Genomic DNA, 55793 nt, shown 5'->3' with positions numbered 1-55793 from the left:
CCGATCAGGAGGCCGCCGCAGGCCAGGACGGTGCCGGGGAGGTCGCCGCCCTGGGCGGAGAGGACGAAATAGGCTGCGGCGCCGACCATGGCGGCAAGGGCCCAGGCGATGCCGATCGGGTCGGTCGACAGTCCCGAGGCCACATCGAGGACGAGGAGCAGTCCGGTGATGCCGAGAACCGCGCCGCCGATTGTGGCCGCGCCGGGCTGTTGCCGGTGGCGCAACCACAACCAGCCGACCACAGCGATCGGCGCGGTGTATTCGATCAGCAGCGCGGCGCCGACTTCCATGTGCGCGACGGCGTTGAAGTAGGCGAGCTGGGTGCCCGCCACGGCGACCAGCCCGTACGCGCCGATGAGACTCGCGTTGGCGCGCACCAGTTTCCAGTTGCCGCGCAGCTGAGGGAGCGCGAGCGGCAGGAGTACCACCCCGGCGAGGATGACCCGTGCGGCGACGACGGCGGCCGCACTCCACCCTGCGTTCATCAGCCCACGCGCGAGCGGACCGGACAGCCCGAACGAGGTGGCCGACGCCAGCGCGAGCAACAGCCCGGATCGCATCCGGATCGCGCTGTCATGAGTCAAAGTCGCCATGGCTAATGACGGTAAGCAGCCTGCGGTAATATGTCAATGTGGTTTTTGCTCATGACACCGAGGCGGCCCTGCTGGCGGCGGTCGAACTGGTCAATTCCGCCGAAGACCCCGACACGTTGACCGAAACGGCCCAGCTCGCCGAGTTCTTCGAACGACACGTCTACACGGGCGCGCATACCGGCGACCCCGCGGAACTGGCCGCTGTCCGGTCGCTGCGCGCGCCGCTGCGCGCGATGCTCACCAGCGACCGCGATGCCGCCGTCACGCTCGTGAACGAGACCCTCGCCGAGCACCGCGCGGTGCCGCAGCTGGTCCGCCATGGCGACGTCGACTACCACGTGCACGCCGTTCCGGCGCGGGCCCCACTCCCGGTCCGCATCGCCGTCGAGACCGCGATGGCGATGATCGATCTCATCCGTGCCGATGACTTGAGCCGCCTGTCGGTCTGCGCCGACGCCGACTGTGCGGGACTGGTGCTCGACCTGTCTCGCAACCGTTCCCGCCGTTATTGCAGCACTGCCTGTGGCAACCGCAACGCTGTCGCCGCCTACCGCGCGCGTCAGAAGTAGCCCGCTGCAACGCGATCCGGCGTGCGGAACCTGCCGCGATCTAGCCGCTCGGCAGCCGTTCCGCGAGCCCGTCGAGCAAGGCCGCGAGCCCGAACTCAAAACTCCCGATGGCCGTGAGAGTTTCCGTATCAGCGCGCTCGAGCCGCGCCCGCAGCCGGGGGTACGGCTGCGCGATCTCGCCTGCCTCGTCGAGTGCGGCCTGCAATTCGACCGCCGGATCGCGATCTCCGCGCCCGAGCCGCCGCCGCAGTGACACGTCGGCCGCGGCGCCGGCCGCACTGCCGAGGATCAGCGTGAACACCGCCCCCATCGCCTGGTCGGCGGCGTCGTCGACGAACCCGGCGTTCTCGTACACCGTCAGCGCGACCTCATCGTGGCAAGCCTTGTTCGGCCCGTAGAGCAGGTAGCTCGACTGGGCCTGCGCCAGCCAGGGATGCCTGGTGATGGTTGTGTACAACCCGCGAGCCAGCTGTTCGGCGGCCGCGCGCCAGTCGGGCGAGCCGGGATCGGGCAGGGCGATTTCGCCCCAGGTCTCGTCGGCGGCCAGGCGGATCAGGTTGTCCTTGTTCTTCACATGCCAGTACATCGCGGTCGGCGCGGAGTCGAGCCGCTTGCCGAGGCTGCGCATGTTCAGCCCGTCCAAGCCCTCTTCGTCGAGTAGCTCGATCGCGGTGGCGACGATCTGTTCGCGGGTCAATGTCTCACGCGGCATGTCCCAACCTTAGGGGCTCGCCTGGCACTTTCACAAAGTTCAAGAAATCTCTTGCACTTAGTTCAAGTCGCGAGCTATTCTACTTTTACATAGTTCAAGAAGGGATTGACCAGCATGAACGTCCTCCTCGCCACCATCGCCCTCGCCATCGCCGCCGCCTTCGTGAGCATGCCGATCGTGCGCAATCGCTACGGCGCGGCCGCCATGGCCACGGCCGAGTCCGAGCTGGCCCGGCAGGGCGTGCGTACCACCGCGCTCACCGAGAACGGCATGCGGTTCGACGCCAGCGGCCATGAGAGCGCCGCGCCATTGAGCATCGCCGCGATCATGATCGCGCTCGCCGGGATCAACCTCGCTGACCTGGCCGTCGCCCGGCCGCTGAACTGGGTGCTGTTGACGCTGGTTCTGCTCGGCAACAGCGTCATCGTCTACAGCAATCACACCGCCGTGAGCTCGGTGCGCGCCGCGTTCCGCCGCAAGGCTGATCCCGAACTGATTCGCATCGACGTTCCCGCACTGCTCGCAGCCGCCGAATCCGGCTTCCCCGCCTGGACCTGGACGCTGCAGACGCTGCGCAACATCACCGTCTTCGGCGGCACCATCCTCGGCCTCGCCGCCCTCGCCCTTTCCTGATACAGCACGCAAGGAGAAGAACCATGTCCGCTCTCGCCCAGTTCATCGCCGCTACCGCCACCGAATTCGGCATCCCCGGCGTCGCCGTCGGCGTTTTCGTCGACGGCGACGAGATCTTCGCGACGCACGGCGTCACCGGCATCGACAACCCGCTTCCCATCACCCCCGACACCCTGTTCGCCGCTGGTTCGATCACCAAACCGGTGACCGCGACCGCGCTGATGCGGCTGGTCGCCGACGGTAGAATTGACCTGAATGCACCTGTGCAGCAGTATGTTCCGGATTTCACCGCCTCGACCGACATCACCGTCGCGACCCTGCTCAACCACACCGCGGGCCTGGACTGGAACCTCCTCGTCGACACCGGCGAGGGTGACGACGCGCTCGCCCAGTTCGCCCGCCAATTGAGCGATCTCCCGCCGATCGGCAAGCCCGGCGAACGCTCCTCCTACAGCCAGGCCGGTTTCAACCTCCTCGGCCGGGTCATCGAAACCGTCACCGGACAGAGTTTCGAGAGCGCGGTCCACGATCTCGTGCTCGCGCCAGTCGGGATGAACGACAGCGTCTTTCAGCTCTCCGACGTCATCACCCGCCGATTCGCGATCGGCCACGAACTCGGCGCCGACCACGACGTGAGCGTCGTCCGGCCGTGGAAGGGCAACCGCGCCAACAATCCTGGCGGTGGCCTGGCCACGACCGTCGCCGATCAGCTGCGGTGGATGCGTGTCCACCTGGGAAACAGTGACGTGCTGCCCGCCGACATGCTCACCCGCATGCAGGAGCCGACCGTGCAGCTGCGGGCCAGTTCGCTCGGCGACGCGATCGGTCTGTGCTGGTTCGTTCGAGACATCGGCGGTGTCCGCACCATCGGACACGGCGGTTCGGGCTTCGGGCAGTTCGCCGAACTGCTTCTCATCCCCGAACGGGACTTCGCGGTGGTCGTGATGGCCAATGCCGGTCCCGATGGCATCGCGTGCAACCAGCGGATCGTCCGCTGGATCCTCGCGCACTACCTCGGCATCGACGATGTCGACCCGACACCGCTGCCTTTCGACGCCACGGCCGCGGCGGAACTGCTCGGCCGCTATGAGATCGACGCGATGACCTTCGACATCACCGCGACCCCAACGAGTCTGGTCCTCGAGGTCAGGATCAAGCCGGAGCTGCGCGCGGCCGACCAGGCGCTCCCGCCCGACCACGCGCCGTTCGAGTTCGGCCTGCTGCCGGGCGCCGGCGACGAATACATCGTCACCTCAGGAGCTTTCGTCGGTCAGCGTGGGTACTTCAGCCGTGACGAGGACGGCGCGGTGATCGGCGTCGACCTGGCAGGCCGGTTGTTCACGCGCATCAGCTAACCCGAGTCGGGCAGACCGCCGGGGTTTCGATTACCCGGCGGTACGGCCGTGCCGACAGTGCGCCTACCGGACCTTCGGGCACTTCTTCCCCGCCAGATGACACTTGTCCTCGAACCCGGCGGGCAGCCAGGTGCCGGTCTTCAACTGCGGGTGATGCGGAAAGTGCTGGAGCGCGGCAGTGACGAAAAGCAGTACCGCCCAGGGACTCTGGACCTGGATCTGCTGCAACTTGCCTTCCTGGTCGGGGAACCGGCAGCCGATCCGGTCCGGCGCGGTGAGGTCGATGGACTCGAGTGCCGACCAGTACAGCGAGAACGACCGTTCGGGGTTGGTCAGGTGCAACCGCCGGTCCGAGATCATCACCGACCCGGCCCGCTCGGCCACCCAGCGCGGTTGCGCGGCGGCCGCTGCTTGCGCGCGCCGCGTGCGGTTCACGACCGCATTGCCCAACTGCGCGGCCGCCGAGATCGGAGGCGTACCGGTGACGGGGGCCTGACGACGAGTCCGGCTGCCGTCGCCCGTCGCCCGCCACGTGTACCAGTTGACCGTCCCTTCGGCCAGGCCGACCTCCCCGGGCTCGGTCCGCACCCGCGTCGCCGTGTGCGGGATCAGCGCCACCTCACCGCGCGCCAGTAGATCGGCCACCCCGCAGGTGTACAGCAGGTAGTCGTCGAACCACGTCCACCCGGCCTGTTCGGCCAGGGCGCGTTCGATATCGGCCAGCGGGTCGAACACCACTCTCATCACCACCCACCCGTGCGGACTTCTGCCCTCAACGTTAGCGGAGAAGGGCGACGGGATCAGCGTTGCCGGCGCACCGCACGGGTTCTACGTGCTGATGATTCCCGTCGAATTGCTGGTCCCGGCGGCCCGGCGAGGACCCACAACGCAATAGGCGATCAGGGTGCTCCGGTGACATAAGCCAGCGCGGTGTCGATCGCGGGCTGGCCGCCTGCCAAGGCGTACCCGGCGAGTGCGCCGATCGCCGCGCCCGCCACGGTGGCGACCGGGACGGTGATGAAGTCGAGAATGAACAGGCCGAGCGGGAAGCCGAGAATGAAACCGATGGCGGCCCCGATGGCGGCACCCTCGATGATCTTCGGTTGCAGGCGTTGGGTTTCGGCGAAGAAGCGTTCCTGTGCGCTGATGTCGCGCACCGGTGCGGTGGATTCGCTGACCGGGGTGAGAGTCAGGCTGGTGCCCTTCTCGTCGATCGACGGTGTGAGCGGCACCGTGTGCTCGCCGACGCGCACGACCATCGGCAGCGCGGCGAGTACCGTACCCGATTCATCGGTCACCGCGACAACTTTCGCGTCGTGGACGAGCTGGAACCGCCCCGCGTCGATGCTGGTGACCACCGCGCGCCGATCGTCGGTCGCGCTCACCTGGTAGTTCACGCCCTTGTCCACCCCGCGCAGCGAAGGTGCCGGAGTCGGCTGTTCGGCGACAACCGGAGCGGGCTCGGCGTGCCCGTTTCCGGCTGCCGCCACGATGACCCCCATCGCGAGCAGTGCAGCCCCGACCCCAGTGCCGATCCTCATCCCGCAAGCCTCCTGCTGCTTCATCCGGTCCGATTAGTCCGGTTCGTCGCGGCAAACCTAGCCGTTGTGGCCCTTTTCGGAAAGTCGGCTGGGGGCGGTAGGGGGATCAGCGCGTCGCGTGCGCCGGTTCGGCGCCGGTCCGGGGACGTCGCGCGAACTCCGGTGCGTGCTCGGGACGCAGGCCGATGCCGCCGAGGTAGGCGGTGAGTCCGGCGAGCGCGGGCACGGCGTCGACGATACGCAGCGGCAGCGGTGCGGTGTGCAGGGTTCCCCGCAACGCGGGCCCGATGAGCATGTCGTGCTCGCCGCGCTGGGATCGCTGGGTGAAGCTCGCGGGCAACATCCGCCTGCGCTGCACTCTTTCCAGGTCGGCGGTCTGCACGGTGCCGTCGAGCAGTGGCTGCGCCAGGATGCGCGCGGCCGCCACCGCGTCCTGCACCGCGAGGTTGACCCCGACCCCACCGACCGGTGACATCGTGTGCGCGGCATCGCCGATGCACAGCAGGCCGGGCACATACCACCGGTCGAGCATGCCCACCGTGACCTCGAGCAGCTTGACGTCGTCCCAGGTCTGGATCGCCGCCGTCGCCTCGGTGGACCAGCCGAAGAGTTCGGTGACGCGATCGCGCAGCCAGCGCACGTCGTGTGCGGCGCGAAGCTCTGCGTCGCAACCCTTTTCGATGATGTAGCCGGTCTGGTAGTAGTCGCCGCGGTCGATGGCCACCGCGGAGTTGCCGCTGGTGAAGCGGGCCTGTACGGCCCCGCCGTCGATATCGTCCACGGCTTTGGGGATGCGGAAGAACCACATGTCCATCGGTACTTCCTCCATCCGCTGCCGCAGGCCCGCGGCCTCGCGTGCCACGGAATCGCGTCCGTCGCACGCGATCACGAGATCGGCGCGTAACGCGTGTTCGACACCGTCGGCATCGAGGTAGCGCACGCCTGCTACCTGGCCCGCCTCGTCGATCAGCCCGATCGCGGTCGATCGCATGCGCAATGTGAAGGCGGGTTCCTCGGCGGCGGCGCTGGTCAGCAGGTCGAGGAAGTCCCATTGCGGCACCATGGCGATGTGCCGGTACTTGCCGGGAATCCGCGTGAGATCGGCGGCGATCACCATGCGGTCGCCCGCGTATATGCACATTCGGGTCAGCTCGGAGCGCGGCAACCTGGCGAACTCGGCGCCGAGCCCCAGTTCGTCGATCAGCCGCACCGTCGACGGGTGCACCGTGTCACCACGGAAATCCCGGATGAAGTCGGCATGTTTTTCCAGCACGGTGACTTCGACACCGGCTCTGGCCAGGAGTAGGCCTGCCATCGTGCCCGCGGGGCCACCGCCGACGATGCAGCATGTGGTCTTGTCCATGAGTTTCCCCCTCGATGATGTCCCACTACGTTCTACGACAAAGCGTAGTAGTAAACCCGTTGGCACGTCCAGGGTTTGCCGAAAGGCTCTTGACCGGAGGGGGTCGCTACGCGATACTGAACTAGATGGTTCAGTATGACTTCCTAGACGCCTCGTTCGGGGCGCTCGCGGACCCCACCCGGCGGGGCATCCTCGAGCGGCTCGGGCGTGGGCCCGCGAGTATCAGCGAGTTGGCCGAGCGGTTCGAGATGACCTTGACCGGCATAAAGAAGCACATCGGATTGCTCGAGGACGCGGGCATGGTGGTCACCGAGAAGCGTGGGCGGGTGCGGTACTGCCGCATCTCCGAGCGCGTCTTCGATCGTGAGGTGGCCTGGATGCAGGGTTATCGGCAGATGCTGGAGGCCCGGATGGACCGTCTCGGTGAATTCCTGCAACGAACGGAGCCAGAGCAATGAGCACAACCATCAAGGACGCGGCCATCACCTCCACCTCGGACCGCGAAGTCCACATCGAACGCGATTTCGACGCGCCGCTGGACCGGGTGTGGGACGCCTACAGCCGCATCGAGCAGCTCTCGCGCTGGTGGGGTCGCGGGCACGTGATCGACGTCGAGCGCTGGGAGTTCCGCAAGGGCGGGCACTGGCGTTTCGTCGAACACGAGGGCGACGAGTCCTACGGATTCGAAGGCCGCTTCCGCGAGATCACCCCGAAGGAACGCATCGTGCAGTCCTTCGAATGGGACGGCATGCCCGCCCACATCTCCATCGACGACACCACCTTCATCGACCTCGGCGACGGCCGCACCAGAGTCGTCGCCGACAGCGTCTTCCACACGGCCGAGGAATGCGCGGGCATGCTGGCCTCGGGCATGGAGGGCGGCCTCAACGACAGCTACCGCGCCCTCGACGCCCTGCTGGCCGGCGGTCGCTGATCGCGCGCACCCGATGCGGCGCTGGCAGCCCGCACCCGATGTGGCGCGGGAGCCCGCATCGGGTGCAGGCGCGGTCTGATCCAGGTTCGGCTGCGGTCGGAGGTTTCGGCTCGTGCGCAGGTTGATTCAGGGTGCGAAGGCGAATCGACCGCGGTGCCGAGTCAGAGGTGAGCGCAGCCGGTCGCTCGTTTGCGCGGCTTCAAGCGCAACGGCGGCAGTGGCGGGGCGGGTATCCGCTCGTCCGGGCCGTGGCCGACGACCAACGGAAAGCGGCTGGTGTCGCGGGCTTCCCAGGCCTGGCGCGCAGCGACGATCTCGTCGTGGCTGCGGCCGACGAAGTTCCACCACATCACCAGTTCTTCGGTGAATGGTTCGCCGCCGACCAGTGCGAAATGCGCGCCGTCGGTGCTGGACAGGCGGAGCTCGGTGCGGTCGGTGCCCAGGTACAGCAGCGGTCCCGCGGTGAGCTCGGTGCCGTCGACCGTCACCGAGCCCTCGATCACCAGCACCGCGTGCTCGAACGCGCGCTCCAGCGGCAGCCGCACCTCGGCGCCGGGATCGAGCACGATGTCGGCCCCGACGATCGGTGTGTAGGCCTTCGCCGGTGAGCGGACACCGCCCAGCGCGCCGATCAGCACGGTGGCGCGCAGTCCCGGCTCGGCGTAGATCGGCAGTTCGCGATGCTGCTCGAAATGTGGATCGATGCCGGTCGCGTGGCCGGGCAGCGCGATCCACAGCTGTAGGCCGTGGCCCGACTCGGCGCCGGGTACGCCGAACTCCGAGTGCGCGATGCCGCGACCGGAGGTCATCAGGTTCAGCTGGCCCGGTTCGATCTCGACGTCGGATCCCACCGAGTCACGATGCCGGATGCGGCCGTCGAGCGGCCAGGTCACCGTCTGCAAGCCGATGTGCGGGTGCGGCAGGATGTCGGGGGAGGCGCCCGCCTCGGTCGCGGCGGCCGAACCGAACCGGTCGAGAAAACACCACGCGCCCACGGTCGGCAGATCCCGTTGCGGCAGTGTGCGTTCCACATACACTCCGCGCACGCCACCGAGCGGCACCTCCCTGGCCGGGTACAGCTCGGTGATCGGACCCGGGCGCGGCGACGGCTCACACAGCGCCTCGTCCGGGTCGATCTCCCTGTCGCTCACGGCGTGATGCCCTTGCCCACCACGTGCGCGTCGTACTCGGGGTGCTTGTCCAGCCAGCCGCGGATGAACGCGCAGTGCGCGGTGATGGTGCGTCCGCGCGCGATCACGTCCTCGATGGCCTGGCGGGCGAGAACCCCGCCGAGTCCCTTGCCCGCGAACGCGTCGTCGATCTCGGTGTGGATGAAATCGGTGTCGTTGTCGCGCTCGATGTACTCGGTGAAACCGGCGAGCTCATCGTCGAAGAACACGTCGTAGCGGTTCTTCTCGACGTTGCGCACGACGCGGCGCTGCGGATCGGTGGCCTCGGTCATGGCCGCGATCCTATTCGCGCCCGGCCGAGGTGAACGACATATCCGCGTAGCGGCTGCCTGCCACCTGCCCGGCGATCGGTTCCAGCGTCGCCAGTTCGTCGGCGGACAGGCGCACGGACGCCGCGGCGACATTATCGGCCAGCCTGGTCCGCTTGCGGGTGCCGGGGATCGGCACCACGGATACGTTGTGCGCACCCGCCCTCGCATGCACCCAGGCGAGCGCGGCTTGGGCCTGGGTGATGTCGTGCGCGGCGGCGATCGCGGCCAACGGCGCGAGCAATTCGGCGTTGTGCTGGGCATTGTCACCGGTGAAGCGGGGCTGGGACTGACGGAAGTCCTTGTCGCTCAGCTCTTTCGCCGAGGTGAACGCGCCGGTGAGAAAACCGCGACCCAGCGGCGAGTACGGCACGAACGCCACACCCAATTCGGCCGCGGCGGGCACCGCGGTGCGTTCCACGTCGCGGGAGAACAGCGACCATTCCGACTGCAGCGCCGCGATCGGGTGTACGGCGTGCGCGGCACGCAGCTCGTCGCCGGTCACCTCCGACAACCCGAGCGCCCGCACCTTGCCCGCCGCGACGAGTTCGGCCATCGTGGCGACGGTCTCCTCGATCGGGACCGCGGGGTCGCGCCGGTGCATGTAGTACAGGTCGATCGTGTCGACACCGAGCCTGCGCAGGCTGGCCTCGACCGACGCGCGGAGGTAGGCGGGGGAGTTGTCGAAGCCGCGAAAGGACGGGTCGTCGGCCTTGCGCACGATGCCGAATTTCGTGGCGATCAGCAGGTTCTCGCGGTTGGCGCGCACGAAATCGGCCAGGAATTCCTCGTTGTGGCCGGAGCCGTACACATCGGCGGTGTCGAACAGGGTGACGCCGAGTTCGAGCGCGTGGTCGAGGGTGGCCCGCGATTCGGCCGCATCGGTATCACCGTAGAACTCGCTGATGCCCATGCAGCCGAGCCCCTGTGTCCCGACCAGCGGTCCGTCGGCGCCCAGCGTGGTGGTCGGCAGTGTCGCGGTGGTGCTCATGTGTCGCTTCCTTCGCTCGTGTGCACGGTGATCGTGGCGGGACGGACCACATCGGATCGGCCTTCGTAGATGGCGATCTTGTAGTCGAGAACGGCCACGGTCTGCTGCAGCTCCGCGATTTTGTCGAGCACGTCGGATCTGGTCTGCCGGAACATCTCCAGCCGATCCGGGTAGGTCTGCTCACCTGCCCGTACCAGTTCGGCGTAGCGGATCATGTCGGCCACCGGCATGCCGGTGAGCCGCAGCCGCGCGATCAGCGCCAGCCACTCCAGGTCGCGATCGCTGAACCGGCGGTTGCCGGTGTGATCGCGACCGACGTAGCCCATCAGCCCGATCCGCTCGTACCAGCGCAGCGTGTCGCGGCTCAGCCCCGATCGTTGCGCCACCTCGCCGATCGAATACCTCGGGCGCTCGTGCTCGTCGTCGCTGTCGGCGCGTAGCGCTGCGTCCTGATCCATCGTGCTCGTCCCTTCCCGTGGAACTCCCTGGAGACGCTATCCACCTGGAGTGCACTCCAAGCAAGACCTATTCTCACGGGACGGGCGAATTCAGCTGTAGTTAGGCAGCTCCTGAATCGCCCACTTGTTGCCGTCGGGGTCGGCGAAGAAGGTGAACCGGCCCCAGCCCATGTCCTCGACGGGGGAGGCTTCCACGCCTGCCGCGATCAGCTGTTCATAGGCCTTGTCGGCGCTGGCAACGACCATCTGCATGCCCTCGACACTGCCCGGCGCGGCACTGGTGAGCCCGCGCCCGATGCAGATCGAACATCCCGAACCCGGCGGAGTGAGCTGCACGAACCGGATCTCCGGGCTCGGTGTGTGGTCGTGATCGGCGTTGAAGCCGATGCTGGTGTAGAAATCCTTGGCCCGGTCGACATCGGTGACCGGGATGGCAACGAGTTCGATTTTCCATTCCATGCGGTCAAGCATCGTTGCGGGGTCCGACAGAAACAAGGTGTGGATCACATGTCCGTGCGCGCCAAGCGTGTGTACCGGGGTCCCACAGAAACGTAGTGTGGATCACATGGCTGGTAAGGACATCGACCGCGTCAGGGCCCGCTCGGCTTGGGAAACGGTCAAGGAGAGCCCGGTGATCACCGCTATCGCCGTGGCGCCGGTGGTACTCGTGCTAGGCGTGGTCTGGGCGCTGACGAACGGATTCGTCGCGTTCCTGCTCCTCGCGCTGCTGGGGGTGGGCATCGTCGTCGGCGGCAAGTTGCTCAAGTGAGCCACCGCGGGAACTCAGCGCGGGACGTGGAATGACGTGAGTTCGCCCGTGCCGGGGCCGAGTTGTGCCCACGGTCGGTCGAACTCGAGCACCGCCAGCGCCGAGGTGGGGAACTTGCGGCTGAGTTCGGTCGCCTGATCGGATTCGCGGTTGCCCGCCAGTTCCCACGCGGTCCACGGGATCCCGGGTACATGGCCGACGATGAGCAGTGTCGAGATCGTGTCGTCGGTGAGCCCGATCAGCTCCATGAGGGTGTGTGGGTTCGCGTCGTAGATGTCGTCGGTGTATTCGACCGGCGCGGTGATGCCGGTGGCCGCGAGGGTCTGTCTGGTGCGCTCGGCGGTCGAGCAGCGCACGGCGTCGATGGGCGGCTGGGAGGCGCGCAGCCAGGCACCGGCCAGCGCCGCTTCGCGTTCGCCACGCGGTGCCAGCGGGCGCGCGTGGTCGTCGACATTGTCGGGGTAGGCCGATTTTCCGTGCCGCATCAAGATCAGGGTCACCACCATGAGAACACCGTAATCACTGGGCAGCGGTGAGGTCGCAGTCACACTCGAGGCACACTGAAAGGTGCGTCACCGATGATGCGTTCGCGGCTCACCCGTCGCGGGCCCGTCGCGGCGGCGCCTCGAGCCACCGACCACACATTTCGAGGATCTGCACCCTATGGCCTACGTCATCACGCAGCGTTGTTGCAACGACGCCAGCTGCGTCACCGAATGCCCGGTCGACTGCATCCGCCCGACTCCGGATCAACCGGAGTTCGCCACGGCGGAGATGCTGTACATCGACCCTGACACCTGCATCGACTGCGGTGCCTGCGTTGACGCGTGCCCGGTGGACGCGATCTTCTCCGAAGACGACCTGCTGGCCTCGCTGTCCAGGTATCGCGAGATCAACGCCGCCTATTTTCAGCGTCACCCGCTCGAGTCGAACTTCGACCCACTGAGTACGCCGGCCCGCCCGCCCAAGAGTCTGGGTACGCTGCGCGTCGCGATCGTCGGTGCGGGCCCCGCGGCCTGCTACGCCGCCGACGAACTGCTGCGGCGCAGCGATGTCGAGATCGAGATGTTCGACCGGCTGCCGACCCCGTGGGGCCTGGTGCGCGCGGGCGTAGCCCCCGATCACGCGGGCACCAAGGGCGTCGCCGAGATGTTCGAGTCGGCGTTCCGTCGCGACTCGCTGCAGTACTACCTCAATGTCGAGGTCGGCGAGCACATCGATCACCAGGAGCTCTTGGACCACCACCACGCGGTGATCTATGCCGTCGGTGCCTCGAGCGACCGCTCGCTCGACATCCCCGGCGAAGACCTGCCCGGCAGCCACTCGGCCACCGAGTTCGTGGCCTGGTACAACGGCCACCCCGACTTCGCCGAGCGCGAGTTCGATCTCTCCGGTGAGCGTGCGGTGATCGTCGGCAACGGCAACGTCGCCCTCGATGTGGCGCGCGTGCTCACCGGCCACCCCGACGAGCTCGCCAAGACCGACATCGCCGACCACGCGCTGGACGCCCTGCGCCGCAGCAATATTCGCGAGGTCGTGATTCTCGGTCGACGCGGCCCGCTGCAAGCCGCCTACAGTTCGCCGGAGTTCCTGGCGCTCACCCATCGCACCGGCGTGGATGTGATCGTCGACCCCGCCGATATCGAACTCGACCCGCACAGCCGTGCGGTGCTCGACGATCCGAACATCGAACCCTCGATGCGCCTGAAGTACGAACTCGCGCAAGAGTATTCGGTGGCGCAACCCGACCTGTCGAACAAGCGGATCGTGTTCCGCTACCTCACCGCGCCGACCGCCGTGCACGGCACCGACGCGGTTACCGCGATCGAGTTCGCGCACAACGAATTGACCGAGGAGAACGGGCAATTGGTGGCCACCGCCACCGACCGCACCGAAACGATCGACACCGGACTGGTACTGCGCTCGATCGGCTACCGCGGCGAACCCGTCGCCGGGCTGCCCTTCGACGAGCGTCGTGGCACGGTGCCGAGCGAGCACGGCCGGGTTCTCGACGCGACCGAGCCCGTCCCCGGCGTCTACGTCTCGGGCTGGATCAAGCGCGGCCCGCGCGGGGTGATCGGCTCCAACCGGGCCGACGCCGAGGAAACCGTCGAAGCGGTGATCGCCGACTTCATGGCGGGCAAACTCACCGCGCCGACCGGCGACCGGGCCGCACTGCGCGCGCTGCTCGAACAGCGTCAGCCCGATCTGGTCGACCGCAAGGGCTGGAAGACCATCGACCAGGCCGAGAAGACCGCGGGCAAGGCGGCAGGCAGGCCCCGGGTCAAGTTCACCACCCGCGCCGACCTGCTCAAGGCCGCAAAGGGTTAGCCGTAGATCCGGCAGGGGCCCACGCCCCTGCCGGGCACGGCGCCGAAGGGACGGCCGAAGGCCGGTTCTCGGCGCGCCTCCGCCGATGGACTGACCGAAGGGTGCGACGAAGGAGCGCCCGTAGGGAGGGAAGAGGTGGAGTCAAGCGCCGAGAACCGCGGCGCCAGCCGCCAAATTACACAGGCAGCGGCATGATTCTGACGACGGTCGTGGTGACGCCGCCGACCACGAACCACAGCCGCAGTACCACCTGCCCGGTCCGGTCGCCCGGTTCGTGGCGGGCGCGCACGGTGATGTGCTCGCGGGCCAGCACCGGCGCCACGTACTCGATCACGGCGCGGTGCGGTCCGGCGACCAGCTTCGGGAAGTCGACGAGGAACTGTTCGACGGCCTGCCAGTAGCAGGCATTGTTGACGTGGTTGTACTGGTCGATATCGGTCGCGCGGACCGGGAACGGCAGGTCGGTATCGGACTCGCGCGGCGCCGGATCGGTGAGATAGGGCCGCCAGCGCAGGCGATGCTCGTCGGTGGATCGGGCCAGATAGGCAAGGCCGTCGTCGCTGATCCGGGCGGGGAGGTTGCTCGATTCGCTGAGGTTGATCCAGAATCCCTCGGTCTCGATCAGCCCGCCGCGTTCGCTGGTGATCCGCGTGCGCATATTCGTCCACCGGGTGGACATCGACGAACACCAGCGCTCGAGATGCACGTGATCGGGCCACACGACCGGGCGGATCACATCGATGACGGTGCGGCGCACGATCCAGGTGGGATCGGTGAGATGCAGAGCGGTCTGGTTGAGCTCGTCCCAGGCGATATCGGACAGATACCGCGCCACGGCATCCAGGCGCAGTCGTTGATAAGGATCCACGTCGCCGGCCCGGACAGGCCACGCCGTGGCGAAACCCGTGCCCTCCTCGGGAAGCGGGGCCAGTGGCTGATCGAGTGACACGTGTGCTCCTTGCGCGACACACCAGGTGCGCCGCGACTTCTTGCGTAGTTCTGTAGACGACTTTACGGGTCGCAGATCACACCCTCGCGGCGAGTCGGGACTAGGGGTACCAGGTGCCGGTCACTAGGGAGGTCCGAACGCGGTTGTCCTACATGACAGACCTATCCGCGCCCAGGTAGCCTGCTGTCATGGCCGGCGGAGCATTGGCGGGCTCGATGTTCGGGCGCTATGAGATTCGCAGACTTCTCGGAGTCGGCGGTATGGGAGAGGTCTACGAGGCCTACGACACCTCCAAGAATCGTGTTGTCGCCCTCAAGATGCTCAACCGGGAACTCGCCACCGACCCCACCTTCGTGCAGCGCTTCCGCCGCGAATCGCACGCGATGGCGAGCGTGCAGGAACCGCACGTCATCCCGGTGCACGACTGGGGCGAGGTCGACGGCGTCCTGTATATCGACATGCGCTTGGTCAAGGGCGTCGATCTCAAGGAGCGGCTCCAGCAGTACGGCAGGCTCACCCCTGTCGAGGCGGTGCAGGTGGTCGAGCAGATCGCGTTCGCGCTCGATGCCGCACACGAGGTCGGCCTGGTCCATCGCGACGTGAAACCGGGCAACATCCTGCTCACCGGCAACCTGTTCGCCTATCTGGTCGACTTCGGCATCGCCCACGCCGCCACCGATCCGCAGCTCACCAGCGCGGGCAGTGCGGTGGGTTCCATGGCGTACATGGCGCCGGAGCGGTTCGAGAGCGTGCCGATGTCCCCGTCGGTGGACACCTACGCGCTCACCTGTGTGCTCTACGAATCGCTGGTCGGCCGGGTGCCGTTCCCGGTGAACAGCCTCGCGGGCGCGATCGGTTCGCACCAGATGGCGCCCGCCCCGCGCCCCAGCGCCGCCGACCCCACGCTCACCACCTTCGACCCGGTGATCGAGCGGGGAATGGCCAAGCGCCCCGACCAGCGCTATGCCTCGCCCGTCGACCTGGCTCGTGCCGCCAGAGCCGCACTGATCCAAGCCGAGCGCTCCACTCCCGCAACGGTATCCGGACCTCGAATCGAGATCACCGGCCCACAGACGCCGCACCGCTCCGAGGTTCCGCCGTCCCCACCGACGACCCGCGGCTCCGCTGTCGTCCCAGCCGACTCGCAACCCCCACCGACGCGGGACTCTGCGGCTCTGTCACGCGACTCGCACCCTGCGCGGGACGCTGCGGCTCTGTCACGCGACTCGCACCCTGCGCGGGACGCTGCGGCGTTTTCGCCCGACTCGCAGTCGCCCCCGACGCGGGACTCGGCGGCGTTTTCGCCCGACTCGCAGTCGCCTCCGACTCGGGACTCTGCGGCCCTGTCACGCGACTCGCACTCGCCGCCGACCCGTGGCACGGCTGCCGTCCCGGCCGACTCGCAGTCCCCGCCGACTCGCGCCGCCGCGGCCCTGTCGTCCCAGTCGTCGCCGGCAACCCGTGCTGCGGCGGCTTTCTCCGCCGGATCGCTGTCGTCGCCGACAACTCGGGGGCCGGCCCGATCCGCGACCGGCGCCGGTTCATTCACCCCGGTACCTCGCGTCACGGGTCCACAACCCGCAGAACCGAATTCGACGCGTCGCGGGACAGGCCCGCAATCGGCCGAACCGCAGCCGATGCGTCGCGTGACCGAACCCCGGCCCACACGCGCGGCAGGACACGAGTCCACGGTCGTCCGGGCATCACAACGGGTGGTCGGTCCCGGCCAGGGGAGTGGGTACACCCATCCCTCGGCGCCGATACCGATTCCCCCACAACGTAATTCGGCGACACCGCTGCTGGTCGGCGCGCTGGGCTCGCTGATCGCGCTGGCGGCGGTCGGCGTCGGGGTGTGGTTCATGATGAGCGTCGATGACCGTCGTAACGTGGCAGTCCCGCCACCGCTCGAGTCCGGCGCCGTCGAACCGTCCGTGATCGACACCGCGAGCCAGACGTATGCCTCCACGGCGCAGTTGCCCACCGAAACCACCGTCCCGCCGCTGCAGTCGAGTGTCACCGGCGCCGACGGTCAGGGCTTCCTTTCCGGCGGCCCGCGCTGTCATGACAACGACGCCGCGATGTCCATCGCCCGCACCACCCAATCGCGAGTGGTCATCTGCCATACCGGTGATCAGCGCTATTACTACAAGGGTGTCCGGGTCAGTGACGGCGCCGTCATCACGCTCGACGATCCGGTGCCCAACGGTGACGGCTCGTTCATCGCGACCAACTACACCGACGGCACCCAGTACCTGCTCAGTGCCGACGGTCTCACCATCACCGTTCCCGGCAAACCGTCGTTCAGCGAGACGGTGACCGAGTTCGCCCATCGTTGAACCACTCGCCGGGCTATGTTCGCGGGTGAATGTCATCAAGAGAGGTGTCGAAAATGCGCGCAGCCCAGGTCGGCAAGTTGGACGGTCCGTCGGCGATCGAGATCGTCGATCTGCCCGAGCCGGTGGCCTATCCGGGTGGTGTCCTGATCGACGTGCACGCCGCGGGCATCGCCTTCCCCGATGTGCTGATGACGCGCGGTCTCTATCAGATGAAGCCGGGCCTGCCCTTCGTCGTCGGCGGCGAGGTGGCCGGGGTGGTGCGCGAGGCGCCGGAGGGTTCGTCGCTGCGCCCCGGTGACCGGGTCGCCGCGCTGACGATGCTCGGCAACGGTGTCGCCGAGGTGGCGGTGTCACCCGAGCACGCCGTGTTCGCGCTGCCCGACAACATCTCCCTCGAAGCGGGCGCGGGCGTGCTGTTCAACGACCTCACCGTCCATTTCTGCCTGACCAAGCGCGGCAGGCTGGCCGAGGGCGAGACGGTCCTGGTGCACGGCGCGGCCGGCGGCGTCGGCACCGCCACCTTGCGGATGGCCAAGGCGCTCGGCGCGGGCCGGGTGATCGCGGTGGTCAGCACCGATGCGAAAGCTCAGGTGGCCAAGGCCAACGGCGCCACCGACGTGGTGCTGACCGACGGCTGGCTCGCCGCAGTGAAGGAACTGACCGAAGGTCGCGGCGTCGACATCGTCCTCGACCCGGTCGGCGGTGACCGCTTCACCGATAGCGTCCGCTCGCTGGCGGGCGGCGGCCGACTGCTCGTGGTCGGCTTCACCGCGGGGGAGATCCCGACGGTGAAGGTGAACCGCTTGCTGCTCAAGAACGTGGAGGTCGTCGGCGCGGCCTGGGGCGAATGGGTGATGACCCACCCCACCTACCTCGCCGAACAGTGGGCCGAGATCGAACCCCTGCTCGCGTCCGGCGCGATCACCGCCCCCGACCCGGTTCTCTATCCACTAGACCGCACCGCGGAAGCGGTTGCGGCACTGGATGAGCGCACCGCCGTAGGCAAGGTCGTCGTCCAACTGCGATGAGACCGGCATAATCGCCCAATCGGCCGGTATCGTCCGTCACGGAGCCGAAGGAGTCGCAATGCTGGTGTCGAATCGGGAATTGAACCGGACCTTGCTCGCGCGCCAGCACCTGCTCGAGCGCTCCACCTTGACGACACCGCAGATGTGCGATCACCTGGTCGGCCTGCAGGCCCAGGACGTGCCACCGCCGTTCATCGGATTATGGAGTCGGATAGCCGATTTCGATCCGGCGACGGTGTCGACCGGTCTAGAAGACCGCTCACTCGTGCGAATCACCTTGATGCGCGGCACGATTCACCTGGTCACCCCGCCCGATGCGCTACGTATCGCGCCCCACATCCAACCGGAACTGGAAAAGGCCCCGTTCCGCAAAGGCTTCAATTTCGGTGCGCTGGTCGGTCTCGACCCGGAGGAGGTGCGGGCCAACGGGGAAGCGGTTCTCGGCGACGAGCCGATGTCGGCGGCGGACATGCGCGTCGAGGCCGCGCGCCGGTACCCCGATCGCGACGCCGGTGTGGTCCTGCAAGCGTGGCTGTACCAACTCCCCGTCCTGCAAACGCCCCCGCGCGGCCGCTGGCGCGATAACAGCCGCCCGGTCTGGTCGAGAATCGAGCCCTGGCTGAGCGCACCGCTCGACCCGACCTACCCGGTATCGGAACTGATCCTGCGTTACCTGCGCGCGTTCGGTCCGGCCAGCACGATGGACATGCAGGCCTGGTCCCGGCTGCCGGCCATGAAGCAAGCCGTCACCGACCTCGGCGACCGGGTCCGCACCTACACCGACGACCGCGGCCGCACCCTCTACGACGCGGCCGACCTCGAACTCGCCGATCCCGACCTGCCCGCTCCGGTCCGGTTGCTCGGCTGGTACGACAACGCGCTGCTCGCGCACAAGGACCGCTCCCGCATCGTCGGCGACACCTCCGCCCCGCCCCTGCGCGCGTTCGCCACCAGCGTCTCGTCGATCCTGATCGACGGCTTCCTCGCCGGCGTCTACAAGATCTTCGTCAAGTCCGGCACCGCGCAGCTACGGATCAGCCCGACCCGCACGTGGACGAAAACCGAAGCGGCGCAGGTAGAACAAGAAGCAGCGGCGCTACTGGCCTTCCTCGAACCCGAATCCGAGCCAACGGTGGAGATCCTGGCACCTGGCGCGGACCTGCGCCTGTGACACATCTTTAACGTCGAGGCAACAACCGGATCCTAGGGTCGTCCTCACGACGTTCATGGCTGCAACGGACGACGTGCTGCGCTGAATCCGGCGCGCTAACCAGCCGCATCCCGAAAGAGGTGCGCGCATGGAATCCGCCGCGTCCGTCGTCATCACCGACGTCATCGTCTACACCGAGCAGGGCTGGACGCCCGGCGAAGTGGTGGTCCGCGACGGCGTCGTCATCGCCCTGCGAGCCGGGCCGGAACACACGGACCTACCCCGTTTCGACGGCGGCGGTGGTTACCTGCTCCCCGGTTTCGTCAACACCCACACCCACCTGCAACAGGCGGTACTGCGCGGCGCCGGCGAGGGGCTGCCGCTGCTGGAATGGCTGCGGTGCGTCGGCGAACACACCGTGGCCGCCACTCCGGAACAGACCTATCTCTCGGCGCTGGCCGGTGGTCTGGAACTGCTGCGCAGCGGTGTCACCACGGTCGTCGAACACCTGTGGCCCAACCCGTCCGACGCGGTCCACCAGGCGATGATCCGCGCGCTGCGCGAACTCGGCATCCGGGTCGTCCTCGGACGCGGCATCGCCGACCGCGCCGACATCACCCGCAAATGGGGCCTCGACCCGCGCCTCATCCAACCGCTCGACGAGGCACTCGCCCACGTCGACGAGCTCGACAAGCAGCTGGTGGGCACCCGCATCAGCACCGCTCTCGCCGTCCCCAACCCGCGCTGCCTCACCCCCGACGGCATGGCGACCACTCGTGAGTACGCGCAGGCCACCGGCAAAACGGTGTCGATCCATGTTCTCGAGACCACCACCGACGACGACATGTGCCGATTGCATGCAGGTGCCTGCGCCGTCGACTACCTCGACGCGAGCGGCTTCCTCTGGGACCGCACCCTGGCCGTGCACTGCGTCAACCTCGACGACCACGGCCGCAAGGTCTTCGCCGAGCGCGGTGTCGCCGTTTCCTACAACCCGGTCTCCAACATGCGCCTCGGCAGTGGCGTCGCCCCGGTTCCGGAGATGCTCGCGGCGGGCATCGACGTCACGCTCGGTGTCGACGGCGCCGCGAGCAACGACACCCAGGACATGCTGCTCGCTCTCCGGATCGGCGCGTACCTCCAGCGTGCGTCGCACAAAAGGGCCGACCTGCTCGGCTTCGAACAGATGCTGCGGATGGCGACCGGCGCCGCGGGCCGGGTACTCGGCCGCCCGTCGCACACCGGCATCGCGATCGGCGACCGCGCCGACCTCACTCTCGTTCGCTTCGATCGCGACTTCGCCTGCCTGCCGGTTCTCGACCCCGGCGCCACCCTGCTCACCGCCGCGTCGTCGCGCGTGATCGACGCCGTGTGGGTCGACGGCGAGGCCGTGATCCGCGACGGCGCGAGCACTCGCGTCGATCACCAGGATCTCGCGCAGCGTCTGATCCGCATGCGATGAATATTAATAATTCAGAAACGAGCGCCATATTGCATGTAATCAAGCTAGTTCAAACTGAATCCACTCAAAGGTTGCACGCAACACTGAAACACCGCGGGAGAAGGTGATCACGGTGACGCTCTATGACACGGTGAACGACGCCGACGCGAGGACGCTGCTGTCCGGCATGGAGGTTTCCTTCGCCGGAGTGAGCAAGCGCTTCGGCGGCGAAGCGGGCACGCTCGCCCTGACCGACGTCGACCTCGACATCCGCGAAGGCGAGTTCGTCGCGGTGGTCGGCCCGTCCGGCTGTGGCAAGTCCACGTTGCTGCGCCTGGCGGCCGGTCTCGAACCGGTGAGCTCGGGAGCCGTTGCGGTGCGCACGAATTCGATCGGCTTCATCTTCCAGGAGGCCACGCTGCTGCCGTGGCGCAAGGTGCGCCGCAATGTCGAACTCTCGGCCGAGCTGGCCGGCGTCGACCGTACGACGCGCCGCGAACGGGTCGAGCGAGCGATCGAAGCCGTCGGCCTTGCCGACTTCGCGAACAAGCTGCCGAGCCAGCTCTCCGGCGGCATGCGCATGCGCGTCTCGCTGGCCAGGGCGCTGTCGCTGGAACCGCGGCTGATGCTCCTGGACGAACCGTTCGGCGCGCTCGACGAGATGACCAGGCTGAACATGCAGGAGGAGCTCCTTCGCCTCTATCGCGACAATGCCTTCACCGCCCTGTTCATCACCCACTCGGTCTCCGAGGCCGTGTTCCTCGCTTCGCGCGTGGTGGTGATGTCGGCCAGGCCGGGCCGCATCCACGAGGTGATCGACGTCGATCTGCCCTACCCGCGGGAACGCGAACTGCGCTTCGAACCCGCCTTCACCGAACTCGTCTCGCGCATCTCGCGCTCGTTGAAAGAGGCTGCCTGATGGTGAGTGTCGCGGCTCGGGTCCCTGCCACGCCGAAGCTGCGGCTGCCGACCGTGCGACTGCGCACATTCGGCAGTGCCCTGGTGGCGCCGACCATTTCGATCACCCTGGCGCTGGCCGCCTGGTACGCGGTGTCGATGCTGATCCTCAGCGAAGGCCGCCGCTTCCTGCTGCCGCCGCCGCACGTTGTCTTCAGCGAATCGCTCGCCGATCCGAAGAAGCTCGAGGTGATGCTCGAGGCGCTGGCCGTCACCGCCAGGGTCGCGATCACCGGCCTGCTGATCTCGGCGGTGCTCGGGGTGGCGATCGCGGTGCTGATGAGCCAGGCCAAGCCGATCGAGAACGTCGTCTACCCGTACGCGGTGGTCTTGCAGGCGATCCCGGTGCTCGCAGTGGTTCCGCTGATCGGCTTGTGGCTCGGCTACGGGTTCGCCGCCCGCACCACCGTGTGTGTGCTGATCGCGATCCACCCGATCATCGCGATGACGCTGTTCGGCATCAAATCCGTCGACGGCAATCTCCAAGAACTGTTCACCCTCGGCCGAGCGGGCCGCCTGCGCCGCCTCTGGTCGCTGCAACTGCCCGCCGCGCTGCCCTCGACGCTCACCGGATTGCGCACTGCCGCAGGACTGTCCGTCACCGGCGCGATCATCGGCGACATGTTCTTCGCGCAGGGTAAACCCGGCATCGGCACCCTGCTCGACACCTACCGCGCCCGCCTGCAATCCGAGGACCTGATCGGTGCGCTGCTGCTGGCCGCCCTGTTCGGCGTGCTCGTGTTCGCCGTGTTCACGGTCATCCAGAAGGTCAGCGTCGGTCGCTGGCACAACTCCGCCCAATAGCCTCCAAGGACAACCATGAAGACACTTCCCCTGCGCCGCCTAGGTTTTGCCGCGCTGGCCGTGCTGCTGGCAGGCACCGCGGCCGCCTGTTCCGACGACACCACCGACGCACCCGTCGTCGCGCTCGAACCGGCACCGGCCGAACAACAACTCGCCGGCGCCTGCCCCGCCACCGTGGTGGTCCAGCTCCAGTGGGCACCGGAAACCGACTCCGGCCCGATCTTCGGTCTGCTCGGCCCCGGCTACCAGGTAGACGCCGACAACAACAAGATCACCGGCCCGCTCGTCGCCGACGGCAAGGACACCGGCGTGCGGCTGGAGATCCGCGCGGGCGGCCCGGCCATCGGCTTCCAGACCGTGCCGTCGCAGATGTATGTCGACCAGAGCATCACCCTCGGCCTCGCCCATTCCGAGCACGCCATCGCCGCCGCCGGTCAGCAGCCGATCGTCGCCGTCACCACCCTGCTGCGCAATAGCCCGCAGATGCTGATGTGGGATCCGGAGACCAATCCCGACTGGCGGGGCATCGCCGATATCGGCAAGTCCGGCAAGCCTGTCGTGGTGTCGAAGGGTCAGCTCTACCCGGACTGGCTCGTCGCCCGCGGGCTGGTGCAGAAGGCGCAGGTCGACGCCTCCTACGACAATTCGCCCTCGCGCTTCGTCACCGATCCGTCCTTCGCCCAGCAGGGCTTCGTCAACGCCGAACCCTTCACCTACGAGCACGAAGTGCGGGCCTGGAACAAGCCGGTCGGCTACCAGTTGCTCAAGGATGTCGGCTACGAGGGCTATGCCCGCACCGTGAATGTGCGCGCCGACAAGCTCGCCGAGTTGCGCCCGTGCTTGCAGAAGCTGGTGCCGATGATCCAGCGAGCCACCGCGTCGTTCAAGGCCGATCCCACCCACGTCAACGACATCGTGGTCGACGTAGTCGAACAGAACCCCAAGCTCAGCCCCTACAGCGCCGAACTGGCCGAATTCGGCTCCAAGGCCCTCATCGACGGCGGCCTGATCGGCAACGACACCGACGGCGTGCTGGGCAGTTTCGACGAGGCCCGCGTCCAGCGCATCATCGACGAATTCGGGCCCATCCTGCGCGCGGGCGGCGCGAACGTACCGCATGGCCTAACCGCGAAGGACCTGGTCACCAAGGAATTCCTCGACCCCGCCATTTCCGTCACCGGATAAGGAGACACCCATGACCACCAGCTACGACCTGTCCGAAGTCTCGCGCGAGAAGCAGATGGGCGGCCTCGGCAAGGAAACCACCGACCGCGAGATCCGCGTCATCGACCTCACCGACTTCGAGAACCGGCGCGCCGAGATCACCGAGGAACTGTGGGCCGCCGCCACCGAGATCGGCTTCTTCCAGCTCTCCGGCCACGGCATCGCGCAGGACCTGATCGACGAGATGTTCGCCACCACAGCCGATTTCTTCGCCCTCCCCGAGGCGGTCAAGGGCCAATACCCCCTGGTCAAGAAGAACAACGCGGGCTGGGAGAGCCTGAGCCAGGTACGCCCGTCCATCGGCGTGCCCGACCAGAAGGAGTCCTACCAGATCACCCGGCCGCACATGGACGAGCTGTGGCCCAGTGAGGCCGAGCTGGCCGGATTCCGCTCCCGCGTCCTCGATTTCGAGAGTCGAGCCTGGGCAGTGGCGATGCGGGTGCTGTCCTGCTTCGCCGACCGCCTCGGCCTCGAACGCGAACACTTCACCGCCGCACACGATCCCGGCTCCGCGAGCTACCAGAGCGCCTTGCGGTTGCTGCACTACTTCGCCGTTCCCGAAGAACTGCGCGGCGTCCCCGGGCGCTGGCGGGCCGGTGCGCACACCGATTTCGACTGCCTCACACTGCTTTTCCAGCGTGACGGACAGGGCGGATTGCAGGTGTGCCCCGGCAAGGAGATGGCGGAGCAGCAGTGGACCTCCATCACGGCGTCGTCGAGCCTGATCACCTGCAATATCGGTGACATGCTCACCCGCTGGAGCGACGACCTGCTGCCGTCGAACTTCCACCGCGTGCGCAGCCCCGGCGAGGGCGAGTACCAGGGTGAGCGCTACAGCATCGCCTACTTCGCCCAGGCCGACCGCGACGCCGTCATCCAAGGGCCGGCGGGCAAGTATCCGCCCGTCACAGCGGCGGACTTCCTGACTCAGCGGGTGCAGGCGAACTACCGGCCCCAGGGATAATCAGCGCAACCAACGGAAAGGACACGGCATGAGCGGTCAGCGCCCGGAGGAGGCAGCCCGCGTCACCACGCAGGGCGCCCGAGCATGCCAGAAGATTCTGCGATGACCGAAGCCTCGCTGCTCGGCCAGTCTGTCCATCGCCAGATCAGGCAGATGGTCCTGTCCGGCGAGCTGACCCCGGGCCGATCGCTGAGCGTGCCCGCGCTGGCGACCGAGCTCGGGGTCAGCCGCAGCCCCGTCCGGGAAGCGGTGCAGCAGCTGATCTATGAGGGTCTCGCGGTGAGCGCGCCGCACGCCGGGGCCAAGGTGGCCGCCGTCGACGACGACCGCATCCGCGATGTGCTCGCGGTCCGCGCCGTCCTCGACGGCCTCGCCGCCGCCGCGGCCGCCACCCGCCTCACCGAGGCCGACCTCGACAAGCTCACCGGCATCGTCACCGCACAGCTCGCGCACCTGGACGACCCGGTCGACCCCGCGCGCGACGCCCAGCTCGACCTGGAATTCCACACCTTCATCCGCGACGCCTCCGGCAACACGTGTGTCGTCGACGAACTGGCCCGCCTGGAGGCCCAGGCCCACCTGTACCGCGGCGACCTGTGGTGCTCGGCCCGCAACCGCCGCGTCGCCCTGCGCGAACACCGCCGCATCGTCGAAGCCCTCGAATCCGGCCACCCCGAGTCGGCCCGCGCGGCGGCGGAAGCCCACGTACACGGCCTACTGACTCGCCTCGCCAGGCAATGACGACCCCTGCCCGATAAGGGCTCCTGGCCGGAAACCCCGGCCGTGAATTCTCAGCGGTGATCCCGGTACGCGGGTGCCTTCGCGGTGCCCGCCGGAGTCAAGGTGTGCAGCAACGGCATCGTGCGGTGCGCGATGACCGTCGACAGCACGACCACACTGTGCGACCGCACCACCGACCCGGTCCGATCGATGCTCAGCAACACCGCCTGCAACCCGGCATGTGAATCGGCTCCGATCCGGCACAGCACGTCACCGGACCCGGTCGTCGCGTACGCCTCGATCACCCCCGGAATCGCCGCGAGCTCCGCACTCACCAGGTCGAGCGCTCCCTGCGCGATCTCCAGCGTCACGAACGCCTGGACATCGAAACCCGCTGCGGTGACGTCGATCTGCGGATCGTAGGAGGCGATCACCCCGGATTCCTCCATCCGGTTGATCCGCGCCTGCACCGTCGCCCGCGCGACCTTCGTCCGCCGCGACAGCTCGAGAATTCCGGCTTTCTGGAACTCGTGCATCGCGGTGAGGATCGCCAGGTCGAGCTCATCCAATTTCGCGGGCGTGCGCATGAGAAGACCTCCGTGTCCGGTTGCTATTCAAATTGTCCACCATTTATGCGTATTCGGTGGCTTCTCGAGCCAGCCTGTTCAGGCAAATATGGGGTAGTTGCCCACCTGCGACGTGACGCGATTTCCTAGGTCATGACCATTGAGCAGCAGCTCGTCGGGCTGATCGAGCACGACGACAGTGTCGATCCGTTTCCGGTGATCGGGTGGGACGCACTCGTCTGGGTTGTCGGCAACGCGACCCAGAGCGCCCACTTCCTGCAATCCGCGTTCGGCATGCGGCTCGAGGCGTACTCGGGGCCCGAGACCGGCAATCGCGACCACAAGTCGTTCGTGCTGCGCAGCGGCGGAGCGCGGTTCGTGATCACCGGCGCGGTCGACCCCGACAGTCCACTCGTCGCCCACCACGACCGCCACGGCGACGGCATCGTCGACATCGCGCTCGAGGTTCCCGACGTGGACCGCTGCATCGCCTGGGCCCGCGAGCACGGCGCGACGATCCTCACCGAACCCCACGACGAGACCGACGAATTCGGCACCGTCCGCTCCGCGGCACTGGCCACCTACGGCGACACCAGGCACACCCTCATCGACCGCTCCGACTACGTGGGCCCCTATCTCCCCGGCTATATCGCGCGCACCTCGACCCGCGAGCCGGGCCCGCGCGTATTCCAGGCGATCGACCACGTGGTCGGCAATGTCGAACTCGGCATGATGGACCGCTGGGTCGACTTCTACCGCGGCGTCATGGGATTCACGAACATGGCCGAGTTCGTCGGCGACGACATCGCCACCGAGTACTCCGCGCTGATGAGCAAGGTCGTCGCCAATGGCAACCACCGCGTGAAGTTCCCGCTCAACGAACCGGCCGTGGGCCGCAAGCGTTCTCAGATCGACGAGTACCTCGAGTTCTACCGCGGCCCCGGCGTGCAGCACATCGCGCTGGCCACCGGCGACATCCTCACCACCGTCGACGCCCTGCGCGCCGAGGGCGTCGAATTCCTCGCTACACCCGACACCTATTACGAGGATCCCGAGCTGCGTGCGCGCATCGGTGCCGTGCGCGTTCCGGTCGACGAACTCCAGCGCCGAGGCATCCTGGTCGACCGCGACGAAGACGGCTACCTCCTGCAGATCTTCACCCGCCCCCTCACCGATCGCCCCACCGTGTTCTTCGAACTCATCGAGCGACACGGCTCACTCGGTTTCGGAAAAGGCAACTTCAAGGCCCTTTTTCAGGCCATCGAACGGGAACAGGAGGCCCGCGGCAATCTGTGACCGGACCGCACCGCCGGTTAGAGTTCATGGCATGCGGATCCCCTCGGCGATCATCACCGGTATGACCTTGGTCGTCATGCTGACGTCGTGCGGATCGGGGGGCGACTCCGATACGCCGACAGGGCCCAACCGACCACCACCGAAGGTCGCCTCACTCGGCCCCTTCGTGGGCGAGTGCGGTCATGTCACCGACGACGAAGTGCGCACCCTCGCCGGCCTCGGTCAGATCGCGCGGGTCTATAAGAACGCGACCGGCTGCAACTGGCAGGCGGCCGGATTGTCTTCGCCCAGCGTCACTTTCGCCTCGTACCGGGGCAGTCCGATCGAACGTGAGAAGGCGTGGGTGTCCAGCGTCGGCCGTGAACCGGAAACCATCGACGTCGGCGGCCGTTCCGGCTTCATGGCGCTCGACCCGCAGGGCACCGTCTGTGACCTCGCTGTGCAACTCGACGACGATTTCTTCGAATGGTCGATGTCCACAGGCCTCTTCGCCGTCGGCGGCAACCCGTGCGATCGGACCAGGAAACTGGCCGAGCTGACCGTGGGACGGTTGCAGTGAGGGCGGGCAAGGTCGCGGCCGCGCTGATCCTCACCCTCGCGCTGGCGGGCTGCGGCGAGAAGATCGAGGGCAGCGCCCAGCCGCTGGGTCAGGGTGGCGGCGGTGAGTCGATCAACACCGACTTCGACAAGCTGCTGCGCGAGTGCGAGGTGGTGGCCGCCGACAAGATCGGCGAGATCGTCGGCAACGCCATGCTCGTCAGTCCCTCCTTCAGCGGTGCCGTCTGCATGTGGGACATCGAGGACGCACCTGGTGGGGGAGCCATGGTCAGCCTCAACTGGTACGAGATGGGTACCCTGAACAACGAGAAGACCACCAACGACAAGCTGGGCTACCTCTCCGGCGACATCACCGTGCAGGGCCGCAGGGCGCTGCAGGTGCGTCGGCCGGGCGACAACGACTCCTGCGGCGTCACCGCGCCGGCCGCCGATGTCGGCGTCGTCGGCTGGTGGATCAACTACCGGCCCGGCTCGGCACACCCCGATCCGTGCGCGGGTGCCCAGAAATTGGTGGAGCTCACTCTGGATCTCGCCCGGTAGAAGGCTTGACGCGGCCCCCCGCTTTGACCCCGAATCGGGCACGCGGGTATCGTAGATCCCTGTGCCCGGATTGCTACGGGCAAGTTCGTGTGTGAACGTAGGCCAGCGAAAGCGGCCGATATGTTCCGACGTGCCTTGAAAAGGGCACTGAGCGCCACAGCGACACGCCCGACCACGGGTTAAGGGAAACGTGGTCTGACGTGCGAGTGAAAGCTCGATGAACTGCAAGACACTGCACACCAAGCGCAATTACCAATAAGGAAAGCCGGTCTATGCCAACCATCAACCAGCTGGTCCGCAAGGGTCGCCGCGACAAGGTCACCAAGACCAAGACTGCGGCCCTGAAGGGGAGCCCGCAGCGTCGTGGTGTGTGCACTCGCGTGTACACCACCACCCCCAAGAAGCCGAACTCCGCGCTCCGTAAGGTCGCGCGTGTTCGCCTGACCAGCGCGATCGAGGTCACGGCGTACATCCCCGGTGAGGGCCACAACCTGCAGGAGCACTCCATGGTGCTCGTCCGCGGCGGTCGTGTGAAGGACCTTCCCGGTGTCCGTTACAAGATCATCCGTGGCTCGCTCGACACCCAGGGCGTGAAGAACCGCAAGCAGGCGCGCAGCCGCTACGGCGCCAAGAAGGAGAAGAGCTGATATGCCACGCAAGGGCCCCGCACCCAAGCGTCCGCTGATCAACGACCCGGTTTACGGGTCCCCGCTGGTCACTCAGCTGGTCAACAAGATCCTGATGGACGGCAAGAAGTCCACCGCCGAGCGCATCGTCTACGGCGCACTCGAGCAGGCGCGTGAGAAGACCGGCACCGATCCGGTCGTCACCCTCAAGCGCGCGCTGGACAACGTCAAGCCCGCCCTCGAGGTGAAGCCCCGTCGTGTCGGTGGCGCCACCTACCAGGTGCCGGTCGAGGTCCGTCCGGGCCGCGCCAACACCCTCGCGCTGCGCTGGCTGGTCAGCTACTCCCGCGCCCGTCGCGAGAAGACCATGGTCGAGCGTCTGGCCAACGAGCTCCTCGATGCCAGCAACGGCCTCGGTGCCGCTGTGAAGCGTCGCGAGGACACCCACAAGATGGCCGAGTCGAACCGGGCCTTCGCGCACTACCGCTGGTGATAGTCCGGCCCGTCACTTAAAAGGGAGAATTTCGTGGCACAGGACGTGCTCACCGACCTGAACAAGGTCCGCAACATCGGCATCATGGCCCACATCGATGCGGGCAAGACCACCACAACCGAACGCATCCTGTTCTACACCGGTATCACGTACAAGATCGGTGAAGTTCACGATGGCGCGGCCACGATGGACTGGATGGAGCAGGAGCAGGAGCGTGGTATCACCATCACCTCCGCGGCTACCACTTGCTTCTGGAAAGACAACCAGATCAACATCATCGACACCCCCGGGCACGTCGACTTCACCGTCGAGGTGGAGCGTTCGCTGCGCGTGCTCGATGGTGCGGTCGCGGTGTTCGACGGCAAAGAGGGTGTCGAGCCCCAGTCCGAGCAGGTGTGGCGTCAGGCCGACAAGTACGACGTGCCGCGTATCTGCTTCGTGAACAAGATGGACAAGCTCGGTGCGGATTTCTACTTCACCGTGCAGACCATCAAGGACCGTCTCGGCGCTCGTCCGCTCGTGATCCAGCTGCCGATCGGCGCTGAGAACGACTTCGAGGGCATCGTCGACCTGGTCGAGAACAATGCCAAGGTCTGGAAGGGCGAGACCAAGCTCGGCGAAGAGTACGAAGTCGTCGAGATCCCGGCCGACCTCAAGGAGAAGGCCGAGCAGTACCGTCAGGAACTGCTCGAGACCGTCGCCGAGTCCGACGAGGCACTGCTCGAGAAGTTCTTCGGTGGCGAGGATCTCTCCATCGAGGAGATCAAGGGCGCCATCCGCAAGATGACGGTCAACTCCGAGCTGTACCCGGTGCTGTGTGGTTCCGCGTTCAAGAACAAGGGCGTTCAGCCCATGCTCGACGCGGTCATCGACTACCTCCCTTCCCCGCTGGACGTCGAGGCCACCACCGGCCACGTGCCCAACAAGGAAGAAGAGCTGGTCACCCGCAAGCCCAACGTCGACGAGCCGTTCGCGGCCCTGGCGTTCAAGATCGCGGTGCACCCGTTCTTCGGTGAACTCACCTACGTGCGTGTGTACTCGGGTCAGGTTGCCTCCGGCGCCCAGGTCGTGAACTCGACCAAGGGCAAGAAGGAGCGTCTGGGCAAGCTGTTCCAGATGCACTCCAACAAGGAGATGCCGGTCGCGACGGCTTCGGCCGGCCACATCTACGCGGTCATCGGCCTGAAGGACACCACCACCGGTGACACCCTGTCCGACGCGCAGAACCAGGTCGTCCTCGAGTCGATGACCTTCCCGGATCCGGTCATCGAGGTCTCGATCGAGCCCAAGACCAAGTCCGACCAGGAGAAGCTCGGCACCGCGATCCAGAAGCTGGCGCGCGAAGACCCGACGTTCTCGGTCAAGCTCGACCAGGAGACCGGCCAGACCGTCATCGGCGGCATGGGCGAGCTCCACCTCGACATTCTCGTCGACCGTATGCGTCGCGAGTTCAAGGTCGAGGCCAACGTCGGCAAGCCGCAGGTGGCCTACCGCGAGACCATCACCAAGAAGGTCGAAAAGCACGAGTTCACCCACAAGAAGCAGACGGGTGGCTCCGGCCAGTTCGCGAAGGTCATCATCGCCCTCGAGCCGTTCGTCGGCGAAGACGGCGCGACCTACGAGTTCGAGAACAAGGTCTCCGGCGGTCGCGTGCCCCGTGAGTACATCCCGTCGGTCGACGCGGGCGCCCAGGATGCCATGCAGTACGGCGTGCTCGCCGGCTACCCGCTGGTGAACCTGAAGGTCAGCCTGCTCGACGGCGCGTACCACGACGTCGACTCCTCGGAGATGGCGTTCAAGATCGCGGGTTCGCAGGCCCTCAAGGAAGCGGCCCGCAAGGCCGGTCCGGTGATCCTCGAGCCGCTCATGGCGGTCGAGGTCATCACGCCCGAGGAATACATGGGCGACGTGATCGGCGACCTCAACTCCCGCCGTGGCCAGATTCAGGCCATGGAGGAACGCAGTGGTGCCCGTGTCGTCAAGGCGCTGGTTCCGCTCTCGGAGATGTTCGGTTACATCGGTGACCTGCGGTCCAAGACCCAGGGTCGCGCGAACTACTCCATGGTGTTCGCCCAGTACGCGGAGGTTCCGGCCAACGTGTCCAAGGAGATCATCGCTAAGGCGACCGGCGAATAAAACCCTCTTGCGGTCCAGTGACACACTGGACCGCAAGTGCTGGCCGTCAAGAAAAAACCCGGTCCCCACCCCCAGTGGGGATGACACACGCACTGCTGCAAATGCACGCACCAACAAGTCCAGGAGGACCCACAGTGGCGAAGGCGAAGTTCGAGCGGACGAAGCCGCACGTCAACATCGGCACCATCGGTCACGTCGACCACGGCAAGACCACGCTGACTGCAGCGATCACCAAGGTGCTGGCTGACAAGTACCCGACCCTGAACGACGCGTTCGCGTTCGATCAGATCGACAAGGCGCCGGAGGAGAAGGCTCGTGGTATCACGATCAACATCTCCCACGTCGAGTACCAGACGGAGAAGCGCCACTACGCGCACGTCGACGCCCCGGGCCACGCGGACTACATCAAGAACATGATCACCGGTGCGGCGCAGATGGACGGCGCCATCCTGGTGGTCGCGGCCACCGATGGCCCGATGCCGCAGACTCGCGAGCACGTGCTGCTCGCCCGTCAGGTCGGCGTGCCCTACATCCTGGTCGCGCTGAACAAGTCGGACATGGTCGATGACGAGGAAATCCTCGAGCTCGTCGAGATGGAGGTCCGCGAACTGCTGGCCTCGCAGGAATTCGACGAGGACGCGCCGGTCGTGCGCGTTTCCGGTCTGAAGGCGCTCGAGGGCGACCCGAAGTGGACCGAGTCGGTCGTCGAGCTGATGAACGCTGTTGACGAGGCGATCCCGGAGCCGGTCCGCGAGACCGAGCTTCCGTTCCTGATGCCCGTTGAGGACGTCTTCACGATCACCGGTCGTGGCACCGTCGTCACCGGTCGTATCGAGCGCGGCATCCTGAACGTGAACGAGGAGGTGGAAATCGTCGGCATCCGTGAGAAGTCGACCAAGACCACCGTCACCGGTATCGAGATGTTCCGCAAGCTGCTCGACCAGGGCCAGGCGGGCGACAACGTCGGTCTGCTGGTTCGTGGCATCAAGCGCGAAGATGTCGAGCGTGGCCAGGTTGTCGTCAAGCCGGGCACCACGACTCCCCACACGGAGTTCGAGGGCCAGGCCTACATCCTGTCGAAGGATGAGGGCGGCCGCCACACCCCGTTCTTCAACAACTACCGCCCGCAGTTCTACTTCCGTACCACGGACGTGACCGGCGTCGTTACCCTCCCCGAGGGCACCGAGATGGTCATGCCCGGCGACAACACCGAGATGAGCGTCAAGCTGATCCAGCCGGTCGCCATGGACGAAGGCCTGCGCTTCGCGATCCGCGAGGGTGGCCGCACCGTCGGTGCCGGTCGCGTCACGAAGATCATCAAGTGAGTCGGTAAGACCCACTGCACTACCTGAACGGCGTCGCTCCCCTGGGAGCGGCGCCGTTCGGCGTTTCGGGCGAGCTCGTCCGGTTCACATGGTGTCGACTCGGGCGGATGCGCTACTCCGGTCGGAAGCGGACGGACACTCCGCCGCGGTCGTCGCGGTGGGCTATGGCGTGGCCGGGGTGGTCGATGCCGTCGATGCGGAGGGTGGCGGGAGCGCCTTCGCCCAGGAAGTTGCGCCACCAGGTCTTCTTGTCCGGCATGGCCACGCCGATGAGGTATTCGTTGCCGGAGCGGCGGTAGTTGACGGGGGTGCTGATGGTGCGGCCCGAGCGGCGGCCGACGTAGGTGATCTGGGCGAAGGCCTTGCCCATTAGTTTGCCGATGACGGGTGCCTTGGTCAGGGCAACCACGCCGGTGTTGAATACGCCGACACCGCGGCGCAGCAGCGATTCTTGTCCCATCGGATTCTCCTGTAGTCGAACGAACCGTCAGCCTACCGACGGCGGATGACGTCGCAGGTCATCGTGGTTGTCGGTGGTGCTCGGTAGCCTTGGGGCGCTAGCGCATTCGACAAGATCGGAGACGTCATGAGTAGGGCCGCGCTCGAACGGGAACTGGATGTCCGCGAGGGCGTGCTCGAACACGGGATGCCCTATCTCGCGTTCGGATCGGGGCGGCCGCTGGTGTTCTTGCGGTGGTTCACGCCCGACCATGCGAATCCGCGTGGCTGGCTGCGGTCGAGCGAGATCAAGACGATGGCGCCGTTGGCCAGGAACTTCCGGGTGTACGCGGTCAATCGCGCGCCGGGGATGGCGGCAGGGACCTCGATGGCCGATATCGCGCAGGCGCACGCGCAAGCCCTGCGCGCCGAATTCGGTGCTCCCGTAGACGTTCTCGGCATCTCCTCGGGCGGTTCGGTAGCGCTGCAACTCGCCGCCGACCATCCATCCGCCGTGCGCCGATTGGTGATCGCTTCCTCCGCCTACCGTCTCGACCAGTCGGCGCGTACGTCGCAGATGAACTACGCGCAGGCCGCCGCCGCGGGCAAGCGCGCCCTGCACCACCTGGCAACCCAGGGCATCGAATCGCCGCTGAAGGCCCGCCTCGTCGGCGCGATGGCCTGGCTGGCGGACCCGCTACTTCGCCCGAAGAACCCGGCCGACACGCTCGCCTTCGTTCATGCCGAAGACGCCTTCGACCTGACCGACCGCCTCGCCGACATCACCACCCCCACCCTGGTTGTCGCCGGCGAACGCGACGAGTTCTACGAGCAATCCTCGTTCCGCCACACCGCCGAAGGCATTCCCGATTCCCGCCTGATCATCTATCCCGCCACGAGCCATCTGGGTGCGATCAAACATGCCCGCTTCGCCCCCGACGTCACCGAATTCCTTGCTGCGACAACCTGACTCAGCGAATCTTGGCACCGTAGACGCGTTCGACGCTCAACGCCATCAGCACCCGGCGGTCCGACACCATGACTTCCCGGTATTCGTTCCAATCAGGGTGCTCACCGGCAGCGGCACGGTAATAGGCGACAAGAGCCTCCACCTCGGGACCGGCTGGGTCGGTGCCAGGACCGGTGAGGGTGGCGCTGCCCTCGGCCGTGGCCCAGGACCAGCCGTCGGGCGCGGTCACCTCGAAGGCGGCCCGCGGATCCCGCCGGAGGTTGGCCGTCTTGGCCCGGCCTTCGGTCATCGAGACATAGATGATCCCGGCGTCGCGGTCGTAGTACGGGGTGACGGGGGACAGTTGCGGACGTCCGTCGGCTTTGATCGTGGCCAGTACGCCGAGCTTGGCCGTCGCGAGCAGTTGTTGCGGGTCGAACTCTGCTGTCATCGGTGGGTCTCCTCTGGGTGCGCGGTGCCTGACTCGCCGGATGGATACCACGGGCGGGCCCTCGTTGTGACGAACCGTGGTCGCGGCGGATTTATGCCCGCTTGAATCCTCGAACGCACTGGCGACGAAAAACCCGTCGACAGTCGAGCCTGCGACCGCGTAGAACTGGTCCCATGGTTACGGCACGTCCGCATTCGCGGCACTAGTTCACATCGGGTCTTCGGGCGCCGGTGTGGCGCCGCGTGATCCGACGCCCGTGCCGTCCGGTGGAACGCACAACTGGCGAGCGTCGATTCCTCGACCGAACTAGTTGACCCACTGGGGGATTCCCATGACCAGACCACGCACCGACCTCGCCCGCATCCGCAATATCGGTATCGCCGCCCACATCGACGCGGGCAAGACCACGACCACCGAGCGGGTGCTGTTCTACACCGGTGTCACCCGCACCCTCGGCGAGGTGCACGACGGCACCGCGGCGATGGATCGCATGATCCAGGAGCGCGAACACGGCATCACGATCGCCGCGGCGGCGACCACCTGCTGGTGGAACGAGCACCAGATCACCATCCTCGACACCCCCGGCCACGTCGACTTCACCGTCGAGGTGGAGCGCTCGCTGCGGGTGCTCGACGGTGCGATCGCCGTATTCGACGCCAAGGAAGGCGTGGAGCCGCAATCGGAACAGGTGTGGCGCCAGGCCGACAAGTACGGCGTTCCGCGGATCTGCTTCGTGAACAAGATGGACAAGCTCGGTGCCGATTTCGCGTTCACCGTGCGGACCATCGCGGAGCGACTCCGCGTGCGCCCATTGGTGATTCAGCTGCCGATCGGTGCGGAGCGGGAGTTCGAAGGGGTTATCGACCTGGTCGAGATGACCGCGAAGGTGTGGCGTGGCGACACCGGCCACGGTGCACGTTTCGAGACGGTCGAGATCCCGGAAGAGCTGCGCACCAAAGCCTTCCAGCACCGCGAAGCACTGGAAGCGGCGGTCGCCGAAGCTGATGAGGAAGTGCTGGAGCACTACCTCGCCGGTCAGCCGATCACCGTCGACGTGCTGAAAGCGGCCATCCGGCGAATGACGATCGACGCACAGGCCTACCCGGTCCTGTGTGGCTCGGCACTGGCGAACATCGGCGTGCAACCGCTGCTGGACGCCGTCGTCGACTATCTCCCGTCACCGCTGGATGTTGTCGCTGTGCACGGATTCTCGCCGGAGGGCGAGCACATCCACCGCGCACCCGATATCGCCGAGCCTTTCGCGGCCCTGGCGTTCAAGGTCGCGCTGCACCCGTTCTTCGGCAAGCTCGTCTACCTGCGGGTGTACTCCGGGACCGCCGAACCCGGTGCGACCGTATTGAATTCGACGAATGGACGAAAGGAGCGCCTGGGCACACTGTTCCAGATGCATTCGAGCACCGAGATCGCCGTCGAGCGGGTGCAGGCCGGTCAGATCTGTGCCGTGATCGGCCTGAAGGCGACGGGAACCGGCGACACCCTGTGCGATCGGGAGGCCCCCGTCGTGCTGGAGTCGATGACCTTCCCCGACCCGGTACTCGCCGTTTCGATCGAACCGAGGACCCGCGCCGACCAGGACAAGCTGGGCACCGCCCTGGCTCGCCTGGCCGACGAGGACCCGACGTTCACCGTGCACGTCGACGCCGAAACCGGCCAGACGGTCATCGGCGGCATGGGCGAACTGCATCTGGAGATCCTGGTCGACCGGATGAAACGGGAGTTCCGGGTCGACGCCGACATCGGCGCCCCACGCGTGGCCTACCGCGAAACCATCACCGCCGCGGTCGAGCTGTTCGAATACACCCACCGCAAGCAGCAGGGTGGGCACGGACAGTTCGCCAAGGTGGTGATCGCGCTGGCACCGCACGTGGCCGATGACGACGCGATCTACGAGTTCGAGAGCCGGGTTTCCGGCGGGCGCGTACCGCGGGAGTACATCCCCGCGGTCGACGCGGGCGCACAGGACGCGCTGCGCGTCGGCACGCTCGGCGGCTTCCCCATGGTGAACGTGAAGGTGACGTTGCTCGACGGCGGCGCGCACGTGCAGGATTCGTCGGAACTGGCGTTCCGTCTGGCGGGCGCGGCAGCGGTGCGTGCCGCGATCGCGCGGGCGAAGCCGGTACTGCTCGAACCGGTGATGGCTGTCGAGGTCGTGACGCCGGAGGAGTACGTCGGCGAGGTGATCGGTGACCTCAACGCCCGCCGTGGCCGGGTCACCGACCTCACGGAACGGGGCGGCGCGCACGTGGTGCGCGCGCTGACCCCGCTCCAGGAGATGTTCGGCTACATCGGGGACCTGCGCTCGAAAACCCGTGGCCGAGCGAACTACTCGATGGTGTTCGACTCCTACGCGCCGGTCCCACCGGGTGCGGCGGAGTCGATCATCACGGGCGGCTGATCGAAACCGGTGGCGTCGCACTGCGTGCGGCGTCACCGGTTCGTCCGCGAGACCTACGGGTGGGTTCCGTCCGACGTTTCGGAGTCGACCATCGCCGGAAGGTGGCGCGTCCCAGCGGATGCGGCCAGCAGGCGCAGCGCATCGGCCGAACTCTCGTTACGCGCGGTGTAGACCTCGAGGCGGTGGTCGGGACTGTCGGGCTGCAACCACACCTGATAGTCCACATCGACCCGGCCGACCGTCGGATGACGCAGATCCATGGGCCCGACCGTGCAATCAGCGACCTCCGCCGCAGCCCACAGCGTCGCGAACGTCGCACTGCGCATGGCGAGTTCGCCGATCAGTTCGGCCAGGTGCGCGTCGGTGGGATGGCGTCCAGCGGTCAGGCGAAGGTAGCCGACGTGGATGCGGGCGAGTTCGTCCCAGTTTCGGTACAGATCCCTGGCGAGCGGATCGAGGAAGAACAGTCGCGGAATCGACGGGCGCCGCGAGGGGTCCTCGGGAGCGGTGAAGTCGAGGTGCTCGGCGACCAGCGCGTGCCCGGCGCGGTTCCAGGCGAGCACATCGCCACGACGACCGAGGACGATGGCGGGCATGGTGTCGCCCAGTGAGGTGAGCAGCGTGAGTACGCGAGGGTGCGGTTGTTCCGGCTCCGTCCTGACCAGGCGTGGGACGGCCGGTTGGCCTGCGAGGTTGTGCAGGTGGGCCGTTTCGGCGGGGTCGAGTTGGAGCACCCGGGCGATGGCATCGATGACCTGCGCGGAGACGGTTCCTGCCTGGTCCTGCTCGAGGCGGGTGTAATACCCGGCACTGACCCCGGCGAGCTGAGCGAGTTCCTCGCGACGCAGGCCGGGTACGCGGCGGGTGACTCCGAAGGTTCGTAGGCCGATCCGTTCGGGGGTGGTTCGGTCGCGGCGGGACTTGAGGAACGTTCCGAGGCTTTCCAACTCCATCGTTCCTATCGTAGGCACCTGGGCGAGCACCTGCCTACCCCGCCTGGGTGTACCCACGTCAGGGGTCTGGTTGCCACCGGCACCCGATCGCAAGGTGGTGACATGTTGCGAACCCATGACACCGAGCTGCGGTCCTGGCTGGGCCTGCTGGTGGTGCTCGGCCCCGTACTGCTCGTCGCGATGGACGGCTCGGTGCTATTCCTGGCGATGCCCGCCATCACCGACGCACTGTCGCCTTCGGCCGACGAATCCCTCTGGATCCTGGACAGCTACGGCTTCGCGGTCGGCTCATTGTTGATCGCGTTCGGCACCATCGGTGACCGCTACGGCCGCAAGCGCCTGCTGATGATCGGCGCGGCGATGTTCGGCCTCGGCTCGGTGGGCGCGGCCTTCGCCACGAGCCCCGAGCTGCTGATCACCTTCCGGGTCCTGATGGGGGTGGCCGGTGCGACGCTGTTGCCATCGGCGCTCGCGGTGCTCGGCACCCTGTTCACCGACCCGCGTCGACGCGCACAGGCCATCGGCATCTTCGCCGCCACCTTCGCCGCGGGTTTCGCGGTCGGCCCGATCGTCGCCGGTCAGCTGCTCACCCGGTTCTGGTGGGGCTCGGTGCTGCTGATCAATGTGCCGGTGGTGCTGGTGTTCCTGGTGCTGGCGCCGGTCCTGCTCGGTGAGGTGCGCGCGACCGGTCTCGGTCGCATCGACGTGGCGAGCGTGCTCACCTCGGCGGTCGGGCTACTGCTCACCATGTACGCGGTGAAACATATGGCAGCACAGGGTATTTCGATCTCGTCGGTGATCGTCGGGCTGGCCGGTGTCGCGCTGCTCGGCGCGTTCGGCCGCAGGCAGGGGCGCATCGACAATCCGCTCATCGACTTCACCTTGTTCCGCAATCGGGTCTTCACCATCGCGATCATCACCGGGTTCCTGCCCCTGGCAGCCTGGTCGGCGACCGCCTATCTGGCCGCGACCTACCTGCAATCGGTCCTCGGCATGGCCATCGCCGACGCCGCGCTGCTCGCGGTCCCCGGAGCTCTCGTTCTCACCGTGGCCGCCGTCGTCACCCCGGCTGTCGTCGCCCGCATCGGCCACTCGGCAGCCCTGATCACCGCCCATTTCACGATCGCGGTCGGCCTGTTGCTGCTGTTGCCGACCAGCACCGGCGACGGTGTCGGCTGGTATATCGCCGCGACCGCCGTCGCGGGCATCGGCTACGGCATCTCGTTCAGCGTGGTCGCCGATATCGCTGTCGCCGCGGTCCCGGTCGAACGGGCCGGCGCGGCCGCTGCCCTGGCCGAAACCGGCAACGAGCTCGGCAACGCCCTCGGTATCGCCCTCTTCGGCTCCCTGGCCGCCGTCCTCTTCCGGATCGGCGGCCCCGACCTCGCTCCCACTCTCGGTGAGACCCTGGACCTGCCCGGTCTCGCCGCCGCCGAACTCGACGATGCCCGCAGCGCCTTCGTCAGCGGATTGCACGTCGTCGCCGCCACTGCGGCCACCCTGCACGGCATCCTCGGCTCGGTGGCCATCCGCGTTCTCCGTAGCGGGGCGCCCGCCGCGGGGACATCGGATTCGGTGCCGACCGGGTCGGCATCTAGTCGACGGCGCCCGGCGAACATCCGAAGCTGACGGATCGAGGCCGCCCTCAGCCGAGCTGGGTCATGCCCGCCGCAACCACCCGGGCGACATTCATCAGCTCGTCGGTCGTGGGGACTGGGAGACCGTCGAGGGCGTGGAGGCGGTCGGTGCTGGCGATGGCGAACATGGCGGAGACCCAGGCGGCGGCGCAGGCATGCAGGGTGGCTGGGCGAATGGGTGCGGGGGTGCTGGCTTGCAGGACACGGGTGGTGACGTCGAGGAGTTGGTCGCGCAGGGTGCGCAGTGTGCGGCGGACGTCGGGGTGGGTGTCGGCCTCGCGCCACATGATCACGCGCAGGACCGAGGAATGGTGATCGCGCAGGTTGATCGCGGTGTCGAGGTTGATCAGGCTGGCGGCCGGATCGCCGGGGGTGACCACGGCGGCGAGGTCGTCGATCGGGTGTGCCGGGACGCGTTCGCGCATGAGCGCGGACAGGATCGCGTTCTTGGTGGGGAAGTAGTAGAAGACCAGTCCTTTCGGCACGTCGGCCGCCGCGGCGACGGCTGCGGTCGCGGTGGCATCGAATCCCTGTGTGGCGAACAGGTTTTCGGCGGCATCCAGGATGAGTTGCCGGGCGTCGCCATCGCGTTTGGCGTTGCGGCGCCCGACTCGTCGGCCCGGCATCAGTGATGTGGAGCCATGTTGTGCAGGCGCTGGTTCATCGCGGGCAGTGCGGCGACCGCCACCACCGCCGTCACCACTCCGACCACCCATGCGGTCCAGGATGCGCCGCTGAAGGCGGTGAAGTCCATGGCCCACGGCGAGATGAACAGCAGCACGCCGAACACGCCCATCGCGTAGTCCGCGATGATCAGGTCGTCCCTGGCCATCTGGATCAGGCCGGTCGCGGCGATGAGTACGCCGAGCACTACGAGGGTCCAGCGGGCGTTGTCGTTGGTAGCGAGCCACAGGGGTGACAGTGCGGTGAATGCGCCGAGCACGACGGCGAGAAAATCCTGTGCGCGACTGTTGGTGAACATGGGCAAATGCCTCCTCGATGAGACGAAAAATACTTCTGACCTCGGTCTACTCCTGATTGACCGCCCGGTCGATACCGGAAGCGGCACGGTTGGGTTGCGACGTGGGTGTCACAGGTTCCTGGCGCACTGGTACAAACATCTGGGGCCGTAGTGGTCCGCGACACAGCAGAACATGGCATGGGTGCGGTCAGTGACCGAGCATGCCGAGAGGACACAACATGAGCGCGCCCATCGTGATCGTCGGAGCGGGTCTGGCAGGCCTGCGCACGGCCGAGGAACTGCGTCGGGCCGGGTACGAGGGCGGGGTGCTGCTGCTCGGTGACGAGACGCGCCCGCCATATGACCGTCCGCCGCTGTCGAAGCAGTTCGTCCGCGGCGAGACCGACGACACCACTCTTCGCCCGCCGGAGTTCTTCGCGGACAAGAACATCGAGCTGCGCCTCGGCACCGCCGTCACCGGCGTCGACACCGCCGCGCGCACCATCGCCCTGGCCGACGGCAGCACCGTCGCCTACGACCAGCTGATCATCGCGACCGGTCTGCGCCCCCGCAGGCTCCCCGGCTTGCCCGAGGTCGCGGGCGTGCACGTGTTGCGCGCTCATGAGGACGCCGAAACTCTGCGGGCCGAACTCGACGGTGCGAACCGCGCGCTGATCATCGGCGCCGGTTTCATCGGCTGTGAACTCGCCGCCAGTTTCCGGGCGGCCGGCGTCGAGGTCACCCTCGTCGAACCGCAGCCGACCCCGCTCGCGTCGGTCCTCGGCGAGCAGGTCGGTGGCCTGGTGGCGCGCATGCACCGTGCCGAAGGCGTCGACCTGCGCTGCGGCATCGGCGTCGACACCCTGCGCGCCGACGACGCGGGCCGGGTGCGCGGCGCGGTCTGCACCGACGGCACCGAGATCGCCGCCGACCTGGTCGTGGTCGGCGTCGGCTCCGTCCCCGTCACCGATTGGCTGGCCGACTCCGGCATCGAACTGGCCGAGCGGTCCGCGGGCGGTGGCGTGCTCGCCGACGAGGTCGGCCGCACCTCCGCCGACGCCGTCTGGGCCGTCGGCGATGTCGCCGCCTGGCAGCACGACAGTGGCGTCCGCAAGCGCGTGGAGCACTGGACCAGCGCGGGCGAACAGGCCAAACTCCTGGTCACCGCCCTCCTCGGCGGCGCGCCCCCCACCATGGCCCGCGTTCCGTACTTCTGGAGCGACCAGTACGACATCAAAATCCAGGCATTGGGCACTCCATCGCCCAACGACGACGTCACCATCGTCACCGACGACGGCCGCAAGTTCCTCGCCTACTACTCCCGTGACGGCATCCTCACCGCTGTCCTCGGGGCAGGCCTGACCGGCCAGGTGATGAAACTCCGAGCGAAGCTGGCGACCCCCACCCCGGTAGCCGACCTCCTCGCCGCAGCCGGCTGAAGGTCAGCGGATTCGAACCCCTGAGCCTGCCGTCGAGCCAGCGTTATACGGCCGGATTCGCTGGCAGGCCCCAGGGGAATCGAACCCCTGACCCCTGCCTTGACTCGGCATCGGGCCACCTGACCGTATTCGGCCTCGACACGGGCACTCGGGCGGTGCACACACGGTCGCGCAGGTCCGATCTCGCCGCTGTAATACGGTGTAGCGGTGATCGTCGCGCTCATCGATTCCGGCCTCGGCCTCTTGCCTACGGCTTCGTGGTTGCGCAAGCTGCGGCCCGATGTCGATCTGCTGCTACTGCTCGACCCCGACGGCGCGCCGTGGGGGCCCAAGCCCGAGCCGTGGGTGATCGAGCGGGTCGTCGGCGCGGCGCGGCAGGCGGTCGAGTCGGGGGCCGAGGTGATCGTGCTGCCGTGCAATACCGCCAGTGTCACCGCGTTGGCTCATGTGCGGGCCGAGGTGGGCGATTCGGTGCCGGTGATCGGCACCGTGCCCGCCATCAAACCGGCTGCCGCGCAATGTAATTCGGTGGCGGTATGGGCAACGGCGGCCACCACGGCCAGCCGTTACCAAGCCGACCTGATCGCCCGGTTCGGCGGTGACGCGAAGGTTGTCGGGGTCGCCTGCCATGGTCTGGCCGACGCGATCGACCGCGGCGATGTCACCGCCATCCGCGAGTCGATCGCCGACTCCGCCGCGCGCACTCCGGCCGATGTCGAGGGCGTGGTCCTCGGCTGCACGCACTACCCGCTGGTCATCGACGCCATCGTCGCCGCCCTGCCCGACGGCGTGCGCCTGTTCGACAGCGCCCAGGCCGTCGCCGCCCAAACCGTCCGCAAGATGGACGAGCTCGGTCGCCCGACTACCGGCACCGGCGTCGTCACCGTCCGCACGAGCGGGCGGCCGGGCGAATTGCCCTCCGGTGCTGCGACATTCGAGTCGGGCCGCCTGCTCGGTGCGCTGCCTGCTTGATCGGCCTCGCGAGCGCCTGCGCGAACATGTCACCGCACCCGTGTTGAATGCGCCAGAGAATCCCTCGACCCGGAGGTGCGTGTGTCCGAGCTCCCCACCGCTGCACAGGTGCGCAAGGCCCTCGCCGACCTGGCGAACCCCACTGACGCGCATCACCTGCAACGCTTCTTCAAGACCGGCCCCGGTGAATACGGCGAGGGCGACATCTTCCTCGGCATCCGAGTCCCCGTCACCAGAAAAGTGGCGAAACAGTTCGCCACACTTCCCCTGTCGCAGATCGACGAACTCCTCGACAGCCCCTTGCACGAGGAACGCCTGGCCGCCCTGTTCATCCTCAACGCCCGCTTCGCCGCGGCATCGAAACCGCGCGTCTTCGACGACAAGGCCCGCGCGGAGATGGTCGACCTCTACCTGGCGGCCGTCCGAAGGGGCCGAGTCAACAACTGGGACCTGGTCGACGCCTCCGCCGAGAACATCATCGGCCCGTGGCTGCTGGACAGAGACCGCACCCTGCTTTTCGAACTGGCCGAGCAGGATTCACTCTGGGAGCGCCGAGTAGCCCTGCTGTCCACCTTCGCCTTCATCAAGGCGGGCGACCCGAGCACGACCCTGGAACTCGCCGAAATCCTCCAGGCGGACCGCCGGGACCTCATCCAGAAAGCACTCGGCTGGATGCTGCGCGAAATAGGCAAACGCGTCGACCAGGCCGCGCTCACCGACTTCCTCGACAAGAACGCACCCGAATTGGGCCGCACCGCTTTGAGCTACGCGACCGAACACCTCGACCCCGCGCAACGCGCCGCCTACCGCGCCATGCGCTAGAACTGGATCCGCAACCGATCGGTCACCGGGCGCGCCTGGCAGCCGAGGATGTACCCGTTCGCGATGTCCTCGGGATCGAGGATCTCCGAATTGGCCATCTCCACTTTGCCTTCCAGCACCGTGCAGGCGCACGACCCGCACTCGCCCTCCTGGCAGGAGTAGGGCACGTCGAGGCCCTTGTCGAGCATGATGTCGACCAGCGTCTGCTTGCGCGGCCACGACATCTCGTGCACCTGACCGTCGAGCTCCACCTCGACCGTCGCCGCGTCAGCGGCCTCGGCCTCGGACACCTCGGCGGGTGCGTGGTCGGCGAACGGATCGCCGGCGAGGGAATTGAACACCTCGGCATGGGTCCGGTTCCGCGGCACCTCGAGCGCGGCCAGTGAGTCGTGCACCAGGTCCATGAACGGCTTCGGCCCGCACATGAACGCCTCATAGGCGGTGTAGGGCGCGACCAGGGTGGCCAGCATGTCGGCGGTCGGCAGTCCGAGCAGCGGTTCGAGCCAGTGGATAACGGTGAGTCGCTGGGGATGTTTGCCGACGAGATCGCGGAGTTCGTCGGCGAAGATCACCGAGTTCGCGTCGCGGTTGGCGTAGACCAGCACGATCTTGCCCGAACCCTGCGACAGCGCCGACTTCAGAATCGACATCACCGGCGTGATCCCGCTGCCCGCCCCGAACAGCAGCAGGTCCTCGTCGAGATTCTTGGGTGTGAACACACCCGACGGCGGCAGCACCTCGATCTCGTCGCCGGCGGCGATGTTGTCGCACAGCCAGTTCGAGCCGTACCCGTCCACGGTGCGCTTGACGGTCACCTTCGGCAGATCATCGGTGAACGGCGAACTGGCCAGCGAATAGCAGCGGGCGACCGATCCGGTCTGCTCGCTCGGGATACGCAGGGTCAGGAACTGGCCGGGGGAGTAGGTGAAGCGCTCGCGCAGTTCGGCGGGCACCTCGAAGACCACGGAGTGGGTGTCGGCTGTTTCGGCGATCACCGCGGCTACCCGCAGCACCACCGAGCGCGAGCCGTGCGGAACCTCGACTGTGGTCATGTCGTCCTCTCGGGCAAAACTAGAACGTGTTTCAGTTTCATGCTAATCCGGGACGCGCCTGCAGGGCAAGCTGCGCCTCGAGACCGGCGACCAGCACCTCCATCCCGAAGTCGTAGGAGTACTTGCCGCGCAGGTCGGACATGTACTTCGTGGCTCGGGCCACTGCCTCTGGCAGCAGCACGTCCGCCGGCGCGGAACGATCGCGCGGGTTCACTCTGCTGCGGCCGAACAGGTAGGTGTGGATGGTCGCGTAGGCGGCCAGCACGTTGCGGTCGTTGAAGCCCGCGTCGAACAGGATCTCCATCACGGCGTCGATCAGGTCGAGCTGCTTGCCGAGCATCTGCTCGAGCAAGATGTCGCCCAGGCCGGGATGCGTGCGCAGTTTATCGTCTATCTGATCGATCAGATCGCGCAGGCGCTGCTGCCACGGACCGGACTCGCGCGGCGGCTTGCGCACCCCGAGCAGTGCGGCGCTGGCGACCAGGTCGAGTAGCTCGCGCTTGTCGGCCACGTAGTAGTACGGCGCCATCGGCGAAACCCCGAGCTCGCGCGAGAGTCTGCGCATCGACAGTTTCTCGACCCCGTCCTCGCGCACCACCTTGAGTGCCGCGTCGACGATCTCAGCCTCGGACAGAGTCGAATTTGCGCCACTCCCCGCCCCTCCGTGGTTACGCAAGCTTCCTCCTCCGGGCTATCAGCCCTTTTCCCGTCCTGCCCCCGGAAGTCTAGAGGGGTTCGCACTCGATGGGGATGGGGTGTGCGCAGAGGAATTTTTCCCAATTCCGTGCTTTATGGCAGTCACTGACGTTAAGGTCGGAGGTGACCGGCAACACAATGGAGGTAGTCATGCCTGAGAACACCACGCCTGCGACCGTCGAATCCGACGCGGACCTGGTCACCGAGACGCTGATCGAAGAGGTCAGCATCGACGGCATGTGCGGCGTGTACTGACCATGCTGGATCTCGACACCCGCTGGACGCTGCACCCGCGGGTCTCGTTGCGCCCGGAATCCTTCGGCGCGCTGCTGTACCACTTCGGGACCCGCAAGCTCTCGTTCCTCAAGAGCCGCGATCTCGTCGACGTGGTCCAGTCGCTGCCCGCGCACTCTTCCGTGCGCGCGGCACTGCGTGCCAAGGGCATCGACGCCTCCGACGCGCACCTCGCCGCGCTCGGGCAGCTGGCCGACACCGACATGATCGTGCCGACCCCGGGCCCGGTCACCGCCGCACCCGCCCCGATTCACGCCGCCGCCGCACCGCAGGCGGGTTCCGCGACGCAGGGCGGCAGGCTGATCGACCGTTTCGAATCGGGCCTGGCCGCACCGATCTGCCTCACCTGGGAACTCACCTACGCCTGCAACCTGTCGTGCGTGCACTGCCTGTCGTCCTCGGGCCGCCGCGACCCGAACGAACTCAGCACCGAACAGTGCAAGGCGCTGATCGACGAGTTCGAGCGCATGCAGATCTTCTACGTCAATATCGGCGGCGGTGAACCGACCGTGCGCCCGGACTTCTGGGAACTGGTCGACTACGCCACCGCGCACAATGTGGGGGTCAAGTTCTCCACCAATGGCGTTCGCATCAACGAAGAGGTCGCCGCCCGCTTGGCGGCCAGCGATTACGTCGACGTGCAGATCTCCCTCGACGGTGCCGACGCCGCGGTCAACGATGCCGTGCGCGGCCCCGGCTCCTACGACACCGCGATCAAGGCATTGTCGAATCTCGCCGCGGCGGGCTTCAAGGACGCGAAGCTCTCGGTGGTCGCCACCCGCCACAACATCTCCCAGCTCGATGAGTTCAAGGCCATCGCCGACAAGTACGGCGCCACTTTGCGACTCACCCGCCTGCGCCCCTCCGGCCGTGGTGCCGACGTGTGGGACGAACTGCACCCGCTTCCCGAACAGCAACGCGAGCTCTACGACTGGCTCGTACTCAACGGTGAGGGCGTGCTCACCGGCGACTCGTTCTTCCACCTGTCCGCATTCGGCTCGGCCCTACCGGGTTTGAACATGTGTGGTGCGGGCCGCGTGGTCTGCCTGGTCGATCCGGTCGGCGACGTCTATGCCTGCCCGTTCGCCATCCACGACCGCTTCAAGGCCGGAAACATCGTCGCCGACGGCGGTTTCGACGCGGTCTGGACCAATTCGCAGCTTTTCGCCGAGCTGCGCGAACCGGTCGACGGTGGCGCGTGCACGAAGTGCTCGCACTACGACTCGTGCCGTGGCGGCTGCATGGCGGCGAAATTCTTCACCGGTCTCCCCGCCAACGGACCCGACCCGGAGTGCGTGCAGGGCTACGGCGAAGCGGCATTGACGGCACCAGGGCGCACCATTCCGCGTCCCGCTGTCGACCACTCACGTCCGGTTCGCAGCCGTGCCAGGGTGTCGCTGCCGCTGACCGTGAAGCGTCCACCTGCCAAGGCGTGCAACGAGAGTCCGCTCGGCTGACCCGAGGCCGGTTGCCGGAAATGCGCTGCCGATCTTGTTGACGCGTCCGGCAACCGGTCAAGGCGGCATTTCAGGCAGACTTTCCTCCTTTTTTGTGGGGTGATGATGTCTGAGAGCCCAATTGCGCATAGCATGCGAGGAATGCGCCATGATCGTCTGCCCGACGGCTTCGGGGTACGGATCGATCCACGGGTACGCGCATTTTCCGGGGGTCGGATCCTGATCGGAGGATCGCCCGCACGGATGCTGCGCTTGGCCCCGGAGGCCGCCGAGTTGATCGGCGACGGATACCTGGAGGTGACCGACACCAAGTCCGCGATCGTCGCGCGCCGACTGCTCGATTCCGGCGTGGCCAACCCACGTCCGCGGCTCGAACCGTCACTAGACGATGTCACCGTGGTCATCCCGCTCTACAACAATGCCGACGGGCTGTTACGTCTGCTGGCGGTGCTGCGCGGGCACAATGTGATCGTCGTCGACGACGGTTCCGACGAGCCGGTCCGCATTCCGCCGCGACCGGGCCGTGGTCAGGTGACGGTGCTGCGTCACGAGAGTCCGCTCGGCCCCGCGGCTGCCCGGAATGCCGGATTACAGGCGGCGACAACGGGCTTCGTCGCGTTCCTCGACTCCGATGTGGTGCCCCGCAGCGGATGGCTCGAGGTCATGCTCGGACATTTCAGCGATCCGCAGGTCGCGCTGGTCGCGCCGCGGATCGTCGCTTTGGACTCCGAATCCAACGCACTCGCCCGCTACGAACACACCCGCTCCTCGCTCGACCTCGGCCGCCGCGAGTCGGCGGTGCACGCGCGCGGCATCGTGTCGTATGTGCCGAGCGCGGCACTGCTGGCCAGGAGCGCCGCGCTGCTCGGCGAGGGTGGATTCGACGAATCGATGCAGGTGGCCGAGGACGTCGACCTGTGCTGGCGGCTCGAACGCGCGGGCTGGCGGTTGCGCTATGAGCCTGCCGCGCACGTCGCCCACGATCACCGGGTCGCCTTCCGCGCCTGGTTCGGGCGAAAGCTGTTCTACGGCACCGGTGCCGCACCGCTCGGTAAACGGCACTCGGGTCTGGTCTCGCCGCTGTCGGTGCCGACCTGGACCGTGCTGGCGAGTCTGCTGTTCGCGACGCTGTCGAAGTGGGGCCTGCTCGGCGGGCTCGTCACTCTCGCCACGGCATTGGTTCGCCTGCGCCGCGTCTTCACCGAACTCGACAACCCGACCAGGATCGCCGCGGTCTACCTGGCACGCGGCTACTTCGCCGGCATGTGGCGACTGGCTTCGGCGATGTGCCGCGACTATTGGCCGGTGACGCTACTCGCCGTCATCGCGTCGAGCCGGATCCGCAAGATCGCCATCACCATGGCACTCGCCGACGGTCTGGCCGACTGGTTCACCCATCGCGACGCAGGCGGCCTCGACCCGCTGCGCTATGTGGCCTACAAGCGCCTCGACGACGTGGCCTACGGCACGGGCCTGTGGCTGGGCGTCATCCGGGCGCGCAGTTTCGAAGCGCTCAAGCCGAGCGTGCCACCCCGCTGAATACGACTGCGTGACGAGCACTCTCATCGTCGGAGCCGGGTCGGCGGGGTGTGTGCTCGCCGCCCGGCTCAGCGCTGATCCGGCGCGTTCGGTGCGGGTGTTCGAAGCCGGACCGGTCTACCGGACCATGGGGGAGCTGCCCTTCGAACTGCTCGACCCGGGTCACCTGCCGGTCGGTCCCGAGTCTCGGGTGGTATGGCGATATCCGGGAAACCTCGTGCGCGGCAAGCTGATCGGTGGATCCGGTTCGATCAACGGCAGCTACTTCATCCGGCCGCCGGCCACCGATTTCGCGGCGTGGAGTGCGGTGGCGGGCCCGCGCTGGGCGTTCGAATCGGTCCTGCCCGTGTTCTGCGACCTCGAACACGACGTAGATTTCGGCAACGCCCCGGGCCACGGGGTCGCAGGCCCGATCCCGATCTCACGAACCAGCGACTTCACCGCGTTCAGTGCCGAATTCGCGGAACGCTGCGCGGCAGCGGGATTTAACGAAATCCCCGACCTCAACACACCGACGGGGTTTGAACAGCCGCGATCCACGCCGAGCAATAGCCGCGGCTGCATACGGCAGAAACGCCCCACGATCCTCGGATCTCCAGGAGTGCCCGACGTCGACCCGGCGAGATTCGCCGACGTCTTCGCCCGGCCCGGTGTGAACCACTCGGATGGATTCGGGCGAGTGCCGTTGGCGGTGTCGCGAGGTCGTCGAGCGGGGCCCGCCTTCACTCATCTATATCCGGCGATGGGGCGACGAAACCTGACGGTCACCAGCGACACCATGGTGACCAGGCTACTGCTGCGTGGTACGCGGGTAATCGGCGTGGAATGGGCGCGTGGTCGCGAGCGCGGGCGAACCTATGCCGATCAGACGGTGTTGTGCGCGGGTGCGGTGGAGTCGGCCGCACTGCTGATCAGATCGGGGATCGGCCCCGAACCGCTGCTGCGCTCGCTCGGTGTTCCGATCGTGCGGCCCGCTCCGGTCGGCGCGTGGTGCACCGATCACCCCGAGATCGGCGTCGAATTCCCCGACGACGAGCCCGCTGAGCCCGCCGTCCCACTCGAATATGTCCTCGACATCGACGACCTGGAACTACGGCCGTACACCACGATGTTCACGCCGGGTCTTCGCAGAATCGGCGTCGCCCTGATGCGTCCCGATTCGACCGGCGAGCTGACCCTGGTTTCGGCAGATCCGGCCGTCCCCGCCCGCGTCGACCAGCGCTATCTCCGCAGTGAACGAGACCGTGCCCGCCTTCGCGATGGCGTGGCGCTCACCGCGGATCTGCTCGGTCGACGAATCGGCCCCGTCGACGACGCCTGGCTGCACGCCAACCTGGGCACCTCTCAACATCTTTCCGGTACCTGCCGGATGGGCCCGGCGCACGACGAGCGAGCGGTGGTCGACGAACTGGGCCGCGTCCACGGCATCGAGGCCCTGACGGTCGCCGATCTATCGGTCGTCCCGGTCCCGCTCGGCCGCGGTCCACAGGCCACCACAGTGATGCTCGCCGCAGCCATCGCGGACCACACGGGTGTGTGACGAAGTGACAGTTGATACCACGATGAGACCTGCACGACAAACCCAGACTTCTGTCGTTTTGCCCGATAACTGCCCGGTACAGTTTGTAGCGGGAAAGAAAGGCAAATGGTCAGCAATCTTGCAGGTGGGAGGCCCCCACGGCAGGCATCGGAGTCGGGCGCACAGCTCGGTGCTCTGGAAGCCTATGCCGCACAGGCCCATGGATATCTCAGTGCCGGTGGTGAACAGCTTACCCAGCTGGCCGGTCTACTACGTCCGCTCGTTCTCGAATCATGGCTGCGCAGTGCGCGCGGTGGTGTCGACCCGACGGACGTCATCGACAGTCGCGGGCTGCGCGGCGCCGATCTGGAGCGCTATCGCGATGCTCATCCCATCGCCGCGCTCATGCCCTTGATCGACAAACTGCTGGTCCAGGACGCGTCGCAGGCCGGATTGATCGTGACAGTGGCCGACCAGTTCGGTCGCGTGCTGTCGGTGCACGGCCATCCGGAGCAGGTCGCCGCCGCCGCCGAGATCGGCGTGCGCGAGGGCGACGATCTCAGCGAGCGCCGAATCGGCACCAACGCCGTCGGCCTCGTGGTGCGCACCGGCCGCGCCACCTGGATCCACGGACCCGAACATTTCCTGCATCGCATGCACCAGATCACCGGCGCCGCGGCTCCCGTTCACGAGCCGGATGGCCGCCTGATCGGCGTATTGATGATTGCCGGCGGGATGCGGGTGGCCAAGCCGGAAATCCTCGCTTTGGTCAAAGCCGCCGCGACGGCCGCCGAAATGGACCTGGTGCTGCGAGCGATGCGCGCGAGCCACGGCATCGCGGCACCGGTGCCGGTGAACCGCGACGACACCGGACAGGCCAAGCTCGGCCTCGATGTGTTGGGTTTGGGACAACCTCAGTTGAGCATCGCGGGGGAGCGGGTGCCGCTCTCGCAGCGCCATGCCGAGATCCTGCTCTTGCTCACCGAATATCCCGAAGGCCTAGGCGCCGACCACTTGGCACTGCTGCTCGACGACACCGATCTGGACAACGGCACGATCCGCGCGGCGATGTCGCGGCTGCGGTCGGTGGTCGGCGCCTCGGTGGTCGGTTCGCGCCCATACCGTCTGCGCGTGCATGTCGCAACCGATGTGGAGGCCTTGCGGGCCGCTCTCGACTCCGGTGATATCGAATCCGCATTGCGCTTGTACGCGGGCCCGGTGCTCCCGCGCTCCTCGGCTCCGGGTATCTGCGACATCCGCGACGAGCTGCGGGTCCGCTTGCGGACCGCCGTGCTCGCCGCCCCCGACGCCGGAGTGCTGCGCCGCTGGACGTCGTGCCCGGAAGGGCGTGACGACGCTGCGGCCTGGGCCGCCTACCGGTCAACTGTCGATCGTGATTCGCCACTGTATGCGCAGATAGAAGCCAAGATCCGGGTGCTCGACCGGCGCATCGGCGCAGATGCAACGCAGATGCAACGTTTCGGCTCATAGGGTCCCGGTCTGAAGGTGTGATGGCTCACATATCTGTAGCCGATGTGTTGGAGCCCACATTCGTGCCCTGGTCGTGACCAACCCCCTGTGCGGACTGGACGATCGACCGATTTTTTTAGCGGAAAAAGTACCTTTTTATTAAACGAGGGCTTACTGTCGGCACTGCATGGACAGGCGCCCATGTGATGTAACTGACAAAAGCCGTTGGAGGAATGATCAACAGCTAGGCACCCGCGACGGACACCTCGTCCGTTGCCTCGGCGACCCTCGGTCGTCGATCTCGTCCACATGATCTGTCGGGGATCTTGCGCGAGTGTGGCGTCACGCCCACCGCGTTCATATCGAATCTTTCGGTTCACGAGGTGTATTCGTGCTGCCCGAAAACATTCGATCTGCTGTTCTTTCGCGATACGAGGAGGCTCTGGTGCACGGTACGGAGTTGGGTGGGTTCAGTGCGCGACCACAGGAAGCGCGGGTCGTCGGTCTGCCGTTTCCGCTGACCCCGGCCCAGCTGGGTGTCTGGTACGCGCAGCTGCTCGACCCCGATGTCCCGATCACCATCGCCCAGTACGTCGATATCGTCGGCGAGCTCGATGCCGATGTGCTGCAACAGGTTACGGCTGAGGCCGCGCACGCTTACGGTTCACCGCTGGTACGCATCGGCGAGTTCGACGGCGTCCCGCACCAGTACGTCGACCACACCATCGCGATCGAGCAGGAGCTGCCGCTGATCGATCTGCGCCACCACGACGACCCCGTGGCCGCCGCGCAGGAGTGGATGCGCGCGGAGTTCGGCGCCCCGATCGACCTGCTCACCGACCGGCTGGTGGCGGGTGCGGTATTGCGGGTCGGTGACGCGCGCTGGTTCTGGTATCTGCGCGGCCATCACATCGTGCTCGACGGGTACGGCGCGTTCGCCAACTCCCAGCGCATCGCCGAGCTCTACACCGCGCGGATGCGCGACACCCCGGCCGGCGAGCTGGTGCCGGGTGAGCTGTCCGTGCTGGTCGAGGGCGAACAGCGCTACCGTGAGAGCACCCGTTTCGTCGGCGATCGTGAGCACTGGGCCCAGCGCATCGCCGGCCTCGACAGCCCCACCGCGCTCGACGGCCGTACCGCGCCGCGTTCGGCGATCAACCTGGTGACCGGCGGGCGCCTGTCGGAAAAGCTGGTGGACCGGCTGGAAACCATTGCCGCCAGCGATGATTCGACGATCTCGGCGGTATTGCTCGCCGCCTTCGCCGCCTATCTGGGCCGCCTCACCGACCGTCCGGACGCGGTGCTGAGCCTGCCCGTCACCGCCCGCACCACCGCGGTCATGCGCCGCTCGGCGGGGATGCTGTCCAATATCGTGCCGCTGCGACTGCCCACGGGCGCGGCGGGTTCGGCCGCCACCTGGGGTGAACTGCTGCGCGCGGCGCGGGTCGAGGTGGCGGGTGCGCTGCGGCATCAGCGCTACCGTGCCGAGGACATCCGCCGCGACGCCGAAGACGACGGCCGCCCCGCCCGGCGCGCGCTGTTCGGACCGCTCGCCAACTTCATGCTCTTCCGCAGTGACCTCACGCTCGGTACCACCACCGGCCGCTACCGGGTGCTGTCCACCGGCCCGATCGAGGACTTGAGCCTCAATGTCTACTACGGCGACCGCGACCGCGTGCACGTCGACTTCGAGGCCAACCCGCACCTCTACGACGCCGACACCCTGGCCAGGCACCACGCCCGCTTCCTCGGCTTCCTCGAGCGCCTGGCCGCTGCCGACCTGGACACCGCGCTGAGCGCGATCGAGGTGGCGACCGAGCTGGAACTCCAGGTCAGCACGCGAATCTGGAATTCCACCCGGTTCGACGTCGACGCCGCGCTGGTCGAGCGTTCGGTGCCAGTGGCCACCCTGCCCGCCCTGTTCGAAGCCCAGGTCGCGCGCACTCCCGACGACGTGGCCGTGCGCATGGCGACGTCCTCGCACACCGACGCCGACCACGCGCATTCCGATGACGCGACGCTGACCTACCGCGAGCTGGCCCAGCGGGTCAATCGGCTGGCCCGGCGTCTGCGGGCGGACGGCATCGGTCCGGAATCGCTGGTGGCACTGAGTATTCGGCGTTCGCCCGAGCTGGTGGTGGCGATGTACGCGGTGCTCACCGCGGGCGCGGCCTACGTGCCGATCGATCCGGACCATCCGGCCGAGCGCATCGCGCACATCCTCGCCACCGCAGCCCCGGCCGCGGTGCTCACGACCACCCGCGACCGCGCGCCCGTCGACGGGCTGCCGGTGCTGGCCGTGGATGCGCTGGACCTGAGCGACTACGACGACGCCCCGCTGACCGACGCCGACCGCACCGCGCCGCTGCGCCCCGGTCACCCCGCCTATGTCATCTTCACCTCCGGCTCCACCGGTCTGCCCAAGGGTGTCGCGGTCGAGCACGCCGCGATCGTGAACCGGTTGGTGTGGATGCAGCAGACCTACCGGCTGCACGGCGTCGACGTGGTGCTGCAGAAGACCCCGATGACCTTCGATGTGTCGGTGTGGGAGTTCTTCTGGCCCTTGCAGATCGGTGCCACCTTGCTGCTGGCCGAGCCGGACGGCCACCGGGATTCCGGGTATCTGCGCCGGGTGATCGCGGAATACGGCGTCACCGTCGCACATTTCGTGCCATCGATGCTGGAAGTCTTTCTGGCCCAGCAGGAAATCGCCGAGCGCACCTCGCTGCGGCTGGTCTTCGCGTCCGGCGAGGCACTGCCCGCCGCGCCGGCCCAGCGGCTGCGGCTGCTGACCGGTGCCCGGCTGCACAATCTCTACGGCCCGACCGAGGCCGCCGTCGATGTCACCTTCCATGAGGTGAACGACAGCGACCGGGTCACGGTGCCGATCGGCGCGCCGGTGTTCAACACCCGGCTCCATGTTCTCGACTCACGGCTGCGGCCAGTTCCGGTCGGGGCTCCGGGTGAGCTGTATCTGTCGGGGGTACAGCTCGCCCGGGGTTATGTAGGACGTCCCGAGCTCACCGCCGGACGTTTCGTCGCAGCGCCCGCGGTTGTCGTCACCGACGCCGGGTCCGGTGTCGCTGTCGCGCACCCGCTGCCGGGTGAACGGATGTACCGCACCGGTGACCTGGTCCGCTGGACCACCAATGGCGAGCTGGAATACCTGGGGCGCACCGACTTTCAGGTGAAGCTGCGTGGTCTGCGGATCGAGCTCGGCGAGATCGAGGCCGTGTTGGAGAGCGTCGACTCCGCGGCGCGCGCCGTTGTGGTGGTCCGTGACGACGCGGGTGTCGGTGAGCAATTGGTCGCCTATGTGGTGGAAGCCGAGCCGGGCTCGGTCGCGATGGCTGATCTGCGCGAGACCGCGCTGCGCGCGCTGCCGGCCTACATGGTGCCCGCCGCGTTCGTGCTGCTCGATGCCCTCCCGGTGAACGCGTCGGGCAAGCTGGATCGCAAGGCCCTGCCCGCTCCGGTCCGCACCGTCGTCACCTACGCCGAACCCGTCGGCCCGGTGGAACAGGCGGTGGCCAGGGTGTTCGGCGAGGTACTCGGCCTCGACTGGGTCGGCCGCGACGACGACTTCTTCGCCCTCGGCGGCAACAGCCTGGTCGCCACCCAGGTCGCGGCCCGCCTCGGCGCCGACCTCGGCTGCCGCCTCGGCGTGCGCGATCTGTTCGGCGCGACCACCGTGACCCGCCTTGCCGCTGCGATCGCCGAACGCGACGACACCGGTGTCTCGGCCCAGCTCCCGGTGCTCACCGCGCGCCCGCGCCCGGCGTTGATTCCGCTTTCGCCCGCGCAGCAACGAATATGGTTCCTCAACCGCTTCGATCCCTCGGCCCCCGGCTACAACATGCCGTTCGTC

At 67.2% G+C, this 55793-nt stretch carries 55 protein-coding genes (2 of these 55 running past the window's edge); 35 read left to right on the top strand and 20 right to left on the bottom strand.

The genetic code is table 11. The features are described 5' to 3' along the window. Positions 1-593, bottom strand: the 5' portion of a protein-coding gene (locus ACFXKN_RS13510; protein WP_379433050.1) for a DMT family transporter. Its footprint begins 397 nt before the window's first position; 593 of the gene's 990 nt are visible here — the first part of the coding sequence; it begins with the start codon at positions 591-593; the stop codon falls past the left edge of the window. Positions 594-631: 38 nt separating this feature from the next. Between ACFXKN_RS13510 and ACFXKN_RS13505 the strand changes: the two genes are divergently transcribed. Continuing rightward, entirely contained in the window at positions 632-1162 is a 531-nt protein-coding gene (locus ACFXKN_RS13505; protein ID WP_379433049.1) for a CGNR zinc finger domain-containing protein, read from the top strand. 40 nt (positions 1163-1202) lie between these two features. Here the strand turns inward: ACFXKN_RS13505 and ACFXKN_RS13500 are convergent, their stop codons facing one another. After that, a complete protein-coding gene (locus ACFXKN_RS13500; RefSeq protein WP_379433048.1) occupies positions 1203-1874 on the bottom strand; it encodes a TetR/AcrR family transcriptional regulator in 672 nt (223 codons plus the stop codon). A 114-nt stretch (positions 1875-1988) separates the two neighbouring features. Here ACFXKN_RS13500 and ACFXKN_RS13495 point away from each other — a divergent pair, with 114 nt between their 5' ends. Both ACFXKN_RS13495 and ACFXKN_RS13490 read left to right on the top strand, forming a co-directional pair. Then, a complete protein-coding gene (locus ACFXKN_RS13495) occupies positions 1989-2507 on the top strand; it encodes a hypothetical protein (RefSeq protein WP_379433047.1) in 519 nt (172 codons plus the stop codon). 23 nt (positions 2508-2530) lie between these two features. Further along, the gene (locus ACFXKN_RS13490) at positions 2531-3862 is read left to right on the top strand and encodes a serine hydrolase domain-containing protein (RefSeq protein ID WP_379433046.1); all 1332 of its coding nucleotides are present in this window, start codon (positions 2531-2533) and stop codon (positions 3860-3862) included. Between the two features lie 63 nt (positions 3863-3925). Here the strand turns inward: ACFXKN_RS13490 and ACFXKN_RS13485 are convergent, their stop codons facing one another. The 3 genes from ACFXKN_RS13485 to ACFXKN_RS13475 form a co-directional block, all read right to left on the bottom strand. Continuing rightward, positions 3926-4606: a hypothetical protein gene (locus ACFXKN_RS13485; RefSeq protein ID WP_378941091.1), complete on the bottom strand. Its 681-nt coding sequence runs from the start codon at positions 4604-4606 to the stop codon at positions 3926-3928. A gap of 155 nt (positions 4607-4761) precedes the next feature. After that, positions 4762-5403, bottom strand: a complete 642-nt coding sequence (locus ACFXKN_RS13480; RefSeq protein ID WP_378941089.1) for a hypothetical protein — start codon at positions 5401-5403, stop codon at positions 4762-4764. Between the two features lie 106 nt (positions 5404-5509). Continuing rightward, positions 5510-6766, bottom strand: coding sequence for an FAD-dependent oxidoreductase (locus ACFXKN_RS13475; RefSeq protein WP_379433045.1), 1257 nt, complete (start codon positions 6764-6766; stop codon positions 5510-5512). Between the two features lie 125 nt (positions 6767-6891). Between ACFXKN_RS13475 and ACFXKN_RS13470 the strand changes: the two genes are divergently transcribed. Further along, entirely contained in the window at positions 6892-7224 is a 333-nt protein-coding gene (locus ACFXKN_RS13470) for an ArsR/SmtB family transcription factor (protein WP_379433044.1), read from the top strand. Continuing rightward, entirely contained in the window at positions 7221-7700 is a 480-nt protein-coding gene (locus ACFXKN_RS13465) for an SRPBCC family protein (protein WP_379433043.1), read from the top strand. Before ACFXKN_RS13470 ends, ACFXKN_RS13465 begins: the two co-directional genes overlap by 4 nt. A gap of 161 nt (positions 7701-7861) precedes the next feature. On the opposite strand, the gene ACFXKN_RS13460 is transcribed toward ACFXKN_RS13465, so the two are convergent. The 5 genes from ACFXKN_RS13460 to ACFXKN_RS13440 all read right to left on the bottom strand — a co-directional run bounded on the left by ACFXKN_RS13460 (position 7862) and on the right by ACFXKN_RS13440 (position 11106). Continuing rightward, positions 7862-8851, bottom strand: coding sequence for a pirin family protein (locus ACFXKN_RS13460; protein ID WP_379433042.1), 990 nt, complete (start codon positions 8849-8851; stop codon positions 7862-7864). Continuing rightward, positions 8848-9162 carry a GNAT family N-acetyltransferase gene (locus ACFXKN_RS13455; RefSeq protein ID WP_378941081.1) on the bottom strand — a complete coding sequence of 105 codons (315 nt, stop codon included), beginning with the start codon at positions 9160-9162 and terminating at the stop codon, positions 8848-8850. Before ACFXKN_RS13455 ends, ACFXKN_RS13460 begins: the two co-directional genes overlap by 4 nt. 10 nt (positions 9163-9172) lie before the next feature. After that, positions 9173-10189 carry an aldo/keto reductase gene (locus tag ACFXKN_RS13450; RefSeq protein ID WP_378941079.1) on the bottom strand — a complete coding sequence of 339 codons (1017 nt, stop codon included), beginning with the start codon at positions 10187-10189 and terminating at the stop codon, positions 9173-9175. Continuing rightward, complete coding sequence (locus ACFXKN_RS13445; protein ID WP_378941077.1) at positions 10186-10647, bottom strand: MerR family transcriptional regulator; 462 nt, start codon at positions 10645-10647, stop codon at positions 10186-10188. The genes ACFXKN_RS13450 and ACFXKN_RS13445 overlap by 4 nt, the downstream gene beginning before the upstream one ends. A 90-nt stretch (positions 10648-10737) precedes the next feature. Further along, positions 10738-11106 (bottom strand): VOC family protein, encoded by a 369-nt coding sequence (locus ACFXKN_RS13440; protein WP_378941075.1) that lies wholly within the window; start codon positions 11104-11106, stop codon positions 10738-10740. 106 nt (positions 11107-11212) lie between these two features. On the opposite strand from ACFXKN_RS13440, the gene ACFXKN_RS13435 reads away from it, so the two are divergent. After that, complete coding sequence (locus ACFXKN_RS13435; RefSeq protein WP_378913265.1) at positions 11213-11416, top strand: hypothetical protein; 204 nt, start codon at positions 11213-11215, stop codon at positions 11414-11416. A 14-nt stretch (positions 11417-11430) separates the two neighbouring features. Here the strand turns inward: ACFXKN_RS13435 and ACFXKN_RS13430 are convergent, their stop codons facing one another. Further along, positions 11431-11922, bottom strand: coding sequence for a SixA phosphatase family protein (locus ACFXKN_RS13430; protein WP_378941073.1), 492 nt, complete (start codon positions 11920-11922; stop codon positions 11431-11433). Between the two features lie 157 nt (positions 11923-12079). Here ACFXKN_RS13430 and ACFXKN_RS13425 point away from each other — a divergent pair, with 157 nt between their 5' ends. After that, positions 12080-13747, top strand: a complete 1668-nt coding sequence (locus tag ACFXKN_RS13425) for an FAD-dependent oxidoreductase (protein WP_378941071.1) — start codon at positions 12080-12082, stop codon at positions 13745-13747. A 175-nt stretch (positions 13748-13922) separates the two neighbouring features. Here ACFXKN_RS13425 and ACFXKN_RS13420 read toward each other — a convergent pair whose 3' ends face one another. After that, positions 13923-14696: an acyl-[acyl-carrier-protein] thioesterase gene (locus ACFXKN_RS13420; protein ID WP_378941069.1), complete on the bottom strand. Its 774-nt coding sequence runs from the start codon at positions 14694-14696 to the stop codon at positions 13923-13925. A gap of 188 nt (positions 14697-14884) precedes the next feature. Between ACFXKN_RS13420 and ACFXKN_RS13415 the strand changes: the two genes are divergently transcribed. The 9 genes from ACFXKN_RS13415 to ACFXKN_RS13375 all read left to right on the top strand — a co-directional run bounded on the left by ACFXKN_RS13415 (position 14885) and on the right by ACFXKN_RS13375 (position 25341). Beyond that, positions 14885-17032: a protein kinase gene (locus ACFXKN_RS13415; RefSeq protein ID WP_379433041.1), complete on the top strand. Its 2148-nt coding sequence runs from the start codon at positions 14885-14887 to the stop codon at positions 17030-17032. A gap of 53 nt (positions 17033-17085) precedes the next feature. Next, on the top strand, positions 17086-18060 hold the full coding sequence (locus ACFXKN_RS13410; protein WP_378941065.1) for an NADPH:quinone oxidoreductase family protein: 975 nt from the start codon (positions 17086-17088) through the stop codon (positions 18058-18060). Between the two features lie 58 nt (positions 18061-18118). Next, positions 18119-19231 carry a winged helix DNA-binding domain-containing protein gene (locus tag ACFXKN_RS13405; protein ID WP_378941063.1) on the top strand — a complete coding sequence of 371 codons (1113 nt, stop codon included), beginning with the start codon at positions 18119-18121 and terminating at the stop codon, positions 19229-19231. 127 nt (positions 19232-19358) lie between these two features. Then, positions 19359-20672 carry an amidohydrolase family protein gene (locus tag ACFXKN_RS13400; protein ID WP_378941061.1) on the top strand — a complete coding sequence of 438 codons (1314 nt, stop codon included), beginning with the start codon at positions 19359-19361 and terminating at the stop codon, positions 20670-20672. Between the two features lie 112 nt (positions 20673-20784). After that, the gene (locus tag ACFXKN_RS13395) at positions 20785-21570 is read left to right on the top strand and encodes an ABC transporter ATP-binding protein (protein WP_378941058.1); all 786 of its coding nucleotides are present in this window, start codon (positions 20785-20787) and stop codon (positions 21568-21570) included. Continuing rightward, the gene (locus tag ACFXKN_RS13390; RefSeq protein WP_378941056.1) at positions 21570-22412 is read left to right on the top strand and encodes an ABC transporter permease; all 843 of its coding nucleotides are present in this window, start codon (positions 21570-21572) and stop codon (positions 22410-22412) included. Before ACFXKN_RS13395 ends, ACFXKN_RS13390 begins: the two co-directional genes overlap by 1 nt. A 15-nt stretch (positions 22413-22427) precedes the next feature. Next, complete coding sequence (locus tag ACFXKN_RS13385; RefSeq protein ID WP_378941054.1) at positions 22428-23597, top strand: nitrate ABC transporter substrate-binding protein; 1170 nt, start codon at positions 22428-22430, stop codon at positions 23595-23597. Positions 23598-23607: 10 nt separating this feature from the next. Next, positions 23608-24600, top strand: a complete 993-nt coding sequence (locus ACFXKN_RS13380) for an isopenicillin N synthase family dioxygenase (protein WP_378941052.1) — start codon at positions 23608-23610, stop codon at positions 24598-24600. Between the two features lie 102 nt (positions 24601-24702). Then, positions 24703-25341, top strand: a complete 639-nt coding sequence (locus tag ACFXKN_RS13375; protein WP_378941050.1) for a GntR family transcriptional regulator — start codon at positions 24703-24705, stop codon at positions 25339-25341. Positions 25342-25391: 50 nt separating this feature from the next. Here the strand turns inward: ACFXKN_RS13375 and ACFXKN_RS13370 are convergent, their stop codons facing one another. Then, complete coding sequence (locus tag ACFXKN_RS13370) at positions 25392-25907, bottom strand: Lrp/AsnC family transcriptional regulator (RefSeq protein WP_378941048.1); 516 nt, start codon at positions 25905-25907, stop codon at positions 25392-25394. Between the two features lie 132 nt (positions 25908-26039). Here ACFXKN_RS13370 and hppD point away from each other — a divergent pair, with 132 nt between their 5' ends. The 7 genes from hppD (at position 26040) to tuf (ending at position 32860) form a co-directional block, all read left to right on the top strand. Then, positions 26040-27182, top strand: a complete 1143-nt coding sequence (hppD, locus tag ACFXKN_RS13365) for a 4-hydroxyphenylpyruvate dioxygenase (protein WP_378941046.1) — start codon at positions 26040-26042, stop codon at positions 27180-27182. A 31-nt stretch (positions 27183-27213) separates the two neighbouring features. After that, on the top strand, positions 27214-27741 hold the full coding sequence (locus tag ACFXKN_RS13360) for a DUF3558 domain-containing protein (protein WP_378941044.1): 528 nt from the start codon (positions 27214-27216) through the stop codon (positions 27739-27741). Further along, a complete protein-coding gene (locus tag ACFXKN_RS13355) occupies positions 27738-28280 on the top strand; it encodes a DUF3558 domain-containing protein (protein WP_379433040.1) in 543 nt (180 codons plus the stop codon). Before ACFXKN_RS13360 ends, ACFXKN_RS13355 begins: the two co-directional genes overlap by 4 nt. A 272-nt stretch (positions 28281-28552) precedes the next feature. Beyond that, a complete protein-coding gene (gene rpsL, locus ACFXKN_RS13350) occupies positions 28553-28927 on the top strand; it encodes a 30S ribosomal protein S12 (RefSeq protein ID WP_056814220.1) in 375 nt (124 codons plus the stop codon). A gap of 1 nt (position 28928) precedes the next feature. After that, complete coding sequence (gene rpsG, locus ACFXKN_RS13345) at positions 28929-29399, top strand: 30S ribosomal protein S7 (RefSeq protein ID WP_056814216.1); 471 nt, start codon at positions 28929-28931, stop codon at positions 29397-29399. A gap of 33 nt (positions 29400-29432) precedes the next feature. After that, a complete protein-coding gene (gene fusA, locus ACFXKN_RS13340; protein WP_378941040.1) occupies positions 29433-31535 on the top strand; it encodes an elongation factor G in 2103 nt (700 codons plus the stop codon). Positions 31536-31669: 134 nt separating this feature from the next. Further along, positions 31670-32860: an elongation factor Tu gene (gene tuf, locus ACFXKN_RS13335; protein WP_378941038.1), complete on the top strand. Its 1191-nt coding sequence runs from the start codon at positions 31670-31672 to the stop codon at positions 32858-32860. 112 nt (positions 32861-32972) lie between these two features. On the opposite strand, the gene ACFXKN_RS13330 is transcribed toward tuf, so the two are convergent. Continuing rightward, on the bottom strand, positions 32973-33320 hold the full coding sequence (locus tag ACFXKN_RS13330) for a nitroreductase/quinone reductase family protein (protein WP_378941036.1): 348 nt from the start codon (positions 33318-33320) through the stop codon (positions 32973-32975). 126 nt (positions 33321-33446) lie between these two features. Here ACFXKN_RS13330 and ACFXKN_RS13325 point away from each other — a divergent pair, with 126 nt between their 5' ends. Next, entirely contained in the window at positions 33447-34268 is an 822-nt protein-coding gene (locus ACFXKN_RS13325; RefSeq protein WP_378941034.1) for an alpha/beta fold hydrolase, read from the top strand. Position 34269: 1 nt separating this feature from the next. Here ACFXKN_RS13325 and ACFXKN_RS13320 read toward each other — a convergent pair whose 3' ends face one another. Next, entirely contained in the window at positions 34270-34698 is a 429-nt protein-coding gene (locus tag ACFXKN_RS13320; protein ID WP_378941032.1) for a PPOX class F420-dependent oxidoreductase, read from the bottom strand. Positions 34699-35029: 331 nt separating this feature from the next. On the opposite strand from ACFXKN_RS13320, the gene fusA (ACFXKN_RS13315) reads away from it, so the two are divergent. Further along, on the top strand, positions 35030-37114 hold the full coding sequence (gene fusA / locus ACFXKN_RS13315) for an elongation factor G (protein ID WP_378941030.1): 2085 nt from the start codon (positions 35030-35032) through the stop codon (positions 37112-37114). Positions 37115-37167: 53 nt separating this feature from the next. Here fusA (ACFXKN_RS13315) and ACFXKN_RS13310 read toward each other — a convergent pair whose 3' ends face one another. Then, positions 37168-38067, bottom strand: a complete 900-nt coding sequence (locus tag ACFXKN_RS13310) for a helix-turn-helix transcriptional regulator (RefSeq protein WP_378941028.1) — start codon at positions 38065-38067, stop codon at positions 37168-37170. Positions 38068-38169: 102 nt separating this feature from the next. Between ACFXKN_RS13310 and ACFXKN_RS13305 the strand changes: the two genes are divergently transcribed. Next, on the top strand, positions 38170-39696 hold the full coding sequence (locus ACFXKN_RS13305; RefSeq protein WP_378941026.1) for an MFS transporter: 1527 nt from the start codon (positions 38170-38172) through the stop codon (positions 39694-39696). Positions 39697-39712: 16 nt separating this feature from the next. Here the strand turns inward: ACFXKN_RS13305 and ACFXKN_RS13300 are convergent, their stop codons facing one another. Further along, complete coding sequence (locus tag ACFXKN_RS13300) at positions 39713-40330, bottom strand: TetR/AcrR family transcriptional regulator (protein ID WP_378941024.1); 618 nt, start codon at positions 40328-40330, stop codon at positions 39713-39715. Continuing rightward, a complete protein-coding gene (locus ACFXKN_RS13295) occupies positions 40330-40686 on the bottom strand; it encodes an SPW repeat protein (RefSeq protein ID WP_378941022.1) in 357 nt (118 codons plus the stop codon). Before ACFXKN_RS13295 ends, ACFXKN_RS13300 begins: the two co-directional genes overlap by 1 nt. Positions 40687-40904: 218 nt before the next feature. Here ACFXKN_RS13295 and ACFXKN_RS13290 point away from each other — a divergent pair, with 218 nt between their 5' ends. From ACFXKN_RS13290 to ACFXKN_RS13280, 3 genes are all read left to right on the top strand, one after another. Next, on the top strand, positions 40905-42104 hold the full coding sequence (locus ACFXKN_RS13290; protein WP_378941020.1) for an NAD(P)/FAD-dependent oxidoreductase: 1200 nt from the start codon (positions 40905-40907) through the stop codon (positions 42102-42104). Positions 42105-42311: 207 nt separating this feature from the next. Further along, positions 42312-43076, top strand: a complete 765-nt coding sequence (locus tag ACFXKN_RS13285; RefSeq protein WP_378941018.1) for a glutamate racemase — start codon at positions 42312-42314, stop codon at positions 43074-43076. 81 nt (positions 43077-43157) lie between these two features. Next, positions 43158-43898, top strand: coding sequence for a DNA alkylation repair protein (locus ACFXKN_RS13280; protein WP_378941016.1), 741 nt, complete (start codon positions 43158-43160; stop codon positions 43896-43898). Here ACFXKN_RS13280 and ACFXKN_RS13275 read toward each other — a convergent pair. After that, the gene (locus tag ACFXKN_RS13275) at positions 43895-44950 is read right to left on the bottom strand and encodes a 2Fe-2S iron-sulfur cluster-binding protein (RefSeq protein WP_378941014.1); all 1056 of its coding nucleotides are present in this window, start codon (positions 44948-44950) and stop codon (positions 43895-43897) included. The genes ACFXKN_RS13280 and ACFXKN_RS13275 overlap by 4 nt on opposite strands. A gap of 37 nt (positions 44951-44987) precedes the next feature. After that, positions 44988-45626 (bottom strand): mycofactocin system transcriptional regulator MftR2, encoded by a 639-nt coding sequence (mftR2, locus tag ACFXKN_RS13270; protein ID WP_378941012.1) that lies wholly within the window; start codon positions 45624-45626, stop codon positions 44988-44990. Between the two features lie 170 nt (positions 45627-45796). On the opposite strand from mftR2, the gene mftA reads away from it, so the two are divergent. The 6 genes from mftA to ACFXKN_RS13240 all read left to right on the top strand — a co-directional run. Then, positions 45797-45901: a mycofactocin precursor MftA gene (gene mftA, locus ACFXKN_RS13265; RefSeq protein ID WP_378941010.1), complete on the top strand. Its 105-nt coding sequence runs from the start codon at positions 45797-45799 to the stop codon at positions 45899-45901. Between the two features lie 2 nt (positions 45902-45903). After that, positions 45904-47397, top strand: coding sequence for a mycofactocin radical SAM maturase (gene mftC / locus ACFXKN_RS13260; protein ID WP_379433066.1), 1494 nt, complete (start codon positions 45904-45906; stop codon positions 47395-47397). 141 nt (positions 47398-47538) lie between these two features. Further along, a complete protein-coding gene (mftF, locus tag ACFXKN_RS13255) occupies positions 47539-48936 on the top strand; it encodes a mycofactocin biosynthesis glycosyltransferase MftF (RefSeq protein ID WP_378913302.1) in 1398 nt (465 codons plus the stop codon). A gap of 10 nt (positions 48937-48946) precedes the next feature. After that, on the top strand, positions 48947-50476 hold the full coding sequence (locus tag ACFXKN_RS13250; RefSeq protein ID WP_378941007.1) for a GMC family oxidoreductase N-terminal domain-containing protein: 1530 nt from the start codon (positions 48947-48949) through the stop codon (positions 50474-50476). Between the two features lie 105 nt (positions 50477-50581). Next, positions 50582-51946 (top strand): GAF domain-containing protein, encoded by a 1365-nt coding sequence (locus ACFXKN_RS13245; RefSeq protein ID WP_378941005.1) that lies wholly within the window; start codon positions 50582-50584, stop codon positions 51944-51946. Positions 51947-52370: 424 nt separating this feature from the next. Continuing rightward, positions 52371-55793, top strand: the start of a protein-coding gene (locus ACFXKN_RS13240; protein WP_379433039.1) for a non-ribosomal peptide synthase/polyketide synthase. The gene runs 14727 nt beyond the window's last position; the window shows 3423 of its 18150 coding nt (coding positions 1-3423); the start codon lies at positions 52371-52373; the stop codon falls past the right edge of the window.

The organism is Nocardia sp. NPDC059195, assembly GCF_042754695.1.
GTDB lineage: Bacteria > Actinomycetota > Actinomycetes > Mycobacteriales > Mycobacteriaceae > Nocardia.
Note: the sequence above shows the minus strand (reverse complement) of the source record. Positions and strands in the feature narration are given on the sequence as shown.

Bases quoted from the DNA above. Each gene is read 5' to 3' on its own strand.
- ACFXKN_RS13390 (WP_378941056.1), top strand. From the start codon at position 21,570: ATGGTGAGTGTCGCGGCTCGGGTCCCTGCCACGCCGAAGCTGCGGCTG.
- rpsG (WP_056814216.1), top strand. From the start codon at position 28,929: ATGCCACGCAAGGGCCCCGCACCCAAGCGTCCGCTGATCAACGACCCG.
- ACFXKN_RS13300 (WP_378941024.1), bottom strand. From the start codon at position 40,330: ATGCCGGGCCGACGAGTCGGGCGCCGCAACGCCAAACGCGATGGCGAC.
- ACFXKN_RS13305 (WP_378941026.1), top strand. From the start codon at position 38,170: ATGTTGCGAACCCATGACACCGAGCTGCGGTCCTGGCTGGGCCTGCTG.
- ACFXKN_RS13375 (WP_378941050.1), top strand. From the start codon at position 24,703: ATGACCGAAGCCTCGCTGCTCGGCCAGTCTGTCCATCGCCAGATCAGG.
- ACFXKN_RS13360 (WP_378941044.1), top strand. From the start codon at position 27,214: ATGCGGATCCCCTCGGCGATCATCACCGGTATGACCTTGGTCGTCATG.
- ACFXKN_RS13320 (WP_378941032.1), bottom strand. From the start codon at position 34,698: ATGACAGCAGAGTTCGACCCGCAACAACTGCTCGCGACGGCCAAGCTC.
- ACFXKN_RS13430 (WP_378941073.1), bottom strand. From the start codon at position 11,922: ATGGTGGTGACCCTGATCTTGATGCGGCACGGAAAATCGGCCTACCCC.
- ACFXKN_RS13500 (WP_379433048.1), bottom strand. From the start codon at position 1,874: ATGCCGCGTGAGACATTGACCCGCGAACAGATCGTCGCCACCGCGATC.
- ACFXKN_RS13450 (WP_378941079.1), bottom strand. From the start codon at position 10,189: ATGAGCACCACCGCGACACTGCCGACCACCACGCTGGGCGCCGACGGA.
- rpsL (WP_056814220.1), top strand. From the start codon at position 28,553: ATGCCAACCATCAACCAGCTGGTCCGCAAGGGTCGCCGCGACAAGGTC.
- ACFXKN_RS13410 (WP_378941065.1), top strand. From the start codon at position 17,086: ATGCGCGCAGCCCAGGTCGGCAAGTTGGACGGTCCGTCGGCGATCGAG.
- ACFXKN_RS13435 (WP_378913265.1), top strand. From the start codon at position 11,213: ATGGCTGGTAAGGACATCGACCGCGTCAGGGCCCGCTCGGCTTGGGAA.
- mftF (WP_378913302.1), top strand. From the start codon at position 47,539: ATGCGCCATGATCGTCTGCCCGACGGCTTCGGGGTACGGATCGATCCA.
- mftA (WP_378941010.1), top strand. From the start codon at position 45,797: ATGCCTGAGAACACCACGCCTGCGACCGTCGAATCCGACGCGGACCTG.
- ACFXKN_RS13445 (WP_378941077.1), bottom strand. From the start codon at position 10,647: ATGGATCAGGACGCAGCGCTACGCGCCGACAGCGACGACGAGCACGAG.
- ACFXKN_RS13325 (WP_378941034.1), top strand. From the start codon at position 33,447: ATGAGTAGGGCCGCGCTCGAACGGGAACTGGATGTCCGCGAGGGCGTG.
- ACFXKN_RS13245 (WP_378941005.1), top strand. From the start codon at position 50,582: ATGGTCAGCAATCTTGCAGGTGGGAGGCCCCCACGGCAGGCATCGGAG.
- ACFXKN_RS13490 (WP_379433046.1), top strand. From the start codon at position 2,531: ATGTCCGCTCTCGCCCAGTTCATCGCCGCTACCGCCACCGAATTCGGC.
- mftC (WP_379433066.1), top strand. From the start codon at position 45,904: ATGCTGGATCTCGACACCCGCTGGACGCTGCACCCGCGGGTCTCGTTG.
- ACFXKN_RS13475 (WP_379433045.1), bottom strand. From the start codon at position 6,766: ATGGACAAGACCACATGCTGCATCGTCGGCGGTGGCCCCGCGGGCACG.
- ACFXKN_RS13465 (WP_379433043.1), top strand. From the start codon at position 7,221: ATGAGCACAACCATCAAGGACGCGGCCATCACCTCCACCTCGGACCGC.
- fusA (WP_378941030.1), top strand. From the start codon at position 35,030: ATGACCAGACCACGCACCGACCTCGCCCGCATCCGCAATATCGGTATC.
- ACFXKN_RS13330 (WP_378941036.1), bottom strand. From the start codon at position 33,320: ATGGGACAAGAATCGCTGCTGCGCCGCGGTGTCGGCGTATTCAACACC.
- ACFXKN_RS13405 (WP_378941063.1), top strand. From the start codon at position 18,119: ATGCTGGTGTCGAATCGGGAATTGAACCGGACCTTGCTCGCGCGCCAG.
- ACFXKN_RS13380 (WP_378941052.1), top strand. From the start codon at position 23,608: ATGACCACCAGCTACGACCTGTCCGAAGTCTCGCGCGAGAAGCAGATG.
- ACFXKN_RS13415 (WP_379433041.1), top strand. From the start codon at position 14,885: ATGGCCGGCGGAGCATTGGCGGGCTCGATGTTCGGGCGCTATGAGATT.
- ACFXKN_RS13470 (WP_379433044.1), top strand. From the start codon at position 6,892: ATGGTTCAGTATGACTTCCTAGACGCCTCGTTCGGGGCGCTCGCGGAC.
- ACFXKN_RS13290 (WP_378941020.1), top strand. From the start codon at position 40,905: ATGAGCGCGCCCATCGTGATCGTCGGAGCGGGTCTGGCAGGCCTGCGC.
- ACFXKN_RS13455 (WP_378941081.1), bottom strand. From the start codon at position 9,162: ATGACCGAGGCCACCGATCCGCAGCGCCGCGTCGTGCGCAACGTCGAG.
- ACFXKN_RS13425 (WP_378941071.1), top strand. From the start codon at position 12,080: ATGGCCTACGTCATCACGCAGCGTTGTTGCAACGACGCCAGCTGCGTC.
- ACFXKN_RS13275 (WP_378941014.1), bottom strand. From the start codon at position 44,950: ATGACCACAGTCGAGGTTCCGCACGGCTCGCGCTCGGTGGTGCTGCGG.
- ACFXKN_RS13440 (WP_378941075.1), bottom strand. From the start codon at position 11,106: ATGGAATGGAAAATCGAACTCGTTGCCATCCCGGTCACCGATGTCGAC.
- ACFXKN_RS13295 (WP_378941022.1), bottom strand. From the start codon at position 40,686: ATGTTCACCAACAGTCGCGCACAGGATTTTCTCGCCGTCGTGCTCGGC.
- ACFXKN_RS13310 (WP_378941028.1), bottom strand. From the start codon at position 38,067: ATGGAGTTGGAAAGCCTCGGAACGTTCCTCAAGTCCCGCCGCGACCGA.
- ACFXKN_RS13370 (WP_378941048.1), bottom strand. From the start codon at position 25,907: ATGCGCACGCCCGCGAAATTGGATGAGCTCGACCTGGCGATCCTCACC.
- ACFXKN_RS13385 (WP_378941054.1), top strand. From the start codon at position 22,428: ATGAAGACACTTCCCCTGCGCCGCCTAGGTTTTGCCGCGCTGGCCGTG.
- hppD (WP_378941046.1), top strand. From the start codon at position 26,040: ATGACCATTGAGCAGCAGCTCGTCGGGCTGATCGAGCACGACGACAGT.
- ACFXKN_RS13485 (WP_378941091.1), bottom strand. From the start codon at position 4,606: ATGAGAGTGGTGTTCGACCCGCTGGCCGATATCGAACGCGCCCTGGCC.
- ACFXKN_RS13495 (WP_379433047.1), top strand. From the start codon at position 1,989: ATGAACGTCCTCCTCGCCACCATCGCCCTCGCCATCGCCGCCGCCTTC.
- ACFXKN_RS13400 (WP_378941061.1), top strand. From the start codon at position 19,359: ATGGAATCCGCCGCGTCCGTCGTCATCACCGACGTCATCGTCTACACC.
- ACFXKN_RS13480 (WP_378941089.1), bottom strand. From the start codon at position 5,403: ATGAGGATCGGCACTGGGGTCGGGGCTGCACTGCTCGCGATGGGGGTC.